We start from the raw sequence: 48,930 nt of genomic DNA, 5'->3' as shown, positions 1-48,930 counted from the left end.
CTGGCGTTGAGGCGCCTCGATCTGTACGACTCCCTGTACGCCGAGCAGCGGCGTAGCTGACCCCCACCGGCAGGAACCTCGCATGTGCAGAAAGGAAACCATGACCATCGCACCGGTGTCCGTGCCGCGCTATCGCGAAGAACATGACGCAGCTTTCGGTCCCGCCATGATCGAGCACAGGACGGCTGAAAGCGGCCTCTCGCAGCTCGGTAGCTACTTCATGGCCTTCCAGTCCGATGAGCTCAGTGATCCTTGGACGGTTCTCTACGAGGAGACCATCTACGTGATCGAAGGACGGGCGCGGATCGTCGTACTGGAGGAAGGCGGCGAGCACACGGTGACCGGTGAGGTCGGAGACCTCATCGTCCTGCCCAAGGGGTCCACTGTCCGCTATGGAGCCACGGCCGGCACCCGCCTTCTGCTCTCGATCTCACCGGTCAACTGGCGGGACGCCGAGGCGTGACGACGGTCTACACCGTCGACTCCATTCCGGGAGACGGCATCGGCCGCGAGGTCGTGCCGGCCGCAATCCGGTGCATCGACGAGGTGGCACGGATCGAGGGCTTCGAGGTCACGTGGCGGGAGCGCGACTGGGGCTCGGACCGCTACCTCGCTGACGGCGCCATGATGCCGGCAGACGGCATCGACCAGCTCGCTGACGGCGATGGGATCTTCCTCGGCGCCGTTGGGCAGCCCGGGATCCCCGACCACGTGACGCTCTGGGGCTTGCTCATCCCGATCCGACGGTCGTTCATGCAGTACGTGAACCTGCGGCCGGTCCGCCTCCTCCCCGGCGTTGAAGCGCGGGTGTCCGGCGCAGAGAAGCTCGACGCCGTCGTCGTGCGGGAGAACGTGGAGGGTGAGTACTCCGAGATTGGCGGCCGCGCGTATGACGGTCGGCCCGAGGGGATGGCGATCCAGCAGTCGGTCTTCACCCACGCAGGAGTCAGTAGAGTCGCGGAGTTCGCGGCCGACCTGGCAGTGCGACGGAGTGGTCGCCTCATCTCCGCCACGAAGTCCAACGGCATCCTGCACGCGATGCCCTTCTGGGACGAGGTCGTCGAGGAGACTGTCAGCAGGAGCGGAACGGTCGAGCTGGAGTCTGTGCTCATCGACGCGTTGGCAGCGCGTGTGGTGTTGAGACCGGACAGCATCGACGTCATCGTCGCGTCCAACTTGTTCGGGGACATTCTCTCCGACCTTCTGGCCGCGGTTGCGGGCTCCATCGGCGTCGCTCCCTCGGCCAACCTCAACCCTCCACGGGAGCACCCGTCGATGTTCGAGCCGGTGCACGGGTCGGCCCCCGACATCGCGGGGAAGGGGATTGCCAACCCGGTGGGCCAGATGTGGGCCGGTGCGCTCATGCTCGAGCACCTCGGGGAGGAGCAGGCTGCAAAGCGTCTTGTGATCGCATTCGAAGCAGCGCTGGCCGACGGGATCCGCACCGCCGACCTGGCGGGAACGGCCAGCACGCTCGACTTCACCGAAGCAGTGATCGAGCGCCTGAGGAGCGCCGCCCGCTGAGCAGTGGTTCGTCGTTCAAGCCACCGGGCCTCTCGTGACGACGGCTCACGGCCAGGCTGCCGGCTGCACCCACGGCTCCACGGGGTGCTCCAACTCCACGCTGGGAAGCGGCGCACGCGCGATGGCCTCCTGTACGGCGATCTCGTCGCCGGCCGCGAAGAGGAAGATCCAGCGCCGGCCTGTCGTGTCGGTGCTCGGCAATCAGCGAACCGGCCCGCTGATCAGTTCTGCGGCGCCCTGAATCACCGCAGTGGATGGCGGCCAGCCCCCTCAGCGTGTGGTCCATGACTCTTGGAACATCAGACGATTGCCAACAGGACCCGACGATGTTCGTGTGTGCACCAGTGTTCCCGCCGGTCCAGTGCAGCGACTCTGGTCGTGTCGGTGATCGACGCGCGTCGTCGTGACGGGTCCGCGACGGTTCTTTCTGCGCTGGGAGGAGAGCTCCAGTGAGTGTCAGCCACTCCGCATCTATGGGTTTTCGGGTTGTCGAGACGTCGCTCGGGCGCGTTCGAGGTTTGCTGCGCGAGGGGTACGCCGAGTTCAAGGGCATCGCTTATGGCGAGTCGACGGGTGGGACCAACCGGTTCCTGCCGCCCAAGCCTGCACGGCCTTGGACCGGGGTCCGCGATGCGTTGCAGCTCGGTCCTCAATCGCCTCAGATCAATCCCGACTTCCCCGCCTGGCTCGACTCGAGCGAGGAGAGCGAGGACTGTCTGGTTCTCAACGTCTGGGCGCCCGATCATGCGCGCGCGGAGTCCGCACTGCCTGTGATGGTGTGGCTCCACGGTGGAGGGTTCGTATTCGGCTCCGCAGGTGCTCCGCTGTACGACGGCGGCAACGTCGCAAGGGACGGCGATGTCGTCGTGGTCGGTGTCAACCATCGGCTGAACGCGTTCGGCTATACGTATCTCGGCGACGGTGCGGACGAGAGGTTCGCTCTCTCCGGCAATGTGGGTCACCTCGACCTGGTAGCGGCACTCGAGTGGGTCCGCGACAACATCTCCGCGTTCGGCGGGGATGCGGACAACGTGACAATCTTCGGCCAGTCAGGCGGCGGGGGGAAGGTCGCTGCCCTGATGGCGACGGAGAGGGCGCAAGGGCTCTTTCACAAAGCCATCGTCATGAGCGGTGCGATTCGGCGCTTCCGCACGCCCGACAACGCTGCCCACGTCACCGCTCGTCTCTACAAGGAAGTCGGCCTGCGCGAGGGCGATGTGGAGTCTCTTCAGAAGGTGCCGGCCAAGACGCTGGCGCAGTTCATGGCGGTGCTCGGGGACCCTCTCTTCGTGCCAGGCGAGCCCATTTCGTTGCTCAAGTACGGACCGGTCGTCGATGGTCATGTCCTGACCGAGCAGAGCTGGTGGGATGGTGTGCCTGCATTCGGACGCAGCATCCCGATGTTGATCGGCATCACGCTTCAGGAGACTGCCGGCGGCGTCGGATGGTTTCCTGGCGAGCTGAACACGGATGCGATCGACGACGTGGAACTTGCTCGTCGGGTCTCGCCGTACTCCGTGATCAATGCCTTTGACCTCGAAGAGCTGGTCCCGGTAGTCGGCCGGTACCGCCAAGTCATGCCCGACCTGTCGGATGAAGCGTTGTTGGTGCGCATCAGCACTGACATCGGTCACTGGACGAATGCACTTCGGATGAGCTCGGCCAAGAGCGACCACGGCGGAGCCCCAATCTTCTCCTATGAGTGCCGTTGGCGCACACCTTGCTTCGGAGGCATGTGGTCCATGCACGGCGTCGAGCTGCCGTTCGTGTTCAACCGGCCGACATATGGAGTTGCCTGGGACGGGGCGGACTCCGATGCCGGACGGGCCGCGGCCGACCCTTTCGGGCGTCGGTTCACCTTGGGCGCAGAGATGTTCAGGGCGTGGATCAACTTCGCCCGGACGGGGGACCCTTCGACCGAGACTCATCCTTGGCCAAGCTACGACACGACGTCACGACCCACGATGGTCTTCGGCGTACACACCGGTGTGGAGAACGACGTTCGAGGGGACGTGCGCCCTCACGTGACTTCGATGACCGTCGAGTGAGCGGGCAACACCTTCGGCAGCGCCCGGTCACGAACCAGGACCTCGATGCGTCCCTGAGGTCTCGGCGTGACGACTCGTATTTCGTGTTCGGCAACGGTGGGCACAGACTTCGTTGGCGCGCCTTGTCGCGCGGCCCGAGCCGGTGCGTTGCGCGGCTCAGTTTCGAGGCCCGCAGCGGCTCGGATTCTCGGGCTGGATTGGCGCGCGAGGTCACGATCCTTGGGTCGCTTCCCAAGCGCAGGCTCGTGCTTCATCAAATTTCACAATTGAGCCCCCATCCCAGTGCGCCCAGAGTGGTGGTCACGCGCCTGGGCCAGCGAGCCCATCGCCAGCCAGGCTGCGCACGTCGAGCAGGGCGATCTGAGAAGGGAGGCGCTGACGTGGCCGGTCCAGCCCTCACGGGGAGTCTCCGGTCGACGGACGAGTCTCGACTGCGTGAACACCCCGGCGTTCTCCCTCCCTTCCTCACCGTGATGCGCCTCGACCTCTACGCACGGAACGGACCAAAGTGACCCCTCAGACAGGCACCGGCCCCCTCGCTCTCGAGACCGGCATCGATCCGAACGTGCGACACCTCGACGAGCTCGAGGTCGGGATGCGCTGGAAGACCCGAGGTCGCACGATCACCGAGGCGGACCTCGTCACCTTCGGCACCTGGTCGGGGGACATGCACCCCCTGCACACCGACGAGGAGTACGCCCGTCAGACGCAGTTCGGAGGTCGGATCTTCCACGGCCCGGGTGCGCTCGCCATCGCGTTCGGTCTGGAGATGTCGCTCGGCTGGAAGCTCGGCTCGGCCATCGCGTTCCTCGGGATCCGGGAGTGGAACCTGCTTGCGCCGGTCCGCATGGGCGACACCCTGCATGTGACCGAAGAGGTGGTCGAACTTCGTCCGTCGAGTTCGAAGCCGGACCGAGGTGTGGTGATCACGAAGATCCAGGTTCTCAACCAGGACGGTGTCGTGTGTCAGGAGGGCTTCTGGAGCGTGCTGCTGACGAGGCAGGCGAAATGAGCATCTCCGCCGGCCGACAACCACCCCCCAACGGCGCACAATCATACGGAAGACCCACACCTAGATTCACAAGGAGCAGCAAGTGACAACGTCTGTCGAGCGCGAGGGCGCTGCAGGTCCCTGGGTTGTGGAAATCGACCAGCCCGGTGCCGCCGTCGTCGTCAACCCCTCGACCGAGCAGCCAATCGCGGCGTACCGGATCGCCACCGAGGAGGATGTCGACACTGCCGTGCAGACCGCAGCGGCGGCGGCGCGCTCGTGGGGCCGCACGCCCCCGGTCGAGCGGGCCGAGATCCTGCTCCGGATCGCGGACGCGATCGAGGCCGACGCTGAGGAGTTCGCCCTTCTCGAGTCCGAGAACGTCGGTAAGCCAGTCACCCATGCCCGAGACGAGATGCCCTGGGTCTGGGACGTGATCCGCTTCAGTGCGGGCGCGGCGCGGGTCTCTCATGCGCCAGCAGCTGGGGAGTATGCCAATGGCAGCACCTCCTGGCTCCGACGTGAGCCGCTCGGAGTGGTGGGTCTGATCACTCCGTGGAACTACCCGCTCCTCATGGGCGTGTGGAAGATCGCCCCCGCCATCGCGGCCGGCAACGCCGTGGTGATCAAGCCGTCGGAGCTGACGCCGCAGACGACGATCAAGCTGGTCGACCTCGCCAACCGATTCCTGCCGCCCGGCGTGCTCAACCTGGTCTTGGGCGACTCGTCGACCGGGAAGGCGATCGTGGCGCATCCCAAGGTGCGCATGGTCGCGCTCACGGGCGACGTCTCGACCGGAAAGGCGGTCGCGGCGCTCGCGTCGAACACCCTGAAGCGCGTCAGCCTGGAGCTCGGTGGCAAGGCTCCCATCCTTGTCTTCGCCGACAGCCCGGCGCGACAGACGGCCCGTGACCTCGTGGAGTTCGGCTTCGCCAACAGCGGCCAGGACTGCACCGCGGCGTGCCGGATCATCGTCGAGGATGCCGCGTACGAGGAGTTCGTCTCGGCCTACTGCGACGAGGTCGCAAAGCTGCGGGTCGGCGATCCCAGTGATCCAGAGACGACGATGGGACCGGTGATCTCGCGCCGCCAGCTCGAGCGCGTGGCCGGCTTCGTCGAGCGGGCGCGGGGGTACGGCGCAAAGGTTCTCGTGGGTGGAGAGCGCCTTCCCAGGGAAGGCTGGTTCTACGCACCCACGGTCGTGACCGACGTCGAGCAGTCATCGGAGATCATCCAGCGAGAGGTCTTCGGACCGGTCGTCACGATCCAGCGGGGCCGGGATGAGGACGAGATGCTGGCGATGGCCAACGATGTGGACTACGGGCTGTCGGCGAGCGTCTGGACCACGAACCTCGGACGCAGCATGCGCCTCACGCGAGACCTCGACTTCGGGACCGTCTGGGTCAACCAGCAGATCTACACGGCGTCGGAGATGCCGTTCGGAGGCTTCCGCGACTCGGGCTATGGCAAGGAGCTCTCGGGGCACGGCCTCGACGAGTACTCGCAGTTCAAGCACGTCATGGTCAAGCCGGACCTGACCACGGATGACGCGCCTGCCCAGGGCTCGCCCTGATGGTCTCCCGGGTGGATGTCGGTTCTGTGGTCGATACCCATGTGCCTTCGACGATGAGTGCAGTCGTGCTCACCGGCCACGGGGGGCTCGACAAGCTCGTCCAGAGAGATGATGTGCCCACCCCGACCCCCGGGTTCGCGGACGTACTCGTGCGCGTCGGCGCGTGCGGTCTGAACAACACCGACATCAACACGCGGTCCGGCTGGTACGACTCGGTGGTGGAGACCGGAGTCTCCGAGGAGCTTGGAATCCACGGGCGGGACGACGACGCGGCATCCTCGTGGAACCAGGGAAGCGTGCACTTCCCGCGCATCCAGGGAGCCGCTGTCGTGGGTCGTGTCACCGCCGTGGGAGAGGGGGTCGACCCTGCGCGTGTGGGTGAGCGCGTGCTGGTCGACCCGTCCGTGCGGGACCCGGATCTACCCGCCCGCGCGCAGCTCATCGAGTATCTCGGGAGCGAACGAGACGGCGGCTTCGCCCAGTACGTCGTCGTACCGTCGGTCAACGCCCACGCGATCGAGAGTCCGCTCAGCGACGCCGAACTTGCGACATTCCCCTGCTCGTACGACACCGCAGAGGAGATGCTCGCACGCGCAGCACTCGCCAAGGGGGAGACCATCGTCGTCACCGGCGCTGCCGGGGGAGTCGGCACCGCCCTCATCCAGCTGTCGTTGGTTCGCGGTGCCCGCGTCGTTGCCATCGCGGGCTCTGCCAAGGAGTCGCGTCTCCGCGAGCTCGGTGCACACGACTTCATCGCGCGCGAGACGGTGGACCTGCAGCGTGCCGTCGAGAAGGTCATCGGTGAGCGAGGTGCCGACGTCGTTGCCGATGTGGTGGGCGGTGACATGTTCGACGTCCTCCTCAAGCTGTTGCGGCGTGGGGGGCGGTACACGACAGCCGGCGCCATCGCTGGGCCGACGACGAGAATCGACCTACGCGATCTGATCTACAAGGATCTGGAGATGTACGGCATCACCAATCCGACGGCCGCCACGTTCGCTCGGCTCGTGGATCTCGTCCAGGCAGGTCTGCTGCAGCCACTTCTCGAGAACACCTTCCCGCTCACGGAGCTCCGGAGGGCCCAGGAGCAGCTCCTGAAGCGGACGCACGTCGGCAAGTACGTCGTCGTGCCGTGACGGCCGATTGACGCGCGGCGTTGGTGAGAGAGGAGGCATGGAATGACCGATACGAACGGGGAGTGCTGCGACGTGCTGGCGTTCCATGCGAGCGATGCCGCGCTGACACCCGGGCAATGGCCGGTGGAGACCGAGACCTCGCTGATCGAACCGGGCAAGCGGCCGTTGACGGCCGACCAGCTCTTGAAACGGCTCGAGGCGGTACGTCGCAATCTTGCGATCAGGTGGTGCGGTTCCCAGGGAGCCTTTGCCGGCTACGAGCGGCTACGCGTGGACACGACTGCCACCCCAGACGCTGGATCGGTCACCTTCTCGGCTCGTCTCATCAAGGCCAGTCCTACTTCGCACACGGTTGCCCTGCTCGCAAGAGCTGAACCTGACGCTGCGACGGGCTCGTGGACAGTTCTTGTCGAGGGCGAAGGCCGAACTCTTCACGTCCGGACGTCGACGGACGCCGCGATCGAGAGCTCGACTCACATACCCACGAAGAAGGATCCCTCATGAAGCGCGAGAGCTACGACTTCATCATCGTCGGCGGCGGCTCCGCCGGCTGTGCGCTGGCGAACCGGCTGACTGCCGACGAGCGTACGCGAGTCCTCGTGCTCGAGGCCGGACACCGGCACTCCCGATTCGACTATCCGGTGCGGGTGCCGGCCGCGTTCCTCTTCGTCATGGGCAACAGGTTCTACGACTGGCAGTACAAGTCGGAGCCGGAGCCGATGCTGGGCGGTCGCAGGATCGAGCACTACCGGGGCAAGCTCGTCGGGGGATCGAGCTCGATCAACGGGATGTTCTTCCAGCGCGCCAACCCGTTGGTCTACGAGGGCTGGGCGGACGCACCTGGGATGCAGGCGTGGGACTACGCACACTGTCTGCCCTACTTCAAGCGACTCGAACGGTACGCCGGACCCGACGCGACCGGCAGGTACCGCGGACGGTCCGGGCCGATCCCCGTCAGGCGGCATGAGGCGAAGAACCCGTTGTTCGGGGCGCTGTTCGAGGCGGCACAACAAGCCGGCTACGTGCTTACGGAGGACGTCAACGGCTATCGCCAGGAAGGTTTCGCGGCCTTCGACTGCAACATCAAGAACGGCGAACGGTACGACGCCGCGCGCACCTATCTCGAACCGATCGCTCGGCGCGAGAACCTCGACGTCGTGACCGGTGCTCTGGTCAGCCGCGTCGTGTTCTCCGGCAGGCGCGCTGTCGGTGTCGAGCTCGCTTCGCGTCGTGGCGGAAGGACCGTTGTTCGCGGGAGTGAGATCATCCTCGCTGGTGGTGCCTTCAACTCACCTCAGCTCCTCCAGCTCTCCGGGGTGGGCAACGGTGCCGAGCTGCGGCAGCTCGGAATCGACGTTGTCGAGGACCTGCCGGGGGTAGGCGAGAACATGCAGGACCACCTCGAAGCCTTTGTGATGTACGCCTGCAAGCAGCCGGTCTCGATGGCATCGATCCTGAAGTCGCGCACCTGGCCCGCCATCGGCGCGAAGTGGCTGTTGCGGCGACAGGGGCCCGCCGCCAGCAACCACTTCGAGGCGGGCGGCTTCGTGCGTTCCAACGACGGCGTGCCCATGCCGAACCAGATGCTCACCATGCTGGCCCTTGGCGTTCGTAACGATGGAACACCGGCGCCGACTGAGCATGCGTACCAGATCAATCTCGGACCGCAGACGCCTCAGTCGAAGGGCCACGTCAAGCTACGTGCCAACGATCCGTTCCAGGCTCCGGTGCTGACCTTCAACTACCTGTCGACCGAACAGGACCGCAGGGAGTGGATCGAAGGTGTCCGGATCACCCGCGACCTGCTGAACCAGCCAGCATTCGCGCCGTACAACGACGGTGAGCTCTCGCCCGGTCCAGAGGTGAAGACGGAGCGGGACATCCTGGCCTGGGTGGCTCGCGACGCCGAGACCACCTACCACCCATGTGGCACGTGCAAGATGGGTACGGACGAGGCGGCGGTCATCGATCCGGAGACGATGCGCGTGCACGGCCTGGAAGGCATCCGCGTAGTGGACGCATCAGTGATGCCGGTCATCCCCAACGCCAACCTCTACGCCCCGGTCATGATGATCGCCGAAAAGGCTGCCGACGTCATCTTGGGCAAGGTTCCACTGGCTCCCGAGTATGCCGACTTCTACAGCGTTGGGAACGTTTCAAAGAACCGGTCGCAGTTCGGACGCCACACCAGCTAAGGGCTTCACTCGGCTGAGGACAGAGTCGGCGGCGCAGCACCCGCCTTCGCTGGCGCGACGGCCCAAGGCCGACGGAAGCTGGTGAGTTCTCGGCGCTATCGGGGACAGATTCACTTGAATCTTCAAGTCACGGTGGTAGACTTGAATCTTCAAGTCCGAACTCCCGCGGCCCCAAGAGGAGCACCAACCATGAACGACAAGATCATCGCCGTCACAGGCGCCACCGGCTCGCAAGGCGGGAGCGTCGCCCGCGCGATCCTGGCGGATCCTGGCTCAGGCTTCGCCGTCAGGGCGCTTACCCGCGATCCCAGATCCCCCGCGGCTCGGGAGCTCGCTGCGCTTGGCGCGCACGTCGTAGAGGCGGACTTCGACGATGAGCCGAGCGTGCAGAAGGCATTCGAAGGCGCCTACGGCGCATTCCTCGTGACCAACTTCTTTGCCCACGGCTCAGCGGCAAAGGAGATCGAGGAGGTCAAGGTCCTGGTGCGAGCGGCGGCGGCGACCAACCTCCAGCATGTGGTTTGGTCCACGTTGGAGGACACGCGCGAGTTGCTGCCGCTGGATGATGACCGCATGCCAGTACTCCAAGGCTCGTACAACGTGCCGCACTTCGACGCCAAGGGGGAGGCAAACACACTCTTCCAGGAGGCGGGAGTGCCGACCACCTTCTTGAACACGACCTTCTACTTCCAAAACTTCGTCAACTTCTTCGGCCCACAACGGGGTGACGACGGAGTCCTCACGTTGGCGCTGCCGATCCAGGATGGCAAGTTGCTTTCGGGAGTCGACACCGAAGACATCGGCAGGACCGCCTACGCGATCTTCAAGGCAGGCAAGCGGTTCGTCGGCGAAACAGTCGGCCTCGCAGGGGACCATCTGACCGGCGCGCAGTACGCCGCGAAGCTGGCTGCAGCACTCGGGGAGCCGGTGCGTTGGCAGTCTGTGCCGTTTGACGCCTTCCGCGCCCTCGACCTCCCGATCGCCGAGGAGATGGGCAACATGTTCCAGTACTACAGCGACTTCGATCGGGAGTTCACCAAGGCTCGCGACCTCGATCGGCTGCGCGAGCTCAACCCAGCACTCCGGAGCTTCGACGATTGGTTGACGGACAACGCCGGGAAGCTTCAAGTCGCGTAAGTGTCTGGCGCCGGTTCTGGCAATGTGTGGCTCGAACTCGTCAAGACTTCAACACGGGCGCCGGGCTGTATGCATGCAGCCGTTGGACGCCGCTGATGGCGATCGGCGCAGTTGATGACGTGGGCCCCGTGTTCGATGCGGTGCTGGATTCTGGCGTGCGGCCAATTCTGCGGCCGAAACGTGCTGAGAACGGCTCGATCACGCGGGACCCCGTGGAACGTTCGGAACGCAAAGGCGCAGATCAGACGGCCAATTCGGGTCTACGCGGAACGGGCGAGACGGCGCCCAATCGGGCTCACAACCGAGAGGTCGCAGGTTCAACCTGCCCCCGCTACCGGATGAAGAACCCGCTGACCTGCAGGAGTTCAGCGGGTTCTTTGCTTTCGGACGCCTCCGTGTGGCGGCGTACCGGATTCAGGGCCGAGGATCTGCGAACGGCCGGTCGGTCAGGACGAGTGACAGCCCGCGTCCGTGGGCGAGCGAGGGTCCCTCCGGATGTGCGCCGTCGCCGGAGTCGAGCACCAGGGTGGCCTCGAAGTCGACGACGTGCCGGCGCTCGAGGACCTCGACGGCCCGGGCCGAGACGAGCACGTCGCGGCCGCCGGACGCCGCGAGGTGCCACTCGAGGTCGTCGTAGCCCGGGAACAGCCCTGGGGCACCGGTCAGCGCGCAGGCCACCTCCTGGCGCAGCTCCTCCCAGACCCTGAGCACGTCGGCCTCGCAGAGCTCCCCGTCGACCGGGACGTGAAGGACGCGGCTGCTCGTCGGGACGGCTCTCTCGTCCGTCATGGCGTGCTCCAGTCGACGCTGAAGTACTGGGTCTCCTGGTACTCCGCGAGGCCTTCCCTCGCACCTTCGCGTCCCAGGCCGCTCTGCTTGACCCCGCCGAACGGGGCGGACGGGTCCGAGACGAGTCCCCGGTTGATGCCGACCATGCCGGCCTCGATCGCCTCGGACATCACCATGGCGCGCTTGAGATCGCGGGAGTAGACGTACGCCGCGAGGCCCATCTCGGTGCCGTTGACCATGGCCAGCAGCTCGTCCTGGTCCCGCCACGCGACGACGGGGGCGACCGGCGCGAAGATCTCCTCCTGCACGACGCGGGCCTCGGGCGTCACGTCGGCGAGCACCGTCGGCGCCATGAAGTGCCCGCTCAGCTCTGAGGGCACCGAGGTCTGGGCGGCGATCCGGGCGCCGCGCTGGAGCGCGTCGTCGATGAGGCCGGTCGCACCGGCGACGGCCTGACCGCTGATCAGGGGACCGATGTCCGTGGCCGGCTCGGCGCCCCGACCCACGCGGAGTCGCTCGACCCGGAGTGCCAGCTGGGCGGTGAAGTCGTCGACCACGGACTCGTGGACGTAGAAGCGGTTGGCCGCGGTGCAGGCCTGCCCGCCGCCACGGAACTTCGCGATCATGGCGCCGTCCACGGCGGCCGGCACGTCGGCATCGTCGAGCACGACGAAGGGAGCGTTGCCGCCGAGCTCCATCGAGCAGTTGAGCACCCGGTCCGCGGCCTGGCGCAGCAGCAGGCGTCCCACCGCGGTCGAGCCGGTGAAGGACAGCTTGCGAACCCGCGGGTCGGACAACCAGGCACCGACGACGTCGGCGGGCTCCGTCGTCGGGACCACGTTGACGACGCCGGCGGGCGCGCCCGCGTCCTCGATCAGGCGCGCGATCGCCAGCGCGGTCAGCGGGGTCTCGTGGGCCGGTTTGAGCACGACGGTGCAGCCGGCCGCGAGTGCCGGTCCGAGCTTGCGGGTGGCCATGGCCGCCGGGAAGTTCCAGGGCGTGACCAGGGCCGCGATGCCCACGGGGCGGTGCGTCACGACGGTGCGCGTGCCACCCGCGGGTGCCGGGCCGTAACCGCCGTCGGGGCGGACCGCCTCCTCGGCGTACCAGCGGAGGAACTCGGCGGCGTAGGTGACCTCGGCCTCGGCATCGCGCAGCGACTTGCCGTTCTCGGCCGTGATCAGCCGGGCCAGCGCCTCGCGGTCCCGCCGCATCGACTCGAAGGCGCGGTGGAGGATCTCCGAACGCGCCCGGGGCGGCGTCCCCGCCCACGCGCGGGCAGCGGCCTCGGCGGCGTCCACGGCAGCACGTGCCTGGCCCGTCCCTGCGTTGGCGACCGCCGCGACGACCGACTTGTCGGCCGGGTCGTCGACGTCGAACGTGCCGAGCTCGCCCGGGCGCCAGTCGCCGCCGATCAGTACGCCGGACGAGGGCGCAAGACCGCGCACGATCGCAGCCACCTCGTTCATCGCGTTGCTCAACCCCTGAGCGCCCGGGCGAGCGCGGCGAAGTCGTCCACCAGGAGCGACATGTCCTCGTCGGTGTGGGCGAGCGAGACCAGCCACTGCTCGTCGAGGCCGGGGGGCGTGAGGATCTGCCGGTTCACGCCCCACAGCCAGGCGAGCTCGGCGACCCCGAAGTCGGTGGCCTTGTAGTCGCGGTAGTTGCGCACCGGCGTGGTCGACCAGGTGACGCAGCCCTTGACCCCGAGACCGACGGTGTGCGCCGGCAGCTCGTACTCGGCGATCACCTCGTCGATGGCGGTGAGCGCGCGCACGTTGATCGCCTCGGCCGCAGCGAGTGCCTCGGGTGTGCAGATCTCGTCGACGGCTCGCGCCGCGGCCATCACCAGAGGGTTGCCGTTGTAGGTGCCGAAGTGCGCCATCCGGCCGTCGACCACGACCTCCATCACCTCGCGCTTGCCGCCGAACGCCGCCAGCGGCAGACCGCCGCCGATGCTCTTGGCGAGCGTGATCAGATCGGGCTGTACGCCGAGCCGCTGGGCCGCGCCCGCCGGTCCGGCGGTGAGGCCGGTCTTGACCTCGTCGAAGATCAGCACCACGCCGTGCTGGTCGCAGAGCTCGCGCACGCCCGCGAGGTAGCCCTCGTCCGGCAGCACGATCGCGAGGTTCTCGATCACGGGCTCGACGACCAGGGCGGCGATCTCCGAACCGTGCGCGGCGAGGGTGCGCTCGAGCATCGGCAGGTCGTTGTAGGCGACGACGTGGACGGTGCCGGCCTCGACGTCGAACGGGACGTCGCCGACCGGAGCGTCGGCCGGGCCGATGTCCGCGAGCGCGGGCTTCACCGACACCTGCAGCGCGTCGTACCCGCCGTGGTAGCCGCCCTCGATCTTCACGATCGCCTTGCGAAGGGTGAAGGCCCGGGCCGCACGGATGGCGTACATCAGCGACTCGGTGCCGGAGTTCGTGAACCGGATCATGTCGATGCCGAACCGCCGGCAGAACCGCTCGCTCATGTCGGTCGCCTGGGGTGAGGGCGTCACGAACAGCGTGCCGGTCTCGTGCAGTGCCTGCTCGACGTGCTCGACGACGACGGGGTTGAGGTGCCCGACGAGCATCGCGCCGAAGCCCATCGACAGGTCGAGGAACCGCCTGCCGTCGACGTCGGTCAGCCACGCACCCCGGGCCGACCGGATCGAGACGGGGTAAGGGTCCCAGTGCTGGAACGACGACGTGACCCCCAGGGGCAGCGTGCGGCTCGCCCGGTCGTTGTGCTCCCGCGACGCCGACGTCGAGGACGCGAAGCGCTCCCACTCGCTCGCCAGCAGCTCCTCGGCACGGCCTGCAGCAACCGGCCTCGACCGCTCGGGCAGGGAGCGATGCGTGCGGGGATCGTGCACGGGGACAGGGGATTCGGACACGCTGGTCATGACACCTCCGACTTCTGGATTCGTTGAAAGTGAACACGGGCGCAAGCGATTTCGCAACTACACACGGAGAAATCAGAGGAATCCGTCGCAACTGGTGCGACTGACGGCCGTGTTCCGCCTTCTTCGACGGCGGCCGCCACGACCGTTGACAGGGTCTGTGACCGCCCTCATACTCCATTCTCAGGGTTCCTGAAGATCAGGGTTCCTGACAAACGTCAATCGCTCGGCCTACCAGTCAGAGGTGGTACATGACCAAGAAGCCCTTGATCGCACTCGTCGGAGTGGGTCTCCTCACGATGACTGCCGCGTGTGGCACCGCCGGCTCGGCGGCCACGTCCTCAGGACCGGTGAAGATCGGCCTGGTCGCCCCGCTCACCGGCCCGTTCGCTCCCCTCGGGCTCGGCGACAAGGCCGCCGTCGAGCAGGAGGTCGCCCGGATCAACGCCCACGGTGGCGTGCTCGGCCGCAAGCTCGAGGTCACGATCAAGGACGACAAGACCGACGTGCCCCAGTCGGTCACGGACTTCAACCAGCTCGCCGCGGACAAGAGCTACACCGCGATCCTGTCCTCCTCGAACGTCTCGGCCTCGACGGCGGCCGGTCCGAGCATGCAGAGCAACCGGATCCCGACCATCGCCCTCGGTCCGGTGAGCGCGTTCAAGGACGGCAAGAACAAGTACGCCTTCACCTGCGTCGCGATCCCGGAGCTGTACGGCGAGGCGCTGGTCGACTACCTCAAGGCCCAGGGCCTGACGAAGGTCGCGATCGCCTACACCGGCAAGGACCCCTACGGCTCCGTCGGCAACAAGGCGACGGTCGACGGGGCGAAGGCAGCCGGCCTCGACGTCGTCCTGGACAAGGAGATCGACGTTGCCGGGACCGACTTCACGCCGGTGATCTCCCAGGTCAAGGCCGCCAAGCCGGACGCGTTCGTGGTGTGGGTCGCCGGTCCCGCCTCGGTGATCATCACCAAGCAGTTCGCCGGCTCAGGCATCCCGCTCGTCATGACCGGTGCCGAGGCCTCGAACCTGTACGTCCAGCCGGCCGGCCAGGAGGGCGAGGGCGTCACGATGACCAGCAACATCGCCGTGCCCGGCCGCGAGCTCCCGGCGGGTGCGCTCAAGGACTCGATCGACGCGTTCGCCAACCCGTGGCTGAAGGCGAACAAGGGCGTCTACCCGCCGCAGTTCGCGTTCGACGGCGCCACCGGGATCCAGCTGCTCGTCGCCGCGATCGAGAAGGCGAAGTCCACCGACCGCGAGAAGGTCCGTGACGCGCTCGAGTCCCTCGACCTGCTCACCCCGACCGGGCGCTTCAAGTTCTCGCCCACGGACCACGGTGGCATCGGCAAGGACGCGATCGCGATCGTCCAGGTCAAGGGCGGCGAGCTGAAGGCGACGCCGTACTCGCTCGAGCAGTTCAAGACCAACCTGCCCGACTGACCCTCGACCAGAGAACGGTTCGCAGACATGTTGACGATCGATCGGGTGTCGAAGCACTTCGGCGGTGTCTACGCCAACCGGGACGTCTCCATGGAGGTGCCCGACGGCGAGCTGCGTGGCGTCATCGGTCCCAACGGGGCCGGCAAGTCGACGCTGTTCAACCTCGTCGCCGGGCACCTGCGACCGGACTCCGGCTCGGTGAGCCTCGACGGCCGGCCGCTGGACCGGATGCCGCCGCACGTCCGGGCGCGGCACGGCGTGGCCATCGTGTTCCAGGGTGCCCGGCTGTTCCCGGGCATGACCGTCCTGGAGAACGTGATGGTCGGGGCGCACGCCCGGACGCACGGCGGCCTGGTCGCCGCCGTCGTCCGGCCACCCAGCCAGCGCCGGCAGGAGCGCGAGACGCGGGAGCTGGCCGAGCGCTGCCTGGCCCGGGTCGGCCTGGAGGCCGCGGCCCAGCAGCCGGCGGCGGCGCTGCCGCTCGGGCAGCAGCGACGCCTCCAGGTGGCTCGGGCCCTCGCCGGTCAGCCCCGGGTGCTGCTCCTCGACGAGCCGGCGTCGGGCCTGCGTGCCGGCGAGCGCACCGACCTGACCGACCTCGTGCGCGAGCTCAACGCCGACGGCATGACAATCCTGCTCGTCGAGCACGACGTCGGCATGGTCACCAGCCTCGCCCACCGGATCACCGTGCTCGACCTCGGCGAGGTGATCGCCGACGGCACGCCGGCCGAGGTGACGACGGACCCGCGCGTGATCACCGCCTACCTCGGCGCCGGCGGACAGCACGCGGCCCAGCACACAGGAGCCCAGCATGTTGCGCATCGATGACCTGGTCGTCCGCTACGGCGCGGCGGTCGCGCTCGACGGCGTCTCGCTGCACCTCGACGCCGGAGAGATGGTCGCCCTGGTCGGGCCCAACGGCGCGGGCAAGTCCACGCTGCTCAACGCGGTCAGCGGGCTGGTGCCGGCCGCATCCGGCAGCGTGACCTGCGAGGGCCGGATCGCCCAGGTGCCCGAGGGCCGGCAGATGTTCCCGGACATGACGGTGGAGGACAACCTCGTCCTCGGGGGCTGGTCGATCCGCAACCGCGACCTGAGCGAGGTCCTCGATCTCCTCCCCGACCTCGTGCGCCTGCGCAAGGCGAAGGCGGGTCGCCTCTCCGGCGGGCAGCAGCAGATGGTCGCGATCGGGCGAGCGCTGATGGCCAAGCCGGACCTGCTCGCCATCGACGAGCTCTCCCTGGGCCTGGCCCCGCTCGTCGTCGCCGAGCTCGCCGAGCACCTCCGCTTCCTGAACCGAGATCGCGGCACCGCGATCCTGCTGGTCGAGCAGGAGGTCTCCCTCGCGTTCGACCTGTGTCCGCGCACGTGCGTCCTCGAGGCCGGACGCGTGGTGGCCGCCGGCCCGAGCGCCGAGCTGGCCGAGAGTGAAGCGGTACGCCGCGCCTACTTCGGCGACCTCGGGGTGGCCGGCGAGCTGAGGGCCGACACGGAGGTGCCCGCATGAAGGAGTTCCTGACCTACCTCGTCACCGGGATCACCCTCGGAGCATCGTTCGCCCTCATCGGCAGCGGCTTCGTCGTGGTGCACCGGGTGACGCGGATCGTCAACTTCGCCCAGGGATCCTTCGCGATCATCGCGGCGATGATGGCGGCGTCGCTGCTGCGCGGCCGGCTGCCGCACGGACTCGCCGAAGCCGCCGCCGTCCTCGTGTGCGGAGTCGTCGGTGCCGTGGTCGGCTGGGTGGCACTCGGCCGGCGCGGGACGCACCCGCTGATCTCGCTGATCGTGACGCTCGGGCTCTCCATGCTGGTCTCGGCGGCGATCATCCTGCTGTGGGGCCAGGACCCGGTGTCGCCACCGGGCCTGCGCGGTCACGTCACGCTCCTCGGCGTGGACGTCGAGCGGCAGCGGCTGCTGGTCCTGCTCGTCACCCTGCTCGCCTTCGCGGCGGTCGCGCTGTTCTTCTCGCGGACCTACCTCGGCAAGGCGCTCACCGCCAGCGCGTCGAACCCGTACGCCGCCCGCCTGGTCGGGATCGACGTACGCCGGATGGGCCTGCTGGCCTTCGCCCTCGCAGGCGTCCTGGGCGGACTGGCCGGTGTGCTCGTGGCGCCGAGCAACGCACTGTCGTTCTCCTCCGACCTGGCCCTGGCGCTGAGCGGCTTCGCCGCGGCGGTCTTCGGCGGGCTCAGCAGTCCGGGCCGGACCCTCGTCGGCGGCCTGGTGCTCGGCGTGGCCGGGCAGCTCACCGCCGGCTACCTCAACGGGTCGTACCAGACCGAGGTGGCCCTGCTCCTGATGCTCCTGATCATGATCGCTCGCAGCCGCACCTTCGTGGCGGAGGAGGCAAAGTGATGACCCGCCGTCCCTCGACCCTTCTGGTCGTCGTCGCCGCTGTCGCGGCGTGCATCGCGCCGCTGGTGCTCTCGGACCAGACGTTCTTCGTGCACACCGTGCTCGCCGCGGTCGTCGTGTCCGGCCTCTCCATGCTGATGGGCTACGCCGGTCAGGCGTCGCTCGGCCAGGGCGCGTTCGTCGCCGTCGGAGCACTGACGGTGGCGCTCGGCACGACGCGGTGGGGACTGCCGCCGCTGGTCGTGCTGCTGCTGGCGCCGTTGGTCGCGGGGATGTTCGCCACCGTCGTCGGCCGCCCGTTGCTGCGCCTGCAGGGGCACTACCTGGCGTTCGGCACGCTCGCCCTCCTGCTGATGGTGCAGACCGCGATGTCGAGCATCGACGCGCTCGGTGGCGCCTACGGTGTGAGTGGCATCCCCGCCTTCGGGGTGGGCGGCTGGACGGTGACCGACCAGCGGCCCTATGCCTACCTCGCGCTGGCGTGCCTGGCGGTCGTGCTCTGGTCGTCCGCCCGGATCGTCGACAGCCGCTTCGGCCGCGCCATGCGCGCGCTGTCGGGGAGCGAGACCGCCGCGGAGTCGGCCGGGGTGCCGGTCGGGTGGACCAAGGTCGGGGTCTTCGCGCTCTCCGCGGCGTTCGCGGGCCTCGCCGGAGCGGTGACCGCGTTCTTCACGCCGTACGTCAGCGCCGACTCCTTCCCGCCGCTGGAGTCGTTCACCTACGTGATCATGGCCGTCGTCGGCGGGCTCGGCACGATCTGGGGCGGTGTGGTCGGCGCAGTGGTCGTGTCGGTGCTGCTCCAGGCGCTCAACACCGTGAGCAGCCAGCCGGGGCTGCCGCCCACGGCGGCGCCGATCATCCAGTACGCCGCCTACGGCACCGTCCTCATCATCGCGCTGCTGTTCCTGCCGCGCGGGATCGTGCCGTCGGTCGGGTCGCTGCGCCTCCGCCGCCCGCAGGGATCACCTGCGTGACGGGGTCGCGTGGAGTGAGCTCCGTCAAGACCCGCGAGGTCTCGTTGCTCTACCTGGTCAAGCAGGTCGAGCTCGCCGCTCGGCACGCGCTCGACGAGGTGGTCGAACCCGCCGGCCTCACGACCCTGCAGTACACCGCGCTCACCGTGCTCCAGCGCGACCCGGGGATCACGTCGGCGGACCTGGCGCGCAACTCGTTCGTCCGCACCCAGACGATGGCGGAGATGGTCGCCTACCTGCTCGACCACGGTCTGGTCGACCGCGTCCGCGACGAGAGCAACCGGCGCCAGTACCTGCTCACCCTCAGTGCGGCGGGCGCCGAGATCGTGGAGTCCTTGACCGCCTCGGCCGCGGCCGTCGAGCGCCGGATGCTGAGCGGCCTCGACGACGCCCAGATCGACGCGCTGCGCACCACCCTGCTGCGCTGCCGCCGCTCCCTGACCCCAGCCCCACTCCGCTAGCAACCCCACCCCTTGGAGGAACCATGCCCATCGACCCCTCGGCCCAGGCCGTCCTGGACATCCTGACTGCTCCCGGTGTGCCCCCGCTGGACGAGCTGCCCCCGGCGGAGGCCCGGCAGGCGTACGACGGGCTCGCGGCGTTCGCCGGTGAGCCGGTCGCGGTGGCGAGGACCCTCGACCTCGAGGCGGACGGCGTCCCGGTGCGGCTGTACTGGCCCCAGGGCGCGGGGGACGAGCCGCTCCCGGTCGTGGTCTGGAACCACGGCGGCGGGTTCGTGATGGGGAGCCTCGACGGGTACGACGCGGTCGTGCGGGCGCTGTGCGCGGCCACGGGCTGCCTGGTCGTGAGCGTGGACTACCGGCTCGCCCCCGAGCACCCGTTCCCGGCGCAGGTGGACGATGCCCAGGCCGTCGCGCGGTGGGTCCACGCCCACATCGCGGAGCACGGCGGCGACCCGGACCGGATGGTCGCGGCCGGCGACTCCGCGGGCGGCACGCTCAGCGCCGTGCTCGGGCACCAGCTGCACGGGATGTTCCGGCTGCAGGTGCTGCTCTACCCGATGACCGACCTCACCATGTCGCAGCCCTCGATCGAGGAGAACGCCGAGCGCTACCTGCTGACCCGGAACGCCTGCAATTACTTCCGGGCGCAGTACCTCGGCGACTACGGCGACCTCAAGGACCCGCTGGCCTCCCCGCTGTTCGCCGACGACACGCAGCTGGCGGGGGCTCCGCCGGCGCTCGTCGTCACCGCCGAGCTCGACCCGCTCCGCGACGAGGGCGAGGCCTACGCGGCGCGGCTGTGCGAGGCCGGCGTACCGGTGGAGCACGTGCGCTTCGACGGGATGATCCACGCGTTCTTCACCCTCGGTGCGATGGTCCCCGCCGCGCACGAGGCGCTCGACCTGGTGGCGGCGGCCGTGCGCAGGGCGACAGCGTGACGGCGTAGGACATCATGGCGTCATGCCAGGCGACGCCACGACAACGGAGGAGCGCCCGGGCGACCGGGCGCACGGGGTCACGCTGCTCTACCTGATCAAGCAGGTCGAGCTCGCGATCCGGCAACGCCTCGAGGAGGTGGCCTCCACGCAGGACCTGACCGCCCTGCAGTACACCGCGCTCACGGTGCTGGAGCGGCATCCGGGGATGACCTCCGCGGAGCTGGCGCGCAGCTCGTTCGTGCGCGCGCAGACCATGGCCGAGATGGTGACCTACCTGCTCGAGTGCGGCCTGGTGAAGCGTGAGCGCGACCCGGGCAACCGCCGCCAGTACCTGCTGTCGCTGAGCCGGAAGGGCCAGCAGGTCGTCGACCGGCTGCGCCATCCGGTCGCGGCGATCGAGGAGGAGATGGTGGCGGGCCTCGACCGCAGCGAGGTGACCGTCCTCCGTCGGCACCTCGTGCAGTGCCGGACGTCGCTCCACGAGCACCCGGTGCACTGATCGGTGCGTTGGCGGAGGAGTGCTACCGGCACCCGGATCTCGGCATGAGCGGACACCCGCTTGGCAGCACTGCGATGATGACGCGATGGATTGGGCCGGGCTGAGTATCGTCGCTTTCGCGACTATCTTCGGATTCGTTTCGTGGCGGTGGTCTGTTCCGTACAACGTGTCGTTCTACAAGATGGTCAGGGCAAAGGAGCCGGACCCGGCGTCCCGGATCTTCAGAAGTTTCCAGTTCAGTCGGTGGGCCGGGGTGGCTTTCTCCGTGTTACTCATCGTGCTTGTCGTCTTGGAGTGGGTTACCTCCTAAGCCAAATCGTGCGCGGGCTCCGGAGTGGGCGCTCAGCGGCATGATCGGTCACTTCTCCAACTACTCTCAGCCCATGCCGACAGACTCGGACGACTGGCGACGCCAGGGCCAGGAGCAGTTCCTCCCGCCTGGCACCGTGTTCCTCCGCCGTGACTACCGCGCTCTTGATGAGCATTGGGAGCACGACGAGTGCCAGATGTGTTGGGCCAAGTTCATGGATCCTCAGTTCTCCGCTGGCCACGCACAGTTCATCGCCGAGCATCCCGACGTGCTGACGGTCGGGTTGGTGACCCAGGTCCAGGAGCGACGTCTTGAGCGCTGGGTCTGCGACCCGTGCTTTGACGACTTCGCCCACGAGTTTGGTTGGGTCCTGAGCACGGCCTGACTTGGCGATCGCTCATCGGCATGAGCGGACGCGTTCAGCGGGTGTCCTGACGCTCGGCAGCCCTTGACTGATCCGGTGCACTGACCGGTCCCACCCGAACCCATTGACAGGGATCCTGATCGACGTGCACACTTCGGATCGACAGGAACCCTGATAGTCGCGGACGACGATCTTCCGCCACGGGGGCTCCCGGGAGGAGGATCAAGCGTGACGAACACCCAGACGAGCCCGCTGGACAGCCCGGTCGAGACGACGGGGGACAGCGGCCAGATGCCCAGCCCCACGACGGCACCCTCGACGCTCGAGCACGGCGAGCTCTTCATCGGCGGCCAGTGGCTGCCCGCCGCCGCCGGCGGTCGGCGGGACGTCGTCGACCCCTCCACGGGCAACGCCGTCGGCACGGTGGCCGAGGGCGACGCCGGCGACATCGACGCCGCCGTCGCTGCGGCCCGCGCCGCCTTCGACCAGGGCCCCTGGCGGGGCATGAGCGGCCGGGAGCGGGCGCGCATCCTGCACCGGGTCGCCGACCTGATCCGCGAGAACGCCGACGAGCTGGTGCGGCTCGAGAGCCTCGACGTCGGCAAGCCGGTGACGCTGTGCCGGGTCGTCGACGTGGCGACCGCCGCCGAGGTGTACGAGTACTACTCGGGTCTGGCACAGGCGGTCGACGGCGCCACGCGGGAGACCCCGATGAACGCCGTCGCCTACACGCGTCGCGAGCCGCTGGGCGTCGTCGGCGCGATCACGCCCTTCAACTTCCCGCTGATCCTCTCCAGCTCCAAGATCGCGCCGGCGCTGGCCGCGGGCAACGTCGTGGTGCACAAGCCCGCCGACGACACCCCGCTCAGCGCGCTGTTCATGGCGAAGCTGCTCTCCGAGGCCGGCGTGCCCGACGGTGTGGTCAACGTCGTCACGGGTGCCGGCGCCGTCGCCGGCGAGGCCCTGCTGCGCCACCCCGGCGTCGACAAGATCGCGTTCACCGGCTCCACCGCCATCGGCCGGCACGCGGCTGCTGTCGCCGGCGAGGCGCTCACCCCCGTCACGATGGAGCTCGGCGGCAACGCCGCGCAGATCGTCTTCGAGGACGCCGACGTCGAGAAGGCGGTCGGCTCCGCGATCAAGGCGTTCGTCTTCAACACGGGCCAGTTCTGCATGGGTGGCCCGCGCCTGCTCGTCGCCCGGCCGTTGTACGACACGCTCCTCGGCATCCTGGCCCAGGCCGTGCCCGGCGTACCGGTCGGCGACCCGCGTGACCCGGAGACCGTGGTCGGTCCCATGGCCGCCGAGCGCCACGTCGCCAAGGTCGAGTCGTACGTCGCCCAGGCGGTCGCCGACGGCGGCCGGATCGTGTGCGGCGGGGAGCGCCTCGCCCTGAACGGCGGCTTCTACTTTAAGCCGACCGTGATCGCCGACCTGGCGAACGACTCCCGAGTCGTGCAGGAGGAGATCTTCGGCCCCGTGCTGACGGTGCAGCCGTTCGACACCGAGGACGAGGCGATCGCGATGGCGAACAGCACGCCCTACGGCCTGGCCTCGGGGATCCAGACGACGAACCTGGCCCGGGCGCACCGGGTCGCCGCCCGGCTCGACGCGGGCATCGTGTGGGTCAACGACTGGGCGATGCTCGACCCGGCGGTGCCGTTCGGCGGCGTGAAGGCGTCCGGCTTCGGCCGCGAGTACGGGCCCGAGGGCCTCGCGCCGTACACCCGCGACAAGTCCGTCGTCATCTCGCTGGACTGAGCGGAGGAGAGCCATGACTGTCACCGAAGCAGCCGTCGTCGAGAGCGGCGGAGCCCCGTTCACCCTCAGCCAGGTCGAGCTCGCCGAGCCGCAGGCCGGCGAGGTCCTCGTGCGCATGGTCGCTGCCGGCCTCTGCCACACCGACCTCGGCGTGGCCAGCGGAGGACTGCCGTTCCCGTTGCCCGGCGTGCTCGGGCACGAAGGCGCTGGCGTCGTCGAGGAGGTCGGTGCGGGCGTCACCCGGGTCAAGCCGGGCGACCAGGTGCTGCTCTCCTTCACCTCGTGCGGCGCGTGCCGGAACTGCCGCGACGGCCACCCGGCGTACTGCGCCACCTGGCTGCCCGACAACCTGATCGGCGGACGACGGGCCGACGGTTCGGCCACGATCACCCGTGACGGAGAGCCGCTCGGCGGTCACTTCTTCGGCCAGTCCTCGTTCGCCCGGATGGCCGTGGTCGACGAGCGCAGCCTGGTCAAGGTCAGCCCCGACGCACCTCTGGAGCTGCTGGCTCCGCTGGGCTGCGGTGTCCAGACCGGCGCCGGTGCGGTGTGGAACGTGCTGAAGCCGAGGCCGGGCAGCTCGGTCGTCGTGCTCGGCGCCGGGGCCGTCGGGCTCTCGGCCGTGATGGCGGCAGCGTTGACCCCGGCGACCACGATCATCGCGGTCGACAAGGTGGCCTCCCGGCTCGACCTCGCGGTCCAGCTCGGTGCCACCCACGTCGTCGACGTGACCACCGAGGACCTCGTCGCTGCGGTCGCCGAGATCACCGGCGCGGGAGCGGACGGCGTCGTGGAGACCACCGGCAGCGTGGCGGTGCTCCGGCAGGGTGTCGACGCTCTGGCCGCCCGCGGCACCGCGGTCGTCATCGGCGCTCCGCCGTTCGGCACCGAGGTCGCCCTCGACGTCAACGCGATGCTCGCCGGCAAGCAGGTCGTCGGCCTCACCCTGGGTGACAGCGAGACCCAGACGCTGATCCCGGCGCTGGTCGAGCTCGTGCGCACGGGCCGGATGCCGCTGGCCCGGCTGGTGCAGGAGTACTCCTTCGCCGACATCCAGCAGGCGGTCGCCGACGTCAGCGCCGGCACGACGATCAAGCCCGTGCTGAGGTTCTGACCTTGTCCGAGCAGGAGACCGCGCTCCAGGCAGCACTCCGGTCCAGCGGCAACCAGGGCCTCGGCAGCTGGCCCTGGCGCCGTGCCCGGATGTCGCCGGACGCGGTCGCCCTGCGTCAGGGCGACCGCGCCCTCACCTACGCCCAGCTCGCCGACCGGGCCGCCCGGCTCGCGTCGGTGCTGCGGGACCGGGGTGTCCAGCGCGGCGACAGGGTGGCCCACCTCGGCACGAACGACCTCACCACCTTCGAGGCGTTCTTCGCCAGCGGACTGCTCGGCGCGGTGTTCGTGCCGCTGAACACCCGCCTCGCGGCGGCCGAGGTCGCCTACATGCTGACCGACTGCGGAGCCCGGGTGCTCCTGGTCGGCAACGGCGTCGAGCTCGTCGCCAAGGAGCTCGTGGAGGACCCGGAGCTGGACCGGCTGGTCACCCTGCCGTTCGCCGAGGTCGAGGCGGAGGTCGCGGCAGCCGCACCCCTGGCTGCCGAGGTCGACGTGACGCTGGCCGATCCCGCCCTCCTGCTCTACACGTCCGGTACGACGGGCCGGCCGAAGGCCGCGACGCTCACCCACGGCAACCTGACCTGGAACACGATCAACCAGCTGGCGCACTTCGACACGGCCAGCACCGACCGTGCGCTGTGCATCGCCCCGCTGTTCCACGCGGTCGGGCTCGGCCAGGTCACGCTCCCCACCCTGTTCAAGGGCGGCAGCGTCGACGTGCTGGACAAGTTCGACGCCGGGACCGTGCTGCGGCTGGTCGGCGAGCACGGCATCACCAGCTTCTCGGCGGTGCCGACCATGCTGCAGCTCATGGTCGAGGACCCGGCCTGGGCCGATGCCGACCTGAGCTCGCTGCGGCACGTGGTCTTCGGCGGCTCGTCCGTCAACGAGGGTGTCGCCCGCGCCTGGCTGGAGCGTGGGGTCCGGGTGCTGCAGGGCTACGGCATGACCGAGGCCGGTCCCGGCATCTACATGGCGTTGCAGGAGGGCTCGGGCGACCGTCCGGTGTCGGTCGGGGTGCCCCACTTCTTCACCGATGTCGCCGCGCTCGGCGCCGACGGATCCGTCGTACCGGTGCCCCAGGAGGGGCCCGGGCTCGAGCTGCTCGTGCGAGGGCCGAACGTGTTCGCCGGCTACTGGAACCGCCCCGAGGAGACGACCGCCGGCGTCGTCGACGACCGCTGGTTCCGCACCGGCGACATCCTGCGCGCCGACGAGGACGGCTGGGGCTACGTCGTCGACCGGGTCAAGGACGTGATCATCTCCGGTGGGGAGAACATCTACCCGGCCGAGGTCGAGGCGGTCGCGATCACGTGCGCCGGCGTACGGTCCGCCGCCGTCGTCGCGCTGCCCGACCACCGGTGGGGCGAGGTCGGCGTCGCGTACGTCGAGACCTTCCCGGGCGCGACGGTCACCGAGGCGGAGCTGCGCGCCCACTTCGAGGCACACCTCGCCCGCTACAAGATCCCCAAGCACCTCTGCTTCGTCGACGAGCTGCCGCGCAACGCCACCGGCAAGATCCTCCGCTCGCACCTCCGTGACCGCGCCCGAACCACTCTCGAGGAGAAACCATGACCGCCCGCGATGCCGCCCCGGAGCTGGACGAGGACCGGCAGGTCCGCGCCTTGCTCCCCGTGTCGCTCGTGCTCGAGCGCCACGACGCGGTCGCCGTGCTGCGGCTCGCCCGGCCGTCCAAGCGCAACGCGCTCGACGACGCGACGGTGCTGGGCATCGAGAGCTTCTTCGCCGAGCCGCCCGCGTGGGCGCGCGCGGTCGTGCTCGACGCGGAGGGCGACCACTTCTCGGCGGGCCTCGATCTCGCCGAGCTGACCGACCGGGACACCCTCGAGGGCCTGGACCACTCGATGATGTGGCACCGTGCCTTCGCGCGTCTCGAGCAGGGTCGCCTGCCGGTGGTCGCCGTGCTGCGCGGTGCCGTGATCGGCGGGGGACTGGAGCTCGCCAGCTCGGCCCACATCCGGGTGGCGGAGCCCTCGACCTTCTACGCGCTGCCGGAGGGCCAGCGCGGACTGTTCGTCGGCGGTGGTGCGTCCGTCCGGGTGCCTCGGCTCATCGGCGTGAACCGGATGGCCGACATGATGCTCACCGGCCGCGTGTACGACGCCACGGACGGCCACGCGATCGGCCTGTCGCACTACCTCGTCGGCGAGGGCGAGGGCCTGGCCAAGGCGCTCGAGCTGGCGAGCAGGATCGCGGCCAACGCCCCGATCACGAACTTCGCCGTGCTGCAGGCGCTGCCCCGGATCGCCGAGTCCAGCCCGAGCCAGGGCTACCTGCTCGAGGCTCTGATGGCCGCGGTCGCCGGCGGCAGCGACGAGGCGAAGTCGCGGATGAGCGCCTTCCTGGAGGGCCGGGCCGGCAAGGTGGGCCGCGGCGCGGACGAAGGCCGGTGAGCGGCGCCTCGGTCGCCGGGTCGCAGGTGCAGCCCGGGGACGTGATCTGGTCCCCGCCCGACGACTGGCGCACGACCACGCGGATCGGTGCGTTCGTGCGGTTCGTCGAGGAGCGCGACGGCGTGCGGTTCGACGACTGGGACGACCTGTGGCAGTGGTCGGTCCGTGACCTCGACGGGTTCTGGTCGGCGGTCTGGGACCACTTCGGCGTCGCGTCCGACACGGGCTACGACACGGTCCTCGCGCACGAGGCGATGCCGGGCGCGCGCTGGTTCGAGGGTGCCCGGCTCAACTACGCGCGGCACCTGCTCGCAGACACCTCGCGCGACGACGAGGTCGCGGTCGTCGCGTACTCGCAGACCCGCGAACGCGTCGAGCTCACCTTCGGTGAGCTGCGCGCGCAGGTCGCGCGTGCCCGTGCCGGGCTGGCGGGACTCGGAGTCGGGCCCGGTGACCGCGTCGCGGCGTACCTGCCGAACATCCCGGAGACGCTGGTCGCCTTCCTGGCCACGGCCAGCCTCGGCGCGGTGTGGGCCAGCTGCGCGCCGGAGTTCGGCGCCCGCAGCGTCGTGGACCGCTTCGCCCAGGTCGAGCCCAAGGTGCTGCTGGTCGTCGCCGGCTACCGGTTCGGGGCGAAGGACGTCGACCGGACCGCCGAGGTGGCCGAGATCTGCCGCGCACTCCCGACCGTCGAGCACGTCGTGCAGGTGCCGTACGGCGGCGAGGCGCTCGCGCACACCCTCTCGTGGCCCGACCTGCTCGCGACCGACGAGCCGCTCACCTTCGAGGCCGTGGCGTTCGACCACCCGCTCTACGTGCTCTTCTCGTCGGGCACGACCGGCAAGCCGAAGCCGATCGTGCACGGCCACGGCGGCATCCTGCTCGAGCACCTGAAGAACCACGCGCTGAGCTGGGACCTCGGACCGGGCGACCGGTTGCTGTGGTTCAGCACTACCGCCTGGATGATGTGGAACGCGCTCGTCTCGGCGCTGCTGGTGCGTGCCTCGATCGTGATGATCGACGGCAACCCGATGTTCCCGGACCTGGACTGGCAGTGGCGGCTCGCGGAGGAGACCGGCGCGACGCTCATGGGTGCGAGTCCCGGGTTCCTGATGGCCAGCCGCAAGGAGGGGCTCCGGCCCGCGGTCGACCACGACCTGTCCCGCGTGCGGCAGATCGGCGCGGCCGGCAGCCCGCTGCCGATCGAGGGCTACGCCTGGGTGCGCGAGCAGTTCGGCCCGGACGTGCTGCTCAACGTCGGCTCCGGTGGCACCGACGTGTGCACCGGGATCGTGCAGGGGAGTCCGCTGCAGCCCGTGCGCGCAGGCGAGATCTCCGGCGCGTGCCTCGGAGTCGCGGCGGCGGCGTACGACCCGCAGGGCCGTCCGGTCGTCGGCGAGCTCGGCGAGCTCGTGATCACGCGGCCGATGCCTTCGATGCCGGTCGGCTTCTGGGGTGACGCCGACGGGAGCCGCTACCGGTCGACGTACTTCGAGGACTTCGCCGGCGTGTGGCGGCACGGCGACTGGGTCAGGTTCGACGAGCACGGTTCGTGCGTGGTCGCCGGCCGGTCGGACGCGACGCTCAACCGGGGCGGAGTCCGGCTGGGCACCGCGGAGTTCTACCGCGTGGTGGAGGAGATGCCCGAGGTGGAGGACAGCCTCGTCGTCCACCTCGAGGACCCGGCCGGGGGCAACGGCGAGCTGATCCTGTTCGTCGTGCCCGCCACGGGAGCCGAGCTCGACGACGAGCTCCGCACCTCGATCGCCCGCGAGCTCCGCTCGGCGCTGTCGCCGCGTCACGTGCCGGACGCCGTGGTGGCGGTGCCGGCGGTGCCCCGGACCCGCACGGGCAAGAAGCTCGAGCTGCCCGCCAAGCGGATCCTGCAGGGCCGGCCGGTCGCCGAGGTGGCCACGGCGGACTCGCTCGCCGACCCGCAGGCGCTGGACGCCTACGTCGCGTACGCCGCGGCGCGCGACGGGCAGGGCCAGTCATGAGGACCGACGTCCGGCGTGTGGCGCTCGTCGGCGCCGGGGTGATCGGCAACGCCTGGGCCGCCCATCTGCTCGCCCACGGCCTCGAGGTCGCGGTGACCGATCCGGCGCCGGACGCCGAGGAGCGGCTGCTGCGCGACGTCGAGCGGGCCCTGCCCGTGCTCGCCCGGCTCGGCCTCGACACCGACGGCTGGCAGGACCGGCTCTCGTTCACCGGCGACCTGGGGAAGGCCGTCGAGGGCGCCGCCTTCGTGCAGGAGAACGCGCCCGAGCGGGACGACGTCAAGGCGGCGATCTTCGCCGAGCTCGATGCGCTGGTGCCGCCCGACGTCGTGGTCGCCAGCAGCTCCTCCAGCATGCTGCCGAGCCGGCTGGCATCGATGTGCGCGCGGCACCCCGAGCGCGTGGTCGTCGGACATCCCTTCAACCCGGTGTACCTGGTGCCGCTCGTCGAGGTGGTCGGGTCTCCGGACACCCCTTCCGGCGTCGTCGACGCAGCCATGGCGTTCTACGCCGGGGTGGGCAAACGCCCGGTCCACGTGCGCCAGGAGGTGCCCGGTCACCTCGCCAACCGGCTGCAGGCCGCGCTCTGGCGCGAGGCCTACTCGCTCGTCGAGCGCGGAGTGGCGACGGTCGCCGACCTCGACGCGGCGATCTCGAACGGCCCGGGGTTGCGGTGGGCCTTGCTCGGCCCGGTCGCCAACCAACACCTCTCCGGTGGCGACGGAGGGCTCGCGCACGTGCTCGCCCACCTCGGGCCACCCACGCAGGCGCTGATGGACGACCTCGGCGCTCCGCAGCTGACACCGCAGCTCGCCGAGACACTGGTCGCCGGCGTGCACGACGAGCTCGGCGGCATCGACGTCGCCACGCTGGCCGCCGAGAGGGACGCACTGCTCGTCGGACTGCTCGCCGCCAAGGCGCGCTCGGAGGTGCTGCCATGACCACGCGCTACGAGCCCGCGATCGACCTCGACGCGGTCGTCGCCATCGACGTGCACACCCACGTCGAGGCCGACGGGCACGGTCACTTCTCGCTCGACGACGAGCTGATGGACGCCTCGGCGGCGTACTTCAAGGCCGACCAGCTGCGCACCCCGACGCTCGACGACATCGCCGCGCACTACCGCGAGCGGTCGATGGCCGCCGTCGTGTTCACCGTCGACGCGAGCACGGCCACCGGGCACCCCGCGCTCTCCAGCGAGGAGATCGCCGAGGGTGCCGCCCGCAACAACGACGTGCTGATCCCGTTCGGGTCCGTCGACCCGCGCCAGGGGGCAGCGGCGGTCGAGCGGGCGCGCCACCTGGTGGCCGAGCACGGCGTCCGCGGCTTCAAGCTGCACCCGTCGCTCCAGGCGTTCGCGCCGAACGACCCGGCGTACTACCCGCTCTACGAGGCGTTCTCCGAGCTCGGGGTCGTGGCGCTCTTCCACACCGGGCAGACCGGCATCGGCGCGGGCCTGCCGGGCGGTCGCGGGATCAAGCTGCGCTACTCCGACCCGATGCTGCTCGACGACGTGGCGGCGGACTTCCCGGACCTGCAGATCGTCATGGCCCACCCGTCGGTGCCGTGGGTCGACGCCGCGATCTCGATCGCGACGCACAAGGCGAACGTGTTCATGGACCTGTCCGGCTGGCTCCCGAAGTACTTCCCGCCCCAGCTGGTGCGCCAGCTCGGCACGCTGCTGCGTCGCAAGGTGCTCTTCGGCTCCGACTTCCCCGTGCTCACGCCCGACCGGTGGATGGCGTCGTTCGACGAGCTGGAGGTCCGCGAGGAGGCCCGACCCTTGATCTTCAAGGAGAACGCCGCGCGGTTGCTGCGGCTGGGGTGAGTGCGGACGTCAGGGGCCGAGCCGGCCGCTCTCGACCATGCTCGCGATCCCGGTGAGCAGCACGTCGAGCGCGACCTCGAAGGCGCGGTCCGCGCGCTCACGTCCGGAGCCGGCCTCGCGGATCGCCGCGGTCAGCGCCGTGCTGCGCGCCAGGTCGACCGCCCACACCTCGTCGGGCGCGGCCAGGTCCAGGGCGGCCCCCAGGACGACGCTGTCGCACATCGTGATCACGTCCAGCAGCCTGCTGTCGCCGACACCGGCCTGCGACAGGGTCTCGGCGAGCTGGTCGTACATCGACATCACCTCGGGCGACGACACGGTGTACGCGGTCACGAGGGGGATCAGCCGCGGGTGGCGGGCGAAGCAGTCCCGGTAGCGGCGCAGAAGGGTGCGGACGACCTGGTCCCACGTCCCCGCCCCGTCGGCCTCGAAGCTGCCCTCGCGGAAGACCCACGAGCGCATCGCCTCGACGATCTCTGCCTTGCTGGACAAGTGGTTGTAGAGCGAGGACGGGCGCACCCCGAGCGCGTCGGCCACCTGGACGATCGTGAACTCCCCGGTGCGGTCGACCAGGCGCAGCGCCGCGACGGCGATCGCGTCTGGCGAGAGCAGGGGGGTGCTGGGCCTTCCCACGAATTCCTCTTCCGAATAACGAAACTGCGACGGATCCCTTGCCAGGTGATCCAGGTCGCAACCATACTCAAACGAATCTTATTCGTTTTAGCGATGCGAGGTCGCCATGTCTGCAGTCTCTGCCAGCTCCACCTCCTCGGTCTCCGAACCCTCCACCGCCCTGGCCGGCGGCGGGACCACCCTGCGCGCCGACTCCGTCGGCACCGTCGGCGTCGCCGCGACGGTGATCTCCGCCGCCGCCCCGCTGACGGTCATGGCGGGCGTCGCCCCGATCGCGCTGGCGATCGGCGGCGTCGGTGTGCCGGGTGCCTACCTGCTGGCCGGCATCGTGCTGTCGATCTTCGCGATCGGCTTCACCGCGATGGCGGCGACGATCCGGCGGACCGGTGGGTTCTTCGTCTACATCGGGCACGCCTTCGGGGGCACGGCGGGATTCGCAGCCGCCGTGCTCGCGCTGGTCTCCTACAACCTGCTCCAGATCGGGGTCTACGGGCTCTTCGGCATCCAGACCCGTGCCGCGCTCGACGACCTGTTCGGCTTCACCGCTCCCTGGTGGGTGATCTCGGCGATCGCGGTCGTGGTGGTGTTCATCCTCGGTGCGGCCGGGATCGACGTCGGGGCCAAGGTGCTCGTCGTGCTGATCACCCTCGAGTCGGCGATCCTGGCGATCATGGGCGTCTCGATCGTCCTCCACGGAGGCGCGCACGGGCTCGGGGTCGCGTCGTTCAACCCCGACAACATCTTCAACAGCGGCGTCCTGGCCGTGCTCGGCATCTGCTTCGCCGCGTTCATGGGCTTCGAGTCCACCGCGCTGTACCGCGCGGAGGCACGTGACCCCGCCCGCACGATCCCGCGCGCGACGTACGCCGCGGTCGCGTTCATGGCGCTGTTCTACTGCTTCATCTCCTGGACCGTCGTGCAGGCGCTCGGCCAGGCCGACGTCCAGGCCGGTGCCGGCAAGCAGGGTCCGGCGCTGTTCTTCGCCACCATCCACCAGTACGTCGGTGGCTGGGCCGAGCACGCGATGTACCTGCTCATCGTGACCAGCGTCTACGCCTCGCAGCTCGCCTTCCACAACGCCATCAACCGGTACACCTTCGGCATGGCCGAGAGCGGTGCCCTGCCGCGCGTCTTCGCCCGCACCAACCGTGCCGGCAGCCCGGCGTTCGCCGGCGCGGTGCAGAGCGTGCTCGCCCTGACGGTCGTGCTGCTGTTCGCGCTGTTCGGCCTCGACCCGTTCAACGACCTGCTGATCAAGGTGAACACGCCGGGCGTGATCGGCATCATCCTGCTGCAGGCGCTCGCCGCGGCAGCGGCGGTCGCCTTCTTCTTCCGTCGCCGCGACGTGCCGCGGCGCACGTTCCTCATGTCGACCTCGGTGGTCGCGGCCGGGCTGATGGCCTGGGTGATCTACGCGGTGGTCAAGCACCTCGACGTGCTCACGGGCGCGCCCAGGGCCACCAACGAGGTGCTCGTGGGCGCCGTGCCGGCCATCCTCCTGCTCGGGGTCGTCGGCGGTCTGGTGCTGCGCAGCGTCCGGCCCGAGACGATCGCGCTGCTCGCCCATGACGACGCGGCCGTGGAGCAGGCTCAGTGATCGATCTCGTGGTCTGCGCCGACCGGATCCGGACGATGGCCGACGCCGACACCGGCGTCACTGCGGTCGCCGTCCGGTCCGGCCGGATCGCCGCTCTCGGGACCCGCGACGACGTCGCGACGTGGCGGGGATCCTCGACCCGGGTCATCGACCTGGGGTCGGCCACCGTCACGCCCGGTCTCGTCGACGCACACATCCACCCCGTCAACGGCGCCGAGCTCACCCGCGGTGTCGGGCTGCTCGGCCTGGACCTCGACGGCGTACGCCGCGCCCTCGCCGACCGGGCGGCCACCCTCGCGCCGGACGCGTGGGTGCTGGGATGGGGGCTGGACCCCAACGTCGCGCCCGGCCGAGGCCTGACGTCGGCCGACATCGACGACGCCGTCGGTGGCCGGCCCGCTTTGCTCCGGCTCTTCGACGCCCACTCCGCACTGGCGTCGACGACCGCGCTGCGGATCGCCGGCGTCGACGGACCCCGGGTCTTCGACCAGAAGTCCGAGGTCGTCTGCGACGCCGACGGCAGGCCGACCGGCTTCCTGCTGGAGGCGGCCGCGATCGCGCTCGTCGACGGCCACGTGCCCACCGCGACCGACGACGAGGTCGCGGACCATGTGCACGACGCGCTGGCCGCGATGGCCCGTGTCGGGATCACCGGCGCCCACGCGATGGAGCACGTGGCACGGGCGTCCGGGGTCTACCAGCGGATCGAGGCCGATCGCGACCTGCCGATCCGGCTGCGCTGCTCGCCCTGGGCGCAGCCGGGCACCGACGAGGACGACTGGGCAGCGCTCGCGGCGCTGCAGGGCACCGGGGGTCGGCGCTGGCACGTGGGCGGCGTGAAGCTGTTCATCGACGGCACCGTCGACAACGGCACCGCGTGGCTCACCGAGCCGGACAGCCACGGCGAGTGCACGTCGGCGTACTGGCCCGACCCGGCGGCGTACGCCCGCGCGATCGCCTGGTTCGACGCGCACGGAGTGCCCACGGCAACGCACGCGATCGGCGACGAGGGCGTGCGGCACGTGCTGCGTGCACTCTCGGCCACCGGCAGGCAGGTCCGCCACCGGATCGAGCACATCGAGACCATCCCCGACGACCTGGTGGCGGAGTTCGGCCGGCTGCCGGTGACGGCGAGCATGCAGCCGACGCACTGCACGGAGTACGTCGCTGCCGACCACAGCGACAACTGGTCGACCCGGCTCGGGCCGGTGCGGGCAAGCCGCGGCTGGCGGGTCCGGGACCTGCGCCAGGCAGGCGTGCGGGTCGCGCTCGGCTCCGACTGGCCGATCGCCGACGTCGACCCGCGCGGGATCCTCGCTGCGGCCCAGCTGCGCCGGCGCGGCGGTGCTCCCGACCGCACGCCGATCGGGCCGGAGCAGGCGATCTCCGCCCGGATGGCGCTCGAGGGCTACACCACCCACGCCGCCTGGTCGGTGGGCGAGGACGACGTCGCCGGCACCCTCGAGGTCGGCAAGCGTGCGGACCTGACCGCGTTCGCGGTCGACCCTTTGGTTGCGCCGGCCGACGAGCTGGTCGATGCTCCGATCATGCTGACCGTCGTGGAGGGAGCCGTCTCACACCAGGCGGAGCGGGTGGGAGCGGGCGCATGAGGCTCGTCACCGGCTCGGCACTCGACTCTCCGGCGCGCGTCGACCCGCCGGCGCGGGCGACCGTGCGGGTCGGGCTGGTCCAGCACGCCTGGCGCGAGGACGCGGACGACCTGGCGAAGGTGCTCGGAGAAGGCATCGACCTGGCCGCGGGTGCCGGCGCGCAGGTGGTCTTCCTGCCGGAGCTGACGCTGTCGCGGTACCCGGCGTACCAGCCACCGGTCGGCGTACCGGCGGCGTCGGCGGAGGACCTCGAGACCGGGCCCACGGTGGCGTTCGCGTCGCACGCTGCCCGCCGCCACGGCGTGTTCGTGCACGCGTCGCTCTACGAGCGCGCCGACCCGGACGGCACCGGCGACGGGCTCGGCTTCAACACCGCGGTGCTGGTGGACCCGTCGGGCCGGGTTGTCGCACGGACGCGGAAGACGCACATCCCGGTGACGGAGGGGTACGGCGAGGACGCGTACTTCCGGCCGGGGCCGGCCGACGACGCCTACCCCGTGCACGACGTCGATGAGCTGGACCTGCGGCTCGGGCTTCCGACCTGCTGGGACGAGTGGTTCCCCGAGGTGGCGCGGATCTACGGCCTGCAGGGGGCCGACCTGCTCGCGTACCCGACCGCGATCGGCTCCGAGCCGGACCACCCCGACTTCGACACCCAGCCGCTGTGGCGACAGGTGATCGTCGGACACGCCATCGCCAACGGCCTGTTCGTCGTGGTGCCGAACCGCACGGGGGTGGAGGGCGAGCTGACGTTCTACGGGTCGTCGTTCGTCGTCGACCCGTACGGGCGCGTGCTCGTCGAGGCGCCGCGCGACGAGGAGGCCGTGCTGGTGGCGGACCTCGACCTCGACCAGCGACGGGACTGGCTCACGCTGTTCCCGTTCTTCGGCACGCGCCGCCCCGACACGTACGCCGCGCTCGCGCGGCCCGACCACCCGTGAGCCCGCGCTGGCGGATGCCGGCCGAGACCGAACCGCACCGCTGCACCTGGATGGCGTGGCCCTCGGCGGGCTACACGCTCGGTGACTCCGAGGCCGATGCCGACGAGGCCCGGGGCGTCTGGGCGGCCGTGGCGCACGCGGTCGCGGAGTTCGAGCCGGTGCGGATGGTCGCCGACCCCTCTGCGGCGAGGGTCGCCCGCGACTGGCTCGGCAGCGACGTCGAGGTGCTCGAGGCGCCGCTCGACGACGCCTGGATGCGTGACATCGGGCCGACCTTCGTCGTCGGCCCCGACGGGCTCGGTGCGGTCGACTGGGTGTTCAACGGCTGGGGCGCCCAGCCCTGGGCCCGCTGGGAGCACGACGCCAGAGTCGCCTGTCAGGTCGCCGAGTGGGCCGGTGCGACCGTCGTCCCCTCGGCGATGGTCAACGAGGGCGGCGGCATCCATGTCGACGGGCAGGGCGCCGTGCTCGTCACGGAGACGGTGCAGCTCGATCCCGGCCGGAACCCGTCCTGGACCCGCGCGTCCGTCGAGGAGGAGCTGCGCCGGACGCTGGGAGTGCAGCGGGTGGTGTGGCTGCCGCGCGGGCTCACCCGGGACTACGACGAGTTCGGCACCCGAGGGCACGTGGACATCGTGGCCACGATGCCCTCGCCCGGCACCGTGCTGCTGCACGCGCAACCGGATGACTCGCACCCGGACCACGCGGTGATGGAGGTCGTCCGAGCCGCCGTGCCCGACGACCTCGCGATCGTCGACCTGCCCGCACCCGAGGTGCTCACCGACGAGGACGGACCGGTCGACTACAGCTACCTCAACCACTACGTGTGCAACGGCGGGGTCGTCGCGTGCGTGTTCGACGACCCGCGTGACGGTACGGCGCTCGAGAGTCTCGCCGCGGCGTACCCGGGTCGTGAGGTCGTCGGCGTCGACGCGCGGCCGCTGTTCGCACGGGGTGGGGGAGTCCACTGCATCACCCAGCAGGAGCCGTTGGTGCAGGTGGTGGGGCCGTGAGACCGCCTCCGACATGCGCAGCGGAATGAAACGCTCCGCGGGAATTGGCTCAGCAATCGGTGCCTCGTGGCGATGTTTCACCCATGACAGCCAGCGCCGCCACTCCACCTGCCGCCCCCGCGGTGGGGCTGCGCGCGCTGCTCGACCTCGCCGAGGAGGCGAGGCTGGCCGGCGACTACCGGTCCGGTTCGGATCTCGCGCGGCGAGCGTTCGCGCTCGCCCAGTCGTCCGGCGACGCCACCGGCCAGGCCGACGCGTTGCACATGCTCGCCAGCCAGCTGTTGCGGCTCGGCGAGTACGAGGAGGCGATCATCGCGTGCCGGGATGCCGTCGCGCTGCTCGAGTACACCGCCGGTGACCGGTCCGTGGCCTGCAACGTGCTCACCGTGGAGGCCCTGGCCCTGACGGAGCTCGGCATGCACGAGGAGGCGCTCGAGGTGCTCTCGAGGGCGCGCCAGATCGCCCACGACCTGGCCGACCGCGACCTTCTGTACTGGGTGCACAACCGGACCGGCGTGGTCCACGGCAACATGGGCAATCACCGGCTGAGCGCGGAGTACCTCCTGCGGGCGCTCGGCATGGTGGACGGCATGGGCGACGAGGCGCGTTTCTGCATCCTCAACAACGTCGGCGACAACGCCGTCCACCGGGTCGCCGAGCTGCTGGCGGACGGCGACACGACCGGCGCCGAGGCGATGCTGCGCGCGTCGACGGACCACGTTGCCGAGGCGCTCCGGCTCGCTCGCGCTGCGAGCCACCCCTACCGGGAGTCCATCTGCCTGGACAACTTCGGCATGCTGCTCGCGCTCGCCGGCGATCACGCGGGGGCAGAGCGGATGATCGGCGACGCCCTGGCGATCGCGGCGCGCCACGGGTATCCCTCCCTCGAGTCGTCCGCGATGCAGCACCGGGCGCAGGTCCGGATGATGCGCGGCGACTGCGCCACGGCGATCACCGAGCTGTGCGAGGCACTCGGCCGCGTCCTCGAAGCCGGGGAGATGCCGGTCGCGATGGAGATCCATCGTGAGCTGTCCGCCGCCTACGAGCAGGTGGGTGACCCGGCGTCGGCGCTGCGTCACTACCGCGAGTACCACCGTCTCGAGCGCGCCGCGCACAACGAGCTGTCCGCGGCCCGTGCGCGCATGGCCCAGCACCACTTCGAGCTCGACAACGCTCGGCTCGAGGCGGACAACGCCCGTCTCGAGACCGAGCTCCACCGGCTGCGCACGGTCGAGCTCGAGGCCGAGAAGGCCGCTCTCCAGCAGCAGGCGACCGAGGACCCGCTGACCGGCCTGGCCAACCGCCGGAACGCCGAGCTCTGGCTGGCCGCCGTTGCCGGCGCCGCTCGCCCGCTCGGTGTGGCGATGATCGACGTCGACCTGTTCAAGACGGTCAACGACCGGTTCGGCCACCTGGTCGGCGACCGGGTGCTCCAGCAGATCGCGCACACGCTCCGGGCCCGTGTCCGGGAGAGCGACCTCGTGGCCCGGATCGGTGGCGAGGAGTTCCTGGTCGGGGTCGACGGCCTGTCGCTGACGGACGCCACCGCACGCTGCGAGCTGTTGCGTGCCGGGGTGGCGGCGTTCGACTGGGAGTCCCTGCAGCCCGGCCTCGCCGTGACGGTCAGCATCGGTCTGGCGATGGTCGCCCCTGGCGGCGACCTGGCCGCCGCGATCGCGTTGGCCGACCAGCGTCTCTACGCCGCCAAGCGGCAGGGGCGCAACCGCGTCGAGGCGGTCTTCGAGCCGCGGACCTGAGGGGTGGAGCCGGCCGAAGCCGCTTGGGCGCCCTCGGCCTGGTCCGGGTCTAGTCGGTGCCGGGGTCGACCCGAAGGGCGTGGTCGCCGTGCCGGTGGACGATCTTCCAGACGCCGTCCTCGCGTCGGTAGAGCTGGGTGACGCGCAGCTCGTTGCGCACCGTCTCTCCGCTCGGACGTACGGCGGTGTACCGCTCGAAGCCGCAGGTGTAGGCCAGGTCGCCCTCGACGCCGGCCGTGATCAGCTCGAACTCGTAGCTCGGGCAGTCGGCGAACGCGCTCGCGACCCAGGTGATCGTGCGGTGGACCGCCTCCCATCCGGCTCTGGCGCGCACCCCGGCGCCGAAGACGGTCACCGGCTCCCGGTGCGACCAGGCTTCGATCCACGAGGAGGTGTCACCGCTGTGCATGTCGATCCCGGTCTTGTGCTGGACCGGGATCCACTCATCGAGGAACGCCTGCAGCTGCGTGGACATCGGGGGCTCCGTAGGGGTCCTGGAGGGGTGAGCCGCACCCGGTGCAGGCCGACTCGGTGGAGGGGGTGATGCCGTCGCAGCTCTGGCAGAAGAACAGCCGCTGGCGCTGCTCGGCCATGGTCCAGAGGCCGGCGAAGTGGGTGTAGTTCCACCGCCGTTCGAAGGTCCTGCGCATCGCCGCCTGGTGCTCGGGCCGGGCGAAGAAGGCGTGTGCGTCCTCGACGGTGCGCCACCAGGCCATCAAGGTGTAGTGCGGCCCGTCGGCGAAGTTGTAGCGCCGGATGAAGCCGGGTGCGGTCGCGAGGAGCTCCATCAGACCGATCACGTGGGTCCAGAACTCGTGGAACCGCTCCTCTGCCGCGAACGTGCCCTGAAGGACCAGGATCGCGCCCGCGCTCTCCGGCCCGAGGTGACCTTCGGGCCCCGACTGGGTGTTCAGCATGACCGGCACGATGCGTATCCCCTCGATGGCCTGCATCGCGGCCGTCGCCTCGGGTGGCGGGGGACCGGTGACCAGGTCCACGGTGACATCCATGGCGATCACCCGACCGTGACGGTCTCGGGGGCGGGAACACGCCCGGCGCGGCGGTCGCGGAGACGAGCGCCGAGCAGGACCAGGCCCACCCCGACCGTCGTGATGGCCAGGTTCACGACCCCGTAGCCGACCACCTCGCCGGTGGCGTAGTCGATCGGGAACGTCCCGGTCGGAGAGTCGCCGAAGCCGGAGGCGCCACCCATCCCGTTCCCCCCGGACATCCACGTGAGCAGCACGTTGAGCGTCTGGAAGCTGAACAGGAACGAGTCGACGACCAGGTACGTCACCAGGGCTGCCGCACGGTGCGGGACGAGCCGGCCGAGCGTGAATGCTCCGAGGACGGTGAAGAGCAGGTTCATGGCGACTCCTTACCAGTCGAAATATTCACCCGACAATATGTCGGATCAATAAAGTGACGGTAGGATCAATTTGTGACCGATGTCAAGAGCACCCGCTCCTACTCGTCCTCGGTGCGCGATGAGCAGGCCCGTCGTACTCGCGCCCGGATCGTGCAGGCCGCCGACGAGCTGTTCCGCGAGAAGGGCTATGCGAAGGCGACGATGAAGGACATCGCCGAGCGTGCCGGCGTCGCGCGGGACACCGTGCACGCTGCCTTCGGCAACAAGGCCGCACTGATCCCGGCGATGGTCGACCTTCGGCTGGTGCCCGACGAGGCCGTGGCGAACGTCGCCGAGGGACCGGAGGCGCAGGCGGTCAGGAACGAGACCGACCCCGTCCGTCAGATCGAGCTGTTCGCGGAGTTCATCACCAAGCTCAACGTGGCGCTGCGCCCCGTCTTCGACGTGATGCGCAGCGCGGCCGCCAGCGAGCCCGCGGTCGCCGAGACCCTGGCGATGCTGGAGAAGAACCGGATGGGCAACATGCGGGTGTACGCCGGCTGGTTCGCCGCACGCGGCCCGTTGCGGATGAGCGAAGCCGCTGCAGCGGACACGATCTTCGCGATCGTCAGCCCGGACGTCGGCCGGCTGCTGTGCGAGGAGCTCGGCTGGAGCCGTCGCAAGCACGCCGCCTGGGTGGCCGACATGCTGAAGCGGGCGCTCCTGCCCGACTGACCTCCGGTCTCGCGCTCCAGGGCCAGCCTGGTCAGTAGCCGCCGGTGCTCGGCCAGCCGTGCGTGCTGAGGTACCAGCCCGCCGAGGTCAGTACGGCCGCGATGAGCAGCGCGAACAGCACGCCGCCGGCGACGGGCAGGAACCACCCGGGCGCGCGCCGGGACCGCACCGCGACCACCTTCACGACGACAGCACCGAAGACGGCGCAGCCGAGGACGCCGTGCACGACGGTCCGAACCGGCACGGGCGTGCCGTCGTGGAACCGGCCGGTCTCGAGGCCGAGCGCCCAGAGGCAGTGGTACGCGACGAACACCGACAGCAGCAGCGCCGTCGTCCCGGAGATGCGGTGCGCCGTGCCGAGCCACCGGGGAGCCGCGATCCCGAGCTTGCCGTACAGCCACAGTGCGCCGAGGACCTGCAGGACCGCGAGCACCCCGATCACCACCGTCAGGACGACCTTCATCGCGATGACGGTGCGGAAGCCCAGGGTCGTCGTACCGGACAGCGTCGGATCGTGCACCTTGCCGAACGCGCCGAGGAGGACGGCGACGACCGCCCCCGCCGTGAGCGCGGCGAGCGGCGCGGCCATGCTCCGCGGGGCCGTGGTGTCTGCCATGGGTTCAGGATGCCGGTGTCGGCGCCGGTCCGGAAGGAGCGGTCGGGCCGCAGCGTTGGTCATTGTTGCGGGCCGGCGTATTCGGCTCGCCGTGTCTGACGTGCCGGGCGCATACTGCGACCGACCTCACGGCGAGATGGCGGAGCGATCGCGACGATGGATCACGACAAGCACCTGGCACGTTGCGTCGAGCTCGCGCGCGAGGCGCTGGACGACGGGGACGATCCCTTCGGTTCGGTGCTCGTGGACGCGGCGGGGAACGTCCTGGCCGAGGCCCGGAACAAGGAACGAACCCTCGCCGATCCGACGGCCCACCCCGAGCTCGAGCTCGCCCAGTGGGCCTGGCGACACCTCGACGCCCTGGAGCGATCGAGCGCGACCGTCTACACCTCCGGCGAGCACTGCCCGATGTGCGCCGCCGCACACGGGTGGGTCGGACTCGGCGCGGTCGTCTATGCGGTCTCGGCAGCCCAGCTGTCCGAGTGGCGCGCGTCCTGGGGCCTGTCGGCTTCTCCGGTCGCCACCCTGCCGCTCTCGACCGTCCTGCCCGGCATCCACGTCACGGGACCGGTGCCGCCGTACGACCAGATGATGTTCGTGCTGCACCAGGAGGCGGCTCACCGCGAGTGAACGGGCTGTTCGCCCGTCAGCAGGCGGTGCCGCGGTCGACCGAGAGCACGGCCCCGGTGACCGAGGCCGCGGCGTCCGACGCGAGGTAGGCGATGGCGTCGGCGATGTCGCTGGGCGGCATGAAGCCGTAGCGCGCGCCCGCGGTCTCCATCAGCAGGCCCCAGTCGAGGTCGGTGTCGGGGTGCTCGGCCGCGGCCTTGGTCGGCAGGTCGGTCTCCACGCCGCCGGGGCAGATGGTGTTGACGCGGATGCCGTCGGCGGCGAGCTCGAGCGCGAGGGACTTCATGAGCTGGATGACGCCGGCCTTCGAGGCGCAGTAGGCCGCCTGGTAGGGCTGGGCCCGCAGGCCGGCGATGGAGGCGATCGTGACGATGTTGCCCCGGGACTCGCGCAGGTACGGCAGGGCGGCGTGGCTGATCAGCATCGGGCCGGTCAGGTTGACGCCGAGGTGGCGCTGCCAGACGGCGAGGTCGAGGTCCTCGAACCTGCGGAACTGGTCGACGCCAGCGACGTTGACAACCACGTCGAGCCCACCCAGGCGCTCGGCCGCAGCGGTGACGGCAGCGCGCACGGAGGTCTCGTCGCTGACGTCACAGGCCAGCACATCATCGCTCGCGTCCAGGTCGAGACCGACAACCGTGGCGCCTTCCCCAGCGAGAAGCTCGACCGTCGCCCGGCCGACACCCCCGGCCGCTCCGGTGACGAGTGCGCGCTTGCCTTCGAATCGTCTGCTCACGGCGCAGAGTCTGGCAGCGCGAGCCCGTCACCGTCGCGCGCGCTCAGCTCCGGTGCCGGAAGTCGATGACGATCCGGGACGGGGACGACAGGGTGAAGACGCGGTAGGGGGCGCGGTGATCGAGGGCGAAGGCGAAGGTCACCTGTCCCTCGGCGTCGCCGGTGTAGGCCAGTGCCCTGAGCGTCGGGAACCGCGGGTGGGCGAGCCGGGGACCGACGTACAGGTTGTGCCCGGCGTCGTCGTGGCCGTACGCCGGGGTCAGCGTGACCTGGAGTCCTGACGTGCTCCGGATGGGCACGGGCAGACCGCTCGGGTCGTAGCTGAACGATCGCTGGTAGCGGGCGCTGCCTCCGGGGAGCGGCCCGCGGATCCGGATCACCACGCGGTCGAAGGTCTGGTGCTGCGCGTAGCTCAGGCTGATGACCCGGGGGAGTGGCGACGATGCCGTCGGGTTGGTCCAGGAGGCATTGCTGGTCAACCACACGGATCCCGCGGACGCCGGCGGGCTCAGGAGGGCGCCGACCAGGACGGTGATCAGGAGAACGAAGAGGACACGGAGACGCTTCATGGCACTACCTCGCATGCTGGGGGACCCGTACCTTGCGGGTCGTTCCCTTGCCAGCGTCCGCCGGACGGCCCGCTGAGGGCAGGGCCGGTGGTCCTCCTTCGGAGGGCTTCGGCCAGGTCCGGGGATCGCAGCCGTGCGTGCGAGGTCCTGGACGAGCGATTGCCGTGGCGGGATGATCCAGCAGTGTCGTACCTGATGGCGGGGCAGCTGACCGAGCTGGAGAGGCTGCAGCTCCAGTCGAGGGTCTGGGAGCCTGCCGGCAGCCGACTGCTGGAGTTCCTCGGTGCGGGCGAGGGCAAACGCGTGGTCGACGTCGGTTGCGGCTGCCTGGGCTGGCTGCGCCTGCTCAGCGCATGGGTGGGCCCGAGCGGCACCTGCGTCGGGACCGACATCTCCGACGACCTGCTACGCGAAGCGGGCTCCTTCCTGAGCGCGGAGCGGCTGACCAACGTGGAGCTCGTCCGCGACGACCTCTTCGACAGTCGTCTGCCTCCCCGGTCCTTCGACCTGGTGCACGCGCGCTTCCAGCTCGCACCTCTGGGAAGGTTCGAGAACCAGATCGGCGCGCTGTCGCGCCTCGTTGCTCCCGGCGGGATCCTGGCCTTCGAAGATCCCGACACCGCCTCGTGGACGTTCACCCCGGAGGCCCCTCGCGCCCGCCACCTGATCGAGATGATCCTGCAGGCGTTCCGATCCGCCGGTGGGGACTTCGACGCGGGCCGGTTCACGTACGACCTCCTCCAGGGCATGGGGATGCAGCCCGAGATCCGCGCGGACATCGTCGCGTTGGAGCCCGGCCATCCCTACCTCCGGCTGCCGCTGCAGTTCGCGGCCTCCCTGCGGGCCCGACTGCTGGAGCAGGTCACCGAGTCCGAGCTGGACACGCTGCTCGCCGAGGTCGAGGACGAGCTGGCGGATCCCACGCGGCGCGGACTCACCTTCACCCTCGTCCAGACCTGGGCTCGGTCTCCCTGACGCCGAGCACGTCGAGACACGCGCCCGACCTATAGCGAATCGGCGCACGCACGTGGGCGGTCGCGGAACGCAATGTCCGGCGCCGACGAACCGGATCGGACACCATCGCGTTACAGGGGGTGTGACGATCCACGGGGGTGAGCGATGAGCACCGAGCAGGACTTCGTCGAGTTCGTCGCCGCGCGATGGACGTCGCTGTATCGCCTGGCCTACCTCCTCACCGCGTCGCCGACCGTGGCCGAGGACCTGCTCCAGACCACGTTCGAGAAGGCCTACGCGAGCTGGCCGAGGATCAGCAGGATGGACTTCCCCGAGGCGTACGTACGCCGGATGCTGGCCAATGCGCTGGTGTCGAGCCGCCGTCGAGCCTGGCTTCGCGAGGTGTCGTCCGATTCGGTGCCGGAGGCCGCCGGGGAGGCGATCGAGGTCGGCGTGCTCGACCGGTCGCTGCTGTGGCCGCTGGTGTGCGCACTACCCGTGCGGCAGCGGGCCGTGATCGTGCTGCGCTACTACGAGGACCTGACCGAGGCGCAGATCGCCGACGTCCTCGGGTGTGCGCCGGGAACCGTGAAGTCACAGACGTCGGCGGCGATGAAGGCACTCCGTCGGGCTCTGTCCGCGTCGGGTGTCGGAGAGGTGTTGGGCGAGTCATGAATCTCGAAGAGGAACTCAGAGCAGTACTCAGTCAGGAGGCGGAGATGCGCACCACTCCCACACCCGATATCGAACGCATGGTCAATCGCGGGCAGGAGCGACGCCGCCGCCGCACCTCGACGTGGGTCGGGCTTGCCGCCGCTGCGGTGCTGCTCGTCGCCGGCGGCGCCTACGGCATCGCCCGGATCGTGGATGGTGATCCCGATGCCGGCGTCGCCACCGTGCCGACCGCGTCGGCGGATGCCACGAACCCGCCGAGGTGGGTGAGCAACGACCAGGAGCCGGCTGAGGCCGGCACCTATCGAGCCCAGGTGGGCGTTGCTGCGGACGGGACGAGGATCGACGCAGACCTGACCCTCGGAGGTACGCACTGGGCTGCTTCGAACTACCCGGTGGCGTACGACGGTGACCACTTCGCCGGGATCGGTGCCTACCAGGCCGAGTCGGTGGCCGGCGGTTGCAGGATGGCGGCCGGTTTCGAGCCGGCCGCGACCGAGCCGCAGCAGCTGGCCCAGCAGCTCGCCGGGATGCCGCGGAGCGAGGTCGTCCAGCAGCCGACGCCGACGACTGCGTTCGGGCACGACGCCCTCCATCTGCGGATGCGAGTCGACGCCAAGTGCGGAGACGGCGCCGCCTACCTGGTGGCCAACCAGGCGGCCGCCGCCGGAGGTCGCGCCCGCGGCATCAGCTACTTCGAGAACCGCCAGGCCGTCTCCGGCACCGTCGTCATCGACTTCTGGGTGGTGGACGTGAACGGGACCACCGTGGTGGTCGACATGTTCCACACCGAAGACGCACCGAAGGCGCTGGTGGACGAGGCCGCCTCGGCCCTGGAGTCGATCAGGTTCGTCGCGCCGAAGTAGGCCGTCGAGCGTCGACCGACCAGCTCGTCGACGAGGACGATCAGGCCGAGGAGGACCCGGACGTGGGCTTCGAGCCCGAGTCGGCTGCTGCCGAGACCCACGCCCGGGGCCGCCCGGCGCTACGATCCGGGCGTGCCGAGCCAGGTGCGGGTAGCCGGTGTGGTGGCAGCGCTGTCGGTCACCAGCGACCTGACGCGCGGTCATCCGGTCGGGGAGGCGATGCGGTCCTGCCTCGTCGCCACCGAGCTGGCTCGGCGTTCCGGGCTCTCGCCGCCGCGCCAGTCCGAGGTCTTCTACTCGACCCTGATGCGCTTCGCCGGCTGCGCCGCCACCTCGCACGAGGCGGCGGCGCACTTCGGCGGCGATGACATCGCGGTGCGGGCCAAGGGCGACCTGACGGACACCGCGAACCCCGCCGAGGCGCTGCGCTTCCTGGCCGGTCTGGGAAGCGGTTCCGAGAAGCTGAGGGTCCTGGCGCGGATACCGAGGGTGCCGGGCCTGGTCACCGAGGCGGCCCGCGCAGACTGCGAGGTCGGCGCCGGTCTGGTCGCCCTGCTCGGCCTGCCTGCGGCCGTCAGCGAGTCGGTCCTCTGCGCGTTCGAGCGGTACGACGGCAAGGGAGCGCCCGCCGGCCGGTCCGGGGCCGACGTACCCGAACCGGCACGCTTCGCCGCGGTCGGCTACGCGGTCGCGATGTTCGACGCCGTCGGCGGCAGCGAGCAGGCGGTGGCAACCGTGACCCGCTGGTCCGGGCGGGCGCTGGACCCCGAGATCGCCGGGCGATTCCTCGACGACGCGGAGGGGCTCCTCGGGCTCTCCCGCGCCGAGGACGCCTGGGCTGCCGTCGTGGCCGCGGAACCGACGCCGCATCGCTACTTCGACGACGACGACCAGCTCGACGACGTGCTGGCCGGTTTCGGTGACGCCGCCGACCTGAAGTCGCCGTACTTCCAGGGGCACTCGCGCGGGGTGGCAAGGCTGGCCAAGGCTGCCGCCGCCCAGCTGGCGGGCACCGATGCCGGACTCGCGTACCGCGCAGGATTGGTGCACGACCTCGGACGCGTGGCGGTCCCGACCGGGATCTGGGAGAAGCCGGGGCCGCTGAACCCGGACGAGTGGGAGCTGGTGCGGCTGCATCCGTACCACTCGGGGCGGATCCTGGCCCGGTCGCCGGTGCTGGAGCCGTTGTCCGCCGTGGTCAGCCGGCACCACGAGCGGATGGACGGCTCGGGCTACCCGATGGGTGTCCGTGCCGCAGAGCTCGACCCGACCACGCGCCTCCTCGCCGCGGCCGAGGCCTGGCACGGCTTCGGCGAGCCCAGGCCGTACCGGCAGGCGATGACCCCGGACGAGGCCGCCCGGCGGATCTCGGAACTGCCGCTCGATCGCGACGCCGTGCGCGCGGTGCTCGCCGCTGCGGACGGGCCCGCACCGAGCTTCCCGGCCCTGCCGGTCGACCTCACGGAGCGCGAGCTCGAGGTGCTTCGGCTGCTCGCGGCCGGCCTGACCAAGAAGCAGATCGCCGAGCGGCTGTTCATCTCGGCCTCGACCGTGCACACCCACACCGTGCACATCTACGGCAAGTGCGAGGTCACGACCCGGGCCGCACTGGCCATGTTCGCGATGCGGCACGGCCTCGCCGCAACTCCCTAGCGATATCGATCGAACGGTCGATGCGGCGGCGTACCGCGGCTTCCTAGGTTCCTGATGTGCCGCACCACCCACTCAGGAGGAACACCATGAGCACCATCACCGACACCGCCCAGGCCGACGTCCATGCCGTCAGGGCCGGCTTCGAGGCGGTCGCCGCGGGCGACATCGTCGCCTTCGCCGCGGGCTTCCACGGCGACGCCACCTGGAACCACCGCAACCCCGACTCCCTCGGAGGGATCAAGAACGGCATCGACGAGATCGTCGGCTTCCTGGCGGCCTCGATGGAGCTCACTGCCGGGACCCTGCGCCCTGTCCCGCAGCTGTATCTGCCGAGCGGCGCGGGCCAGGTCGCCGTCCTGACCCGGATCTCGGCAGAGCGCCCGGACGGCCGCACCCTCGACGACATCCAGATCCTCTACTTCCAGCTCGAGGACGGGAAGGTCCGCTCGGTCGACCAGTTCATCGGCGACCCGCCGGCGGTGACGGAGTTCTGGGCCTGACCTCGTCCACCGCACCCGGCCGGAACGCGCCCCAGGTACCGGGTGTTCCGGTTCAGCAGGCAGGGGAGAGGAAGACCACCCGCCCGCTCCTGTCGTCCCGCAGGCTTGACTGCAGCCGACGGACCCGACCCGGTCGCGCGGCCGTCGCCCTGGTCGAGCTCCCCATACCGTCGGCGTTCTGCCGCGCCGCCGTGCACGACAAGGGCCGACGTTCCCGAACCCCCGCGGGGTCGCATCGGGCGGAGCACGACCAGCCTCGCGGACGTGATCTCCCTCGCCGTCACGGTGCCCGTCTCGTCGTGACGTCGCCGTCCTCAGACGTGATTCGGACCGCAGCTGAGGCGGCAAGGGGTCTATTCGTGGCTGTGGCCGGGTTCGTGTCCGGCATCACCGTGAGCCGGGGCGTGCAGGGCCTGGAGCAGGTGGTGGCTGTAGACCTGGAATCCGAGCATCGCCTCCACGTACGCCCGCGCGTCGGGCACGGACTGGTCCTTCGCGGCGGCCAAGGTGTTCACCTTCTCCAGCCGGTGCTTGAGCTCGTCGTGCAGGACGCCGGTCAGGTACTCCGCCACGTCGGCAGCCGATCCGCTCGCAACGGCTCGTTCGGCAAGTGGGATCACCGGGCCGACGTCCAGACCGGCGGGTTTCAGGCCGGCGTACGGGGCTCCCTCCCCGGCACGGTGGACGCGGACGACGGTCTCGAAGAACAGCCGGTCGGCCACCTCGCGCGCAGGGCCGCCGAGGCTGCGCACCGGCTGCACGGTGCTGAACATCGTCCGGACCTCGGCCTCGCCGTCCTCGTGCACGAACGGCAGGATCAAGGTGACGTCGCCGGCGTCGAGTGCCTGACGTGCGGCGGTGACGACCGGACCATCGAGTGAGTCGCAGTGCGGAGGCATGCCTTCGTCCCTCCCTCAGTTGTGCCTCGGCGCCGCTCGCCGGCGGCGGCGAGGGAGACGGATCTCTACCTTGCTCACGCTAGGTCGACCGAGCGCCGCCGAGCAGAGGCGAACGTCCCGCCCCGTCTTCATCCCGCCCAGGCCCCAGTGTCCGAGCGGATTGACGCGGCTCGATCTGCCTGCACGCAGGCTCGGGTCCTTCGGGATCCGGACCTAGCGTTCGTACGGCGGGTGTACGCCGAGCCCCGCCTCGCGCGCACGGACGATGGCCTGCGCGCGGTCGGCGACGGCCAGCTTCGCGAAGATGTTCGAGACGTGGTTGCGCACGGTCTTCTCCGAGATCGTCAGCCGTGTCGCGATCCGGCTGTTGGAGTCGCCGTGAGCCAGGAGGTCGAGGACCTCGCGTTCGCGGTCGCTGAGCTGCGGGAACGTCGCCGCGCTCCGCGCAGCC

General features: G+C 70.1%; 49 protein-coding genes. 37 read left to right on the top strand and 12 right to left on the bottom strand.

What is annotated here, in order from left to right:
* The first annotated feature begins 100 nt into the window (after positions 1 to 100).
* From EFL26_RS03120 to EFL26_RS03085, 9 genes are all read left to right on the top strand, one after another.
* Positions 101 to 463 carry a cupin domain-containing protein gene (locus tag EFL26_RS03120; protein ID WP_183408005.1) on the top strand — a complete coding sequence of 121 codons (363 nt, stop codon included), beginning with the start codon at positions 101 to 103 and terminating at the stop codon, positions 461 to 463.
* Positions 460 to 1,524 (top strand): tartrate dehydrogenase, encoded by a 1,065-nt coding sequence (locus EFL26_RS03115; RefSeq protein ID WP_123221425.1) that lies wholly within the window; start codon positions 460 to 462, stop codon positions 1,522 to 1,524. The genes EFL26_RS03120 and EFL26_RS03115 overlap by 4 nt, the downstream gene beginning before the upstream one ends.
* Before the next feature lie 449 nt (positions 1,525 to 1,973).
* The gene (locus EFL26_RS03110) at positions 1,974 to 3,572 is read left to right on the top strand and encodes a carboxylesterase/lipase family protein (RefSeq protein ID WP_148046613.1); all 1,599 of its coding nucleotides are present in this window, start codon (positions 1,974 to 1,976) and stop codon (positions 3,570 to 3,572) included.
* A gap of 508 nt (positions 3,573 to 4,080) precedes the next feature.
* On the top strand, positions 4,081 to 4,584 hold the full coding sequence (locus EFL26_RS03105; RefSeq protein WP_221176819.1) for a MaoC/PaaZ C-terminal domain-containing protein: 504 nt from the start codon (positions 4,081 to 4,083) through the stop codon (positions 4,582 to 4,584).
* An 82-nt stretch (positions 4,585 to 4,666) separates the two neighbouring features.
* On the top strand, positions 4,667 to 6,136 hold the full coding sequence (locus tag EFL26_RS03100) for an aminobutyraldehyde dehydrogenase (RefSeq protein WP_183408004.1): 1,470 nt from the start codon (positions 4,667 to 4,669) through the stop codon (positions 6,134 to 6,136).
* 53 nt (positions 6,137 to 6,189) lie between these two features.
* On the top strand, positions 6,190 to 7,272 hold the full coding sequence (locus EFL26_RS03095) for an alcohol dehydrogenase family protein (RefSeq protein WP_123221422.1): 1,083 nt from the start codon (positions 6,190 to 6,192) through the stop codon (positions 7,270 to 7,272).
* Between the two features lie 42 nt (positions 7,273 to 7,314).
* On the top strand, positions 7,315 to 7,776 hold the full coding sequence (locus tag EFL26_RS23825; RefSeq protein WP_148046612.1) for a hypothetical protein: 462 nt from the start codon (positions 7,315 to 7,317) through the stop codon (positions 7,774 to 7,776).
* Positions 7,773 to 9,467 carry a choline dehydrogenase gene (locus tag EFL26_RS03090; protein WP_123221421.1) on the top strand — a complete coding sequence of 565 codons (1,695 nt, stop codon included), beginning with the start codon at positions 7,773 to 7,775 and terminating at the stop codon, positions 9,465 to 9,467. The genes EFL26_RS23825 and EFL26_RS03090 overlap by 4 nt, the downstream gene beginning before the upstream one ends.
* Positions 9,468 to 9,656: 189 nt before the next feature.
* Entirely contained in the window at positions 9,657 to 10,604 is a 948-nt protein-coding gene (locus EFL26_RS03085; RefSeq protein WP_123221420.1) for an NmrA/HSCARG family protein, read from the top strand.
* Between the two features lie 414 nt (positions 10,605 to 11,018).
* On the opposite strand, the gene EFL26_RS03080 is transcribed toward EFL26_RS03085, so the two are convergent.
* The 3 genes from EFL26_RS03080 to EFL26_RS03070 are packed head-to-tail and all read right to left on the bottom strand — an operon-like array spanning position 11,019 to position 14,256.
* Positions 11,019 to 11,393: a hypothetical protein gene (locus EFL26_RS03080; RefSeq protein WP_123221419.1), complete on the bottom strand. Its 375-nt coding sequence runs from the start codon at positions 11,391 to 11,393 to the stop codon at positions 11,019 to 11,021.
* Positions 11,390 to 12,862, bottom strand: coding sequence for an NAD-dependent succinate-semialdehyde dehydrogenase (locus EFL26_RS03075; protein WP_123221445.1), 1,473 nt, complete (start codon positions 12,860 to 12,862; stop codon positions 11,390 to 11,392). Before EFL26_RS03075 ends, EFL26_RS03080 begins: the two co-directional genes overlap by 4 nt.
* Positions 12,863 to 12,870: 8 nt before the next feature.
* The gene (locus tag EFL26_RS03070) at positions 12,871 to 14,256 is read right to left on the bottom strand and encodes an aspartate aminotransferase family protein (protein ID WP_221176818.1); all 1,386 of its coding nucleotides are present in this window, start codon (positions 14,254 to 14,256) and stop codon (positions 12,871 to 12,873) included.
* Positions 14,257 to 14,534: 278 nt separating this feature from the next.
* On the opposite strand from EFL26_RS03070, the gene EFL26_RS03065 reads away from it, so the two are divergent.
* The 16 genes from EFL26_RS03065 to EFL26_RS02985 all read left to right on the top strand — a co-directional run bounded on the left by EFL26_RS03065 (position 14,535) and on the right by EFL26_RS02985 (position 30,751).
* Positions 14,535 to 15,728, top strand: a complete 1,194-nt coding sequence (locus EFL26_RS03065; RefSeq protein ID WP_123221417.1) for an ABC transporter substrate-binding protein — start codon at positions 14,535 to 14,537, stop codon at positions 15,726 to 15,728.
* Positions 15,729 to 15,755: 27 nt separating this feature from the next.
* On the top strand, positions 15,756 to 16,556 hold the full coding sequence (locus EFL26_RS03060; protein WP_123221416.1) for an ABC transporter ATP-binding protein: 801 nt from the start codon (positions 15,756 to 15,758) through the stop codon (positions 16,554 to 16,556).
* The gene (locus EFL26_RS03055) at positions 16,540 to 17,235 is read left to right on the top strand and encodes an ABC transporter ATP-binding protein (RefSeq protein WP_123221415.1); all 696 of its coding nucleotides are present in this window, start codon (positions 16,540 to 16,542) and stop codon (positions 17,233 to 17,235) included. The genes EFL26_RS03060 and EFL26_RS03055 overlap by 17 nt, the downstream gene beginning before the upstream one ends.
* A complete protein-coding gene (locus EFL26_RS03050) occupies positions 17,232 to 18,086 on the top strand; it encodes a branched-chain amino acid ABC transporter permease (protein ID WP_123221414.1) in 855 nt (284 codons plus the stop codon). Before EFL26_RS03055 ends, EFL26_RS03050 begins: the two co-directional genes overlap by 4 nt.
* Positions 18,086 to 19,060 carry a branched-chain amino acid ABC transporter permease gene (locus tag EFL26_RS03045; RefSeq protein WP_123221413.1) on the top strand — a complete coding sequence of 325 codons (975 nt, stop codon included), beginning with the start codon at positions 18,086 to 18,088 and terminating at the stop codon, positions 19,058 to 19,060. Before EFL26_RS03050 ends, EFL26_RS03045 begins: the two co-directional genes overlap by 1 nt.
* On the top strand, positions 19,057 to 19,521 hold the full coding sequence (locus EFL26_RS03040) for a MarR family winged helix-turn-helix transcriptional regulator (protein WP_221176817.1): 465 nt from the start codon (positions 19,057 to 19,059) through the stop codon (positions 19,519 to 19,521). The genes EFL26_RS03045 and EFL26_RS03040 overlap by 4 nt, the downstream gene beginning before the upstream one ends.
* Before the next feature lie 23 nt (positions 19,522 to 19,544).
* A complete protein-coding gene (locus tag EFL26_RS03035) occupies positions 19,545 to 20,462 on the top strand; it encodes an alpha/beta hydrolase (RefSeq protein WP_123221411.1) in 918 nt (305 codons plus the stop codon).
* A 22-nt stretch (positions 20,463 to 20,484) separates the two neighbouring features.
* On the top strand, positions 20,485 to 20,961 hold the full coding sequence (locus EFL26_RS03030) for a MarR family winged helix-turn-helix transcriptional regulator (protein ID WP_123221410.1): 477 nt from the start codon (positions 20,485 to 20,487) through the stop codon (positions 20,959 to 20,961).
* A 383-nt stretch (positions 20,962 to 21,344) separates the two neighbouring features.
* On the top strand, positions 21,345 to 21,656 hold the full coding sequence (locus EFL26_RS03020) for a hypothetical protein (RefSeq protein WP_148046611.1): 312 nt from the start codon (positions 21,345 to 21,347) through the stop codon (positions 21,654 to 21,656).
* A 207-nt stretch (positions 21,657 to 21,863) separates the two neighbouring features.
* On the top strand, positions 21,864 to 23,396 hold the full coding sequence (locus tag EFL26_RS03015) for an aldehyde dehydrogenase family protein (protein ID WP_245999980.1): 1,533 nt from the start codon (positions 21,864 to 21,866) through the stop codon (positions 23,394 to 23,396).
* 13 nt (positions 23,397 to 23,409) lie between these two features.
* Positions 23,410 to 24,510 carry an NAD(P)-dependent alcohol dehydrogenase gene (locus tag EFL26_RS03010; RefSeq protein ID WP_123221407.1) on the top strand — a complete coding sequence of 367 codons (1,101 nt, stop codon included), beginning with the start codon at positions 23,410 to 23,412 and terminating at the stop codon, positions 24,508 to 24,510.
* A gap of 2 nt (positions 24,511 to 24,512) precedes the next feature.
* Entirely contained in the window at positions 24,513 to 26,087 is a 1,575-nt protein-coding gene (locus EFL26_RS03005; protein ID WP_221176816.1) for an acyl-CoA synthetase, read from the top strand.
* Positions 26,084 to 26,926, top strand: coding sequence for a crotonase/enoyl-CoA hydratase family protein (locus EFL26_RS03000; protein ID WP_123221406.1), 843 nt, complete (start codon positions 26,084 to 26,086; stop codon positions 26,924 to 26,926). The genes EFL26_RS03005 and EFL26_RS03000 overlap by 4 nt, the downstream gene beginning before the upstream one ends.
* Positions 26,923 to 28,923: an acetoacetate--CoA ligase gene (locus EFL26_RS02995; protein WP_245999979.1), complete on the top strand. Its 2,001-nt coding sequence runs from the start codon at positions 26,923 to 26,925 to the stop codon at positions 28,921 to 28,923. The genes EFL26_RS03000 and EFL26_RS02995 overlap by 4 nt, the downstream gene beginning before the upstream one ends.
* A complete protein-coding gene (locus tag EFL26_RS02990) occupies positions 28,920 to 29,864 on the top strand; it encodes a 3-hydroxyacyl-CoA dehydrogenase NAD-binding domain-containing protein (RefSeq protein ID WP_123221405.1) in 945 nt (314 codons plus the stop codon). The genes EFL26_RS02995 and EFL26_RS02990 overlap by 4 nt, the downstream gene beginning before the upstream one ends.
* Entirely contained in the window at positions 29,861 to 30,751 is an 891-nt protein-coding gene (locus EFL26_RS02985) for an amidohydrolase family protein (protein WP_183408003.1), read from the top strand. The genes EFL26_RS02990 and EFL26_RS02985 overlap by 4 nt, the downstream gene beginning before the upstream one ends.
* 9 nt (positions 30,752 to 30,760) lie before the next feature.
* Here EFL26_RS02985 and EFL26_RS02980 read toward each other — a convergent pair whose 3' ends face one another.
* Positions 30,761 to 31,384, bottom strand: a complete 624-nt coding sequence (locus tag EFL26_RS02980) for a TetR/AcrR family transcriptional regulator (protein ID WP_123221404.1) — start codon at positions 31,382 to 31,384, stop codon at positions 30,761 to 30,763.
* A gap of 106 nt (positions 31,385 to 31,490) precedes the next feature.
* On the opposite strand from EFL26_RS02980, the gene EFL26_RS02975 reads away from it, so the two are divergent.
* The 5 genes from EFL26_RS02975 (at position 31,491) to EFL26_RS02955 (ending at position 38,302) form a co-directional block, all read left to right on the top strand.
* Positions 31,491 to 32,981, top strand: a complete 1,491-nt coding sequence (locus EFL26_RS02975; RefSeq protein ID WP_123221403.1) for an APC family permease — start codon at positions 31,491 to 31,493, stop codon at positions 32,979 to 32,981.
* The gene (locus EFL26_RS02970; protein ID WP_245999978.1) at positions 32,978 to 34,591 is read left to right on the top strand and encodes an amidohydrolase; all 1,614 of its coding nucleotides are present in this window, start codon (positions 32,978 to 32,980) and stop codon (positions 34,589 to 34,591) included. The genes EFL26_RS02975 and EFL26_RS02970 overlap by 4 nt, the downstream gene beginning before the upstream one ends.
* Entirely contained in the window at positions 34,588 to 35,532 is a 945-nt protein-coding gene (locus EFL26_RS02965; protein ID WP_123221402.1) for a nitrilase-related carbon-nitrogen hydrolase, read from the top strand. Before EFL26_RS02970 ends, EFL26_RS02965 begins: the two co-directional genes overlap by 4 nt.
* Complete coding sequence (locus tag EFL26_RS02960; RefSeq protein ID WP_245999977.1) at positions 35,529 to 36,545, top strand: agmatine deiminase family protein; 1,017 nt, start codon at positions 35,529 to 35,531, stop codon at positions 36,543 to 36,545. The genes EFL26_RS02965 and EFL26_RS02960 overlap by 4 nt, the downstream gene beginning before the upstream one ends.
* Before the next feature lie 83 nt (positions 36,546 to 36,628).
* The gene (locus tag EFL26_RS02955) at positions 36,629 to 38,302 is read left to right on the top strand and encodes a GGDEF domain-containing protein (protein ID WP_123221401.1); all 1,674 of its coding nucleotides are present in this window, start codon (positions 36,629 to 36,631) and stop codon (positions 38,300 to 38,302) included.
* A 49-nt stretch (positions 38,303 to 38,351) separates the two neighbouring features.
* Here EFL26_RS02955 and EFL26_RS02950 read toward each other — a convergent pair whose 3' ends face one another.
* Genes EFL26_RS02950 through EFL26_RS02940 form a run of 3 tightly spaced genes read right to left on the bottom strand, consistent with a single transcriptional unit; the run spans position 38,352 to position 39,671 of the window.
* Entirely contained in the window at positions 38,352 to 38,777 is a 426-nt protein-coding gene (locus EFL26_RS02950; protein WP_123221400.1) for a YybH family protein, read from the bottom strand.
* Positions 38,746 to 39,312 carry an antibiotic biosynthesis monooxygenase family protein gene (locus EFL26_RS02945; RefSeq protein WP_148046610.1) on the bottom strand — a complete coding sequence of 189 codons (567 nt, stop codon included), beginning with the start codon at positions 39,310 to 39,312 and terminating at the stop codon, positions 38,746 to 38,748. Before EFL26_RS02945 ends, EFL26_RS02950 begins: the two co-directional genes overlap by 32 nt.
* 5 nt (positions 39,313 to 39,317) lie before the next feature.
* The gene (locus tag EFL26_RS02940) at positions 39,318 to 39,671 is read right to left on the bottom strand and encodes a hypothetical protein (protein WP_123221398.1); all 354 of its coding nucleotides are present in this window, start codon (positions 39,669 to 39,671) and stop codon (positions 39,318 to 39,320) included.
* A gap of 72 nt (positions 39,672 to 39,743) precedes the next feature.
* On the opposite strand from EFL26_RS02940, the gene EFL26_RS02935 reads away from it, so the two are divergent.
* On the top strand, positions 39,744 to 40,385 hold the full coding sequence (locus EFL26_RS02935; protein WP_123221397.1) for a TetR/AcrR family transcriptional regulator: 642 nt from the start codon (positions 39,744 to 39,746) through the stop codon (positions 40,383 to 40,385).
* Between the two features lie 31 nt (positions 40,386 to 40,416).
* Here the strand turns inward: EFL26_RS02935 and EFL26_RS02930 are convergent, their stop codons facing one another.
* Entirely contained in the window at positions 40,417 to 41,001 is a 585-nt protein-coding gene (locus tag EFL26_RS02930; RefSeq protein ID WP_221176815.1) for a DUF6529 family protein, read from the bottom strand.
* 156 nt (positions 41,002 to 41,157) lie between these two features.
* Here EFL26_RS02930 and EFL26_RS02925 point away from each other — a divergent pair, with 156 nt between their 5' ends.
* Positions 41,158 to 41,631, top strand: coding sequence for a nucleoside deaminase (locus tag EFL26_RS02925; RefSeq protein ID WP_123221396.1), 474 nt, complete (start codon positions 41,158 to 41,160; stop codon positions 41,629 to 41,631).
* Positions 41,632 to 41,647: 16 nt separating this feature from the next.
* Here the strand turns inward: EFL26_RS02925 and EFL26_RS02920 are convergent, their stop codons facing one another.
* Positions 41,648 to 42,367, bottom strand: a complete 720-nt coding sequence (locus EFL26_RS02920) for an SDR family NAD(P)-dependent oxidoreductase (protein ID WP_123221395.1) — start codon at positions 42,365 to 42,367, stop codon at positions 41,648 to 41,650.
* A gap of 43 nt (positions 42,368 to 42,410) precedes the next feature.
* The gene (locus tag EFL26_RS02915; protein WP_123221394.1) at positions 42,411 to 42,935 is read right to left on the bottom strand and encodes an AMIN-like domain-containing (lipo)protein; all 525 of its coding nucleotides are present in this window, start codon (positions 42,933 to 42,935) and stop codon (positions 42,411 to 42,413) included.
* A gap of 183 nt (positions 42,936 to 43,118) precedes the next feature.
* Here EFL26_RS02915 and EFL26_RS02910 point away from each other — a divergent pair, with 183 nt between their 5' ends.
* The 5 genes from EFL26_RS02910 (at position 43,119) to EFL26_RS02890 (ending at position 47,580) form a co-directional block, all read left to right on the top strand.
* Positions 43,119 to 43,910, top strand: coding sequence for a class I SAM-dependent methyltransferase (locus EFL26_RS02910; protein ID WP_123221393.1), 792 nt, complete (start codon positions 43,119 to 43,121; stop codon positions 43,908 to 43,910).
* Positions 43,911 to 44,054: 144 nt separating this feature from the next.
* Entirely contained in the window at positions 44,055 to 44,564 is a 510-nt protein-coding gene (locus EFL26_RS02905) for a SigE family RNA polymerase sigma factor (RefSeq protein ID WP_123221392.1), read from the top strand.
* A gap of 44 nt (positions 44,565 to 44,608) precedes the next feature.
* Positions 44,609 to 45,427, top strand: coding sequence for a hypothetical protein (locus EFL26_RS02900; RefSeq protein ID WP_148046609.1), 819 nt, complete (start codon positions 44,609 to 44,611; stop codon positions 45,425 to 45,427).
* 132 nt (positions 45,428 to 45,559) lie between these two features.
* Positions 45,560 to 47,080 (top strand): HD domain-containing phosphohydrolase, encoded by a 1,521-nt coding sequence (locus EFL26_RS02895; RefSeq protein ID WP_148046608.1) that lies wholly within the window; start codon positions 45,560 to 45,562, stop codon positions 47,078 to 47,080.
* Positions 47,081 to 47,166: 86 nt separating this feature from the next.
* Positions 47,167 to 47,580, top strand: coding sequence for a nuclear transport factor 2 family protein (locus EFL26_RS02890; protein WP_123221389.1), 414 nt, complete (start codon positions 47,167 to 47,169; stop codon positions 47,578 to 47,580).
* 353 nt (positions 47,581 to 47,933) lie between these two features.
* Here the strand turns inward: EFL26_RS02890 and EFL26_RS02885 are convergent, their stop codons facing one another.
* Together EFL26_RS02885 and EFL26_RS02880 are read right to left on the bottom strand one after the other, a co-directional pair.
* The gene (locus EFL26_RS02885; protein WP_123221388.1) at positions 47,934 to 48,479 is read right to left on the bottom strand and encodes a DUF6448 family protein; all 546 of its coding nucleotides are present in this window, start codon (positions 48,477 to 48,479) and stop codon (positions 47,934 to 47,936) included.
* Between the two features lie 213 nt (positions 48,480 to 48,692).
* On the bottom strand, positions 48,693 to 48,930 hold a 238-nt coding region (locus EFL26_RS02880; RefSeq protein WP_148046614.1), incomplete at its 5' end, for a helix-turn-helix domain-containing protein.

It is taken from the genome of Nocardioides pocheonensis (assembly GCF_003725535.1).
Lineage (GTDB): Bacteria > Actinomycetota > Actinomycetes > Propionibacteriales > Nocardioidaceae > Marmoricola > Marmoricola pocheonensis.
Note: the sequence above shows the minus strand (reverse complement) of the source record. Positions and strands in the feature narration are given on the sequence as shown.

Coding starts and splice junctions, on each gene's coding strand:
- EFL26_RS02990 (WP_123221405.1), top strand. CDS start 28,920: ATGAGGACCGACGTCCGGCGTGTGGCGCTCGTCGGCGCCGGGGTGATC.
- EFL26_RS03065 (WP_123221417.1), top strand. CDS start 14,535: ATGACCAAGAAGCCCTTGATCGCACTCGTCGGAGTGGGTCTCCTCACG.
- EFL26_RS02915 (WP_123221394.1), bottom strand. CDS start 42,935: ATGAAGCGTCTCCGTGTCCTCTTCGTTCTCCTGATCACCGTCCTGGTC.
- EFL26_RS23825 (WP_148046612.1), top strand. CDS start 7,315: ATGACCGATACGAACGGGGAGTGCTGCGACGTGCTGGCGTTCCATGCG.
- EFL26_RS03060 (WP_123221416.1), top strand. CDS start 15,756: ATGTTGACGATCGATCGGGTGTCGAAGCACTTCGGCGGTGTCTACGCC.
- EFL26_RS02905 (WP_123221392.1), top strand. CDS start 44,055: ATGAGCACCGAGCAGGACTTCGTCGAGTTCGTCGCCGCGCGATGGACG.
- EFL26_RS02965 (WP_123221402.1), top strand. CDS start 34,588: ATGAGGCTCGTCACCGGCTCGGCACTCGACTCTCCGGCGCGCGTCGAC.
- EFL26_RS02975 (WP_123221403.1), top strand. CDS start 31,491: ATGTCTGCAGTCTCTGCCAGCTCCACCTCCTCGGTCTCCGAACCCTCC.
- EFL26_RS03035 (WP_123221411.1), top strand. CDS start 19,545: ATGCCCATCGACCCCTCGGCCCAGGCCGTCCTGGACATCCTGACTGCT.
- EFL26_RS02900 (WP_148046609.1), top strand. CDS start 44,609: ATGCGCACCACTCCCACACCCGATATCGAACGCATGGTCAATCGCGGG.
- EFL26_RS03020 (WP_148046611.1), top strand. CDS start 21,345: ATGCCGACAGACTCGGACGACTGGCGACGCCAGGGCCAGGAGCAGTTC.
- EFL26_RS03050 (WP_123221414.1), top strand. CDS start 17,232: ATGAAGGAGTTCCTGACCTACCTCGTCACCGGGATCACCCTCGGAGCA.
- EFL26_RS03075 (WP_123221445.1), bottom strand. CDS start 12,862: ATGAACGAGGTGGCTGCGATCGTGCGCGGTCTTGCGCCCTCGTCCGGC.
- EFL26_RS02890 (WP_123221389.1), top strand. CDS start 47,167: ATGAGCACCATCACCGACACCGCCCAGGCCGACGTCCATGCCGTCAGG.
- EFL26_RS02955 (WP_123221401.1), top strand. CDS start 36,629: ATGACAGCCAGCGCCGCCACTCCACCTGCCGCCCCCGCGGTGGGGCTG.
- EFL26_RS02950 (WP_123221400.1), bottom strand. CDS start 38,777: ATGTCCACGCAGCTGCAGGCGTTCCTCGATGAGTGGATCCCGGTCCAG.
- EFL26_RS03045 (WP_123221413.1), top strand. CDS start 18,086: ATGACCCGCCGTCCCTCGACCCTTCTGGTCGTCGTCGCCGCTGTCGCG.
- EFL26_RS03085 (WP_123221420.1), top strand. CDS start 9,657: ATGAACGACAAGATCATCGCCGTCACAGGCGCCACCGGCTCGCAAGGC.
- EFL26_RS03080 (WP_123221419.1), bottom strand. CDS start 11,393: ATGACGGACGAGAGAGCCGTCCCGACGAGCAGCCGCGTCCTTCACGTC.
- EFL26_RS03030 (WP_123221410.1), top strand. CDS start 20,485: ATGCCAGGCGACGCCACGACAACGGAGGAGCGCCCGGGCGACCGGGCG.
- EFL26_RS03090 (WP_123221421.1), top strand. CDS start 7,773: ATGAAGCGCGAGAGCTACGACTTCATCATCGTCGGCGGCGGCTCCGCC.
- EFL26_RS02945 (WP_148046610.1), bottom strand. CDS start 39,312: ATGGATGTCACCGTGGACCTGGTCACCGGTCCCCCGCCACCCGAGGCG.
- EFL26_RS02985 (WP_183408003.1), top strand. CDS start 29,861: ATGACCACGCGCTACGAGCCCGCGATCGACCTCGACGCGGTCGTCGCC.
- EFL26_RS02940 (WP_123221398.1), bottom strand. CDS start 39,671: ATGAACCTGCTCTTCACCGTCCTCGGAGCATTCACGCTCGGCCGGCTC.
- EFL26_RS03055 (WP_123221415.1), top strand. CDS start 16,540: ATGTTGCGCATCGATGACCTGGTCGTCCGCTACGGCGCGGCGGTCGCG.
- EFL26_RS02885 (WP_123221388.1), bottom strand. CDS start 48,479: ATGCCTCCGCACTGCGACTCACTCGATGGTCCGGTCGTCACCGCCGCA.
- EFL26_RS02925 (WP_123221396.1), top strand. CDS start 41,158: ATGGATCACGACAAGCACCTGGCACGTTGCGTCGAGCTCGCGCGCGAG.
- EFL26_RS03095 (WP_123221422.1), top strand. CDS start 6,190: ATGAGTGCAGTCGTGCTCACCGGCCACGGGGGGCTCGACAAGCTCGTC.
- EFL26_RS03000 (WP_123221406.1), top strand. CDS start 26,084: ATGACCGCCCGCGATGCCGCCCCGGAGCTGGACGAGGACCGGCAGGTC.
- EFL26_RS03120 (WP_183408005.1), top strand. CDS start 101: ATGACCATCGCACCGGTGTCCGTGCCGCGCTATCGCGAAGAACATGAC.
- EFL26_RS02930 (WP_221176815.1), bottom strand. CDS start 41,001: ATGGCAGACACCACGGCCCCGCGGAGCATGGCCGCGCCGCTCGCCGCG.
- EFL26_RS03010 (WP_123221407.1), top strand. CDS start 23,410: ATGACTGTCACCGAAGCAGCCGTCGTCGAGAGCGGCGGAGCCCCGTTC.